The following is a 51,657-nucleotide window of genomic DNA, read 5'->3' on the forward strand; positions in this document are numbered from 1 at the left end:
GGTCAGGGACGCTGTTGACGAAGGGAAGTTCAAGCGGGCCCCGGAAGTCCGCTCCAATTGCGTGCGGGTCTTTTACGAAAAGGGTTACCATGTCGATCTGCCGGTCTACCGGCGGGTCACGACTTCGACGGTCTTTGGAGACGAGTCTCACTACGAGTTGGCCGCCAGCAGCGGGTGGAAGCGGTCCGACGCCCGCGATGTGTCCGACTGGTATGAAGACGAGCGGGCGAGATCTGCCGATGGCGTCCAGCTACGCCGCATTAACCGCGATCTGAAGAAGTACGCACGCAGCCGCTATAGCTGGCGGGGCGGCATACTCAGCGGATTCGGCATCACCGTGCTGACCACCGAGCGCTTTCGCGTCAGCGACCGCGAGGACCGAGCCCTCTACGATACGATGGTGGCGATCCGCGATCGGCTGAACTGGAACCTGCAGGTGGCTCACCCGGTGACGCCGGGCGATTACATCACCAGCGGGACGGACGACGCGAAGGCCCGCTGCTTCCGCGAGAAGCTTACGGAGGCGATCGACACGCTGGCACCGCTCTTCGACGCGGACTGCACGCGCGAGAAGGCGCTCAAAAGCTGGGACAAGGTGTTCGCCACCACCTTCTTTAGCGAGCGGTTGGAAGAGGAGCAACGCGCGTCCGTGGCCGCACCGGCCATCATCGGCTCTGCCGCCTTGTTGAGTGCGACGGCCGCGGCTGCTAGCGCGGTCAGCAGCGCCGGCGGCGGCCGTCATGCATGAAGACTGGCTACCGCTCGGCTGGCGACAGGCGACGCTTCGCCTCGAAGCGACCCTGCGCGAGCGGGCGGGCCAGGCGCCCGAGCGTGTCGACCGTGCGACCGTTGCCGCAGATTATCCCGGACGCGACTGGATCGTCGCCGCGTGGCGCATCAGCGTTGCCTTCTCCGACGGCGTCACCCGGCGGATTGACGTCGTGGCCGGCGCCCAGTTCATGGCGACGCCGGTCAGGACCGCGCTGGTTGATCACCCCGATCCGATGACGTGGCCCCACGTCGAGGGCGACGGCATCCTGTGCCTGTTGCCGAACATGGCGGAGTGGGATCCCGACGATCCTACGGAGGTCGCCATGGACCTCTTGAATCGCTCAGTCCGACTGATCGAGGAGCTGCTGGAGGGCAGCATCATCGAGCACGACTTCCGCGAAGAGTTCGTTACCTATTGGGGCTACAAGGCGCATTCCCGGGGCGAGAACCTGTTCAGCCTGATTACGCCCAGTCCGCCATCGCGAGCCGTGCAGGTCTGGCGCGGGAAAGGCCTTGAAATCGTCGGCGAGGACAAGGACGCGATCGCCGACTGGGTGCGTCGCCGCTTCGGGGACAAGACGCCTGTGAAGACCGAAGCAGCAACCCTCCTATGGCTCGACACGCCGCTGTTGCCCGCCGAATACCCGGAAACTGCGGCCGATCTCTACCGGCTAGCCGAACGGCTGGGGCCGGATGCGAAGTCGGCGTTGGAACAGTCCGCGAGTGGGGAGCCTGACGAGGTGTTGGCGCTGCTCGGCGCAATCGGGCGCGGCGGTGCCGCACTGATCGGCGCGAAAGCACTTAATCCGAAGCGGCGCAAAGCGCGGCCGCGTGCCCCTGACGAGCCGTTGTCCGTTGGTTTCCGGCCTCACCACACTCCGCAGGAGCTCTTTCTCGGACGCTTCTTCGGAGCAGTCCCAGTCGTCAGAACCCTCGTGCAGCGTGCTGACGCCGACTGGGTGCATGGGCGCGGACGGGACTCCCGAACGGGACGGCTGCTCGGCGCGACCGCTGTGGTGGTCGGCTGCGGCTCTGTGGGCGCCCCGGTCGCCTGCGCCTTGGCCCAGGCTGGGGCCGGACGCATTGTGCTGGTCGATCCGGAGGTGCTGAGTTGGGCGAATGTCGGACGCCATCCGCTCGGCGCGGCAGACGTAGGGCGCAACAAGGCCGAAGCCTTGGCCGAGCGGCTGCGGACAGACTATCCGCACCTGACCGTTGAACACCGCGCTTGCGGCCTGCATCACCTGATCTCGCACGAGGCGGAGCTGCTTGCCGTTGCGGATCTGATCATCGCGACGACCGGAAACTGGGTCGCTGAAAGCGCGCTAAACCGCTGGCATGTCCGGCAAGGGCGCGCTCAGCCGATTCTTTACGGTTGGACGGAAGCGCAAGCCTGCGCCGGCCACGCGGTCGCGATCGGTAAAGAAGACGGGTGCCTACAATGCCATATCGGCCGCACCGGCGCGCCGGACCTGACGGTTGTCGAATGGCCCAACGGGGGAGACGTTCACCAGGAGGAGCCGGCCTGCGGCGCGCACTATCAGCCGTATGGGCCGGTGGAGCTGGCCTATGTGACGGCCATGATCGCCGAGGTCGCGCTCGATTGCCTGCTCGGCCCGCCTGATCGTTCCTTCAGTCGTGTGTTCGTCGCAGCGCCGCGCCGCATCTCGACGCTTGGCGGGCGGTTGACAGAGGCGTGGCGCTCGGCCTTCGGCGATGGCGACAGCGGCGTACGGACCGTCGATCGGCCGTGGCTTGCTGTCGGCTGCGCGGCTTGTGGACCAGGATGTCTGGACGAACCCGCCTGACGCCAGCCGGGGGCTAGACCGCAACCTCAGCATGAAGGTGATATGTTAGATATAACGCGCCTATTCGAATGGGGGCCTGCCCGTGGGAGTTGCGCTAGAATCCGTGTTGCCGAACCTCAAAATGGGCCTGGAAAATACCGGGTTCATCTTCGGCGCCGGCACGTCATTTGAGGCGGGATATCCACTCATCAGTGGGTTGACCACAATCGTCGTCGATGGACTGAACACCACCGAGCGGCAGACCCTTGATGATGTCTTGGGGACCGCAGGCAAGCCTTACGACAGCACAAAAGCGTCGCCCAACATGGAAGAGATCGCCGATCTGGTCACAGAGCATTCGATCAATTCGGGAAGCGGATCATCTTCGGCCCTCGTAGCGCGTCTCCGCGCGCTCGTGACCGAGGCAATTCTTGGGGTGACCACCCCCAAGCTAGATAACCACATGCGCTTCCTTAAATTATTGAAACAGCGTGCGTTTGGACGGGCCGCTTGCATCTACATTTTCACCACGAACTACGATGTCCTTTTTGAGCTCGCTGGGGCCGAAGCTGGTGTCGTTGTCGAAACGGGCTTTATAGGGTCCGTCGAACGGTTCTTCGACCATCAACGCTTCTCGTTGGCATGCGGAGCGCTCCAGCCGCAAAGCCGGTTTACTGAACATCCGGTTCTCACGGTGCGCCTCATCAAGCTCCATGGATCAATCTCCTGGATTGCCCGCGACGGCCAGGTATTCGAGCGGCATCCCGGTGCAATCGCCCCATCAGAGAAGCGCGTCATGGTGTTGCCGAGGCGTCGAAAGGTCATCGACACGCTGATGGCGCCCCATGATCAGCTCTTTGGCTTAACCAGCCGGACGATCGGAGCGGATTGCAAGTACTTAGCAACCTGCGGCTTTAGCTTCGGCGACGATCACATCAACCAAGACCTTCTCGCCCCACCGCTGGCGGGTGGGAAAGCACGCGTGTTTGCATTCTGTGCGGAGGAGACCAAGGGCATAGCCACGCTTCGCGGCCTAAAAACCTTCAGTGCCGGTTTCCAAACGGGCGGGATTAAGGAAGGGATTGACCATACGGACGGGACGGACTGCTGGAAATTCAGCCGGTTCGTCGATTTGTTCGAATAAGGGGGCAAAAATGAATTATCGCGTCGGCAAAGTGGTGGCGGTAACAGGCGACGAAATCCTTGTCTCCCTCGTCGAACATGATGGTTTGGAGCCACCCTCGGGTGTGCCAAGCAGTATGACTGTCAACGTGCCCAGTCCTGCTGGACCGGTCCCCCTGCTCATCGGCCAGCCAGGCACATTCGTATTGGTGTCGCTACCCGCCGGATACCTTCTGTGCATGGTGACCGGCATCCAGATGAAAGAGGAGCGGATCGGATCCGCTGAGGTGAAGGCAGCCGCAGAAGAGAGCGTCCTGCTATTGGATCGCGTGACCCGCACTCTATCGACTGTACCGGTCGGCATGCTCACCGCCACCGGTGACTTTGAGCGCGGAACCGATGTTATGCCGACGGTAAACGCGCCGGTCTTTGCGGTTGAGCCGCAAACGATCGACAAAATCTACCAGAGCTATGCGGAAGGAGACTTTTCGCTCGGCAAGCTATCGCTTATTCCCGACCAGCCCGCCAAAATAAATCTCGACGCGTTTCTAACGAGACATGCGGCCATCCTTGGGCAGACGGGCGGCGGCAAGTCTTGGACCGTGGCATCCGTCATCCAGAAGATGTGCGGATTTCCCCAGTCGACAATTGTTCTGTTCGACCTGCATGGAGAATACGGCTCGACGTTCGGCGCCAGCGCCGATGTGATTCCGGCATCCGACCTCGAGCTGCCCTACTGGCTTATGAACTCGGAAGAGCTGCTCGGGCTGATGGTCGATCGCAGCGAATCGGCTGCCCCAAATCAGATAGCTAAGTTCAAAGAGCTGCTGCAGGCGGTGAAGGAATCTGATCCGGAAAATAAAAAGCTGGGAATACCGAAAATCACCATCGATACCCCGGTTCATTTTAACTTTGACCAGCTGATCAATGAATTCCGCAATCTGGATACGGAACGGGTTACTGGATCCTCTGGGAGGGAAGTGAACGGACCGCTATATGGACAATTTACTCGACTGCTTATGAGGATCGATTCTCGGCTGAACGATCGCCGATACGATCTGATATTCAAGCCGAATAAATACGCCACCAGCGCGTCGATGGACGACCTATTCCGTCAACTGCTCGGCGAGAAAGCGGCCGACCGCAAGAAGATCGTCGTAGTCGATTTGAGCATGACGCCCTTCGATGTTCGGTCGTCGGTGATTTCGCTGATCCTTCGGTGTTTGTTCGACTTCGCCTATTGGTACAGACGCGTGAACAAGGAGCGCTATCCGATCGCAGTGTTTGCCGATGAAGCCCACATCTATCTGTCTGATGACGATACGGCTTCGGAGGCAGCCCGGCGCTCGGCAGAACGCATCGCGAAAGAAGGACGCAAATACGGCATAAGCCTGACCGTCATCAGCCAGCGACCGCGCGAACTCTCAAGCACGATCCTGTCGCAATGCGGCAGCTTTCTGTGCCTGCGAATCTCCAATCCCGATGACCAGAGCTACGTCCGCAATCTCCTGCCGGACTCCGTCCGCGGGATCACGGCGATGTTTTCGACACTGCGTCGGGGTGAGGCGATCTTGCTGGGCGATTCGGTGATGATGCCCACTCGCATCAGAATTGATCGTCCCAATCCGCCTCCAGAGAGTGACGACGCGTCGTTCGCCAAAACTTGGGCGAAAACGCCCACACCTCTGGACGTCGCGTCCGTGCTCAAGGCCTGGCGAAATCAGGCGGCGAGCTAGCGCGCTGGTAAGCACTTGAAACAGTGGACGTAGCATCTGTGGCAAACTCCCGAATCCGCTCCTGCTTCATCACCGCGCCGGCCGAGGCAAGGTTGGACGTGCTCACGGATGTGCTCAAACAGCGCAACATTCGCGTCATCGGTCCCAACGCCATCGGAATGGGCGACGACTTGGAAACTGAGATTTCCAAACTTCTGACCAGCGCGGATTTGATTATCGGCGTACTGACGCGGTCGCGGCGCTCGGACTGGACTCTATTCGAGCTTGGCCACGCTTGGGGCCAAGGGAAGCAGATCTTGCTATTTGCTCCTCCAGACAGCGCCTACATTCCATCGACCTTGCGCAGGTTCCTCACCGTTCGGGCTAATCTGTCCAATAGGGAGGCTATCGCCTTCGCCATCGACCAGCTTCTCGCGGCGCCGGAACCCAGATTGTCATTGGTCCGTCAGCCGAAGGAAAAGCCCCCTCTGGGCAGTTCGGCCAACCGCTACCTCGCGGGCAGTCTGCCGATGATCACGTCGGTCAATACGCTTGAACTCGAATCTCTTGTCGCAAGCGCCCTTCGAGAGGCGGGAGTCGAGGTTCTGGCACAGTCGCAAGCGATCGACCGCGGCGCCGACTTAGCGATCTGGTCAGACGAACTGCAGCCCTTCGTCGGCAACCCCTTGCTCGTGGAAATCAAGGCGCGATTGACGTCGTCGAAGGGTGCGGCGGCGACTGCACAGCAGCTTTCGAAGTATGTTGCCGCGGCGGGCGGACTCTGGGGCTTACTCTTATACGGAGAAGGCCCGAAAGACCTGGGTTCATTGCCTCCAAACGTCTTGGCCCTGTCGATCGAAGCGCTGTTTACGCGCCTGCGCGCCGAGTCATTTGACCGGATCGTTCGCGATCTTCGGAACAGGCGTGTTCACGGGATTGGCCTGTAGTGCCGGCAATCGATCAAGCGCGCGTCGATGCCTTCATCGACACCGGGCTCAATGCTGCAACCACGGCAGAGCAAGGACGAGCGCTCGAGGATTTGATTTGCTACGTCTTTGGCCTCGTTCCTGGCATCGCAATCACGCACCGCAACGCGATGAACGCCTTCGACACGGAAGAAATCGATGTCGCCCTTTTCAACGAGGACATCTTATCACTTCCCAACATCATTCTGGTCGAGGCGAAGAACTGGTCGAACCGGGTCGGGAGTGCCGAGGTCGCATGGTTTCTGACTAAGCTCCAAAATCGAGGATTGGATTTCGGAATCCTCGTCACCACGCGGGGGATCACCGGCGACGCCACCGAGCAAAGTCGAGCCCATGCCCAGGTTGCCGCCGCCCTTATTCAGAAGCGCCGTCTCATCGTAATCACGACAGATGAGCTTCGGGGGCTCGCGGATAGCGATGGCTTGGTGAAGCTGATCAAAACCAAACTGTGCGACCTCGCCGTAACCGGAACGATTGCGTGATCGGAGCGCATGCCAGCGTCGGAGCGCTCGGCCGTCCCTCGCGGGGCCAACCATCTTACGGAGATTGATTTGCATGGTACGCATACGATGAAGGCCGCGTGATTGGCGCACGCGCGAGGGCACGGCGGGCTCTATGATGGCGTTACGTGAAGCTCAGGCGGCCTGCTGATCGGCGGGCTTGTCGGCTTGGCGCAGGCGCCTCCATTCCCAGGGCAGCAGTTCGTGCAGACGCGATATGGGAAGATCGGCGATACGGGCGAGGATGTCGGCGAGCCAAGCTTTCGGATCGACGTCGTTGAGGCGACAGGTCGTGATCATCGTCAGCATGACGGCGGCCCGATCGGCGCCGCGCTGGGAACCGGCGAAGGTCCAGTTGCGCCTTCCCAACGCGATGCCTCTCAATGCGCGCTCGGCACAATTGTTGGTCAAGCAGATCCTGCCATCGTCGAGGAAGCGGGCGAAGTCGGTCCAGCGCCTGAGCATGTAGTTGATCGGCTTCAAGACCTCGGCGGAGCGAGAGAGGGTTTCGCGCTCACGCAGCAACCAGGCATGCATATCGTCGAGAAGAGGTTTGCTCTTTTCTTGGCGCACGGCACGCCGCTCGTCGGTGCTGTGGCCGTTGATGTCGCGCTCGATCTCGAACAACGCATCGAGGCGCCTGACCGCCTCCAGCGCGATCGGGGAGACCGGCTTGCCCTTCTTGCCTTCCCGGGCATTTTTCTCGATGTCGGCGAGCTCGAAGAAGCCGCGCCGCGCATGGGCGAAGCAAAACGCCGGCGTGATCGGCAGCGCCTTTGTCTTCGGGTCGAACAACGGCTCGAAGCCATTGTAGCAGTCGGCCTGCAGGATACCGGCGAACCCGGCCAGATGCTTTTGCGGGTGCTCGCCGCGTCGGTCGCCCGAGGCGTAATAGACCGCCGCCGGTGGCGCCGGCCCGGCGAAGGGTCGGTCATCGCGCACATAGGTCCAGATCCGCCCGGTCGTGCACTTGCTCTTGGCCAGGATGCGGATGGTGGTGTCATCGCCGTGAAGGCGCTCGGCCGCGAGCACATGGCGCTCGATCATATGGAAGAGCGGCATGACGGCGAAGGTCCCGTGGCCGACCTGATCGGCCAGCGTCGACAGCGGCAAGTCGATCCCTTCGCACTTGAAGCGCGCACTCTGGCGGTTGAGCGGCGTGTGCATGCCGAACTTATCGAACAAGATCGTCGCCAGCAACTGCGGGCCGATGAAGCCGCGCGGCGTGGCATGGAACGGTGCCGGCGGCTGGGTGATCGTCTCGCAATCGCGGCAGGTGAACTTCTCGCGCACCGTCTCGATGACCTTGAAGCGGCGCGGACTCTCCTCCAGCGTCTTGGTCACATCCTCGCCGATCTTGGCCAGCCGCGACCCGCCGCAGCAGGCGCAGGTCGTCGGCGCCTCGATGACGACGCGCTCGCATTCGATGTCGTCCGGCCAGGGCTTGCGCACCGGTCGCTTGCGCGTGAAGGCGCGCACGGTCTGAGCCTTCGCCGCTGCCGCCTGCGCGGCAAGCTCGTCCTCGCTCGCCGTGGTGACGAGGTCTTCGAGCTCCAATTCCAACTGTTCGATCAGCCGTGCCGTGCGCTCGGAGCGCGGCCCGTACAGTTCGCGTTTGAGCTTCTCGATCCGCAGCTCGAGATGGGCGATCAGCGCCTCGGTGTCCGACAGCTTCGCCCGCGCGTTGGCCGCTTCGGCCTGCCAGTTGGACGCCTGCGCGACGGCCACATCGCGTTCGATCTGCAACGTCTCACGCTCTGCCAGCAGCGCCATGTAGGCGCTCACGAGGTCCGAAGGAAGAGCAACCGGCTTCGGTGTCATGAAGCCATTCAAGCAGATCTGGCTGTAAATTCAATCGTAAAGTGCTATCCGACCCGCGTCGGACGCCAGGTTTCTTGAGGATTCCGCCAGTCTATCCCAGATAAGAGATAGCTCAACTGCGCCGTTGATATCGTAACGCTTCCATCTGCCAGAGATGGCCAGATAAAGCGACCGCGCTCAAGGCGCCTCGTGAACAGGCACGAGCCTTGTCCATCATGCCAAATGACCTTCAGGAGGTCACCATTTTTACCGCGAAAGCAAAAAATATGACCGCTCAGCGGATCCTTCTTCAAGATCTCCTGTACGCGTAAAGCCAGGCTCGCAAAGCCGCAGCGCATGTCGGTGTGTCCCGTTGCCAGCCACACCCGCACTCCCGTCGGTACAGAGATCATCAGCGCCGCCTCGCCATCCCAGTGGCGATTGCCACGATCAGAGTCGCCGAAGATCCCGAAGGAAGCCGAACCGTCACACCGCTGCCGGAGGCGATCTCGATCCGGTCGTTCACGCCGTCCAGCACCGGCGCTGGATGTTCCAGTGGACAATCCAACTCCGGCACTGGTGCTGGAAGTGCCGTCGGGGGATCGGCGACAAACGAAACGGAAACGAAGCCCGCCGGCTCTGCCGGACCGAACAGGCGATCACGCCAGCGATAGATCTGTTGGGCCTGGATCCCGTGGCGCTTGGCCGTGCCGATCACATTGCCGCTCGTCGCGGCTTCTTTGACGATGGCCCGTTTCTCATCACGGCTCCACCGCCGGCGCCGGACGTACTCTTCATCCTGATCCACCAACCAGCCCCCAGCACTGCTGCCGGCATCAGTGCCGGATCAGCCTGCGGCGAAACTGGCCGGGACGACCGCATCAGACAAGGCGGCCGGCGCCGGAGGGATACTTTGCATGCGCTCTGACGGTAGTTTTTCCAACGCGGAGCTTTGGGCGGCGATGGAAATGGGGCGACACTTTTTTGCCCGCCGTACCGATAGCCCCTGAAACCTCGAAAATTTTTTTCGCTTGAATCCCCGTGCTAAATCAACACGGTAGGTTTTTGACGGGCTGCGTGTCGGTAGTTCGAGATTTAGAGAGAGGGTTTTCCAACGAAATCAAATGGTTATATACGTAGAAAATAATCGAGTGGGAGTGAGGGAGGCGACGCCATTTGGCGCCGATTACCTTTATGAATGAGGAATTGCGGCAGATTCCGCAGCGAATTTTTAAGCTGGCAATCGCGTCTTTGACGCAAGCAAATACCCATGCGGTTTATGTAGATCCTCGCAATGACCATTGGGATGTATTGTCTATATTAAATTCAGCACACGCAGGGGAGCTTTTCTTAAAAACAATAATAGCGCTTGAACACCCTCTTCTGATATTTAGAGAAATATTTAGTATTGACGATGGTTCTTCGCCGGATATTGATCTTTCTAGCCTTTTGCAGAAAGGCAGGACGCATGATTTTGAGAGACTTCCTCAGGCCCTTTGGGTTTCGACTGGAATTCGATTGCCAAATCCCTCTTGTTACGAAAGATTAAGGCGCGCTCGCAACTCTATCCAGCACTTCTGCGCTCCGAAAGATGTGGAGCTTGGAAGACTCTCCCTGGAGTTTATATATACAATCATAGATCCTTTAATATATCAACAATTAGGTATCTGTGCGATAAATTTTCACGAAAACCCGAGCGTTGGTTATGATTACATTGCGCAAAGACTCATAAGAGAATCTTTTAAATTTTCGATGCCAGATGATTTTGGTATCACAGAGTTTGATTTGGCAGATGAGTTAAAATCTGTGGAGCAAGCTTATAGGTGTTGGTTCGCTGGCGAACTCGAACGTATCGGAAAGACAAACCTGCTCAAATTCTAGCGCGCACCCCCCACTCACCCCACCTTCCTCGTCGGCACGCCCAGGACCGGCCCGGCTTGGGCGAGGCGCTGGTCGAGCGTCACCACCGTCGCGCCGTGGCTTGATGCAGTAGCGAGGTGCAGCGCGTCGCCGGCCCGTAAGCCCAGCGCGTGCTGGTCGACGAACTTCGCCGCCATCCTGAAATGCCCGCCGGTCACCGGCAGCACGGTGAAGCTGTCGGCGGCCAGCCGGTTGAACATCGCCAGCGCCGCCGCCCGCTGATCGAGATCGATCTGTCCGGTCCTGAGCTTGATCGCCAAGGCGGAGGACATCTCGGTGATGGTCCAGTCGCTGATGACAAGCTGCGCCGGGTCCTGCTCTGCCAGCCAGCGCTGAACCCGCGCGGTCGCCGCTTCGTTGGACAGCGCCGCGACGATCAGCGAGGTGTCGAGATAGAGCATCAATAGCGCTCGCCATCCCGCATCATTCGCACCAGTTCGGCAGCGCTCTCGGCGGCCGGCGGCATGGTTGCGGTGAGCGCCTGGAGTGCCGCGAGATCGACCGGTTGGCGCGGCTTGGCCGCAGCCGTGAGCCGGGCCACCGGCTTGCCGCGCCTTGTGATGTCGATGGATTCGCCGGCCTCGACCCGGTCGACAAGCTCGCTCAGGTGCGCCTTGGCATCCGCCAGACTGATCGCGTCCATCCCCGCTCTCCTGACCATGTAGATAGTCATATAGCGCACCCCATGCCATGATTCCAGGGGATGACGCCTGGTGCGACACCACCGGCCGGATTTTGTATTAGGTTTCGCTGCCGCACCCGCTCCGATCCGGAAACGGGATCCGGACCACAATGTCATAGCCCCGCATGCCGGCCTCCTCGTTCCAGTTCCTCCACGCCGCCGATCTGCATCTCGACAGCCCGCTGCGCGGCTTGGCGCGGCGCGGCGAGGCGGCGGGCGCGTTCGTCGAGGCCACGCGGCGGGCGCTGGAGAACCTGGTGGATGCGGCGATCGCCGAGCGTGTCGCCTTCGTCATCATCGCCGGCGATCTCTATGACGGCGACTGGCGCGACTATGCCACCGGCCAGGTGTTCGCGCGGCAGATGGGCCGGTTGGCGCAGGCGGCCATCCGGGTGTTCCTGGTGCGCGGCAATCATGACGCTGAGTCGGTCATCACCCGCCAGCTGCCGCTGCCCGATGCCGTCCACAGCTTCTCGGTGCGCGCGGTCGAGAGCGTCGCGATCGAGAACCTGGGCGTGGTGCTGCACGGGCGCGGCTTCGCCGGCCGCCATGTCGCCGAGAACGTGGCGCGGAGCTATCCGCCGGCCGTGCCCGGCCGCCTCAATATCGGCGTGCTGCACACCTCGCTGACCGGGCGCGACGGCCACGACGTCTATGCCCCCTGCTCGATCGAAGACCTCAAGCAGACCGGCTACGACTACTGGGCGCTCGGCCATGTGCACCAGCGCGAGGTGGTGGCGGCGGATCCGTACATCGTCTTCCCCGGCAATCTGCAGGGCCGCCACGCCCGCGAGACCGGGCCGAAAGGGGCGACGCTGGTGCGCGTCGAGGGCGGGCGCATCCGCGCGGTCGAGGCGCGCACGCTGGATGCGGCGCGCTTCGACCATGCCACGCTCGACCTTGCCGACATCGAGGCGCCGGCCGACCTCGCCCGCGCGGCGCGCAGGGCGATCGCCGCCGCCCGCGAGGCCGCGGACGGACGGCCGCTGGCGCTGCGGCTGACGCTCGCCGGCGAGACGGCGCTGCACGACCATCTCCACGCCCACACCGAGCAGGTGGGCGAGGAGATGCAGGCGCTCGCCTGGGATGCCGGCAGCGACGTGCTGATCGAGAAGGTCTGCCTCGCCACCCGGCCCAGGCGCCGCGGACTGTCGCTGTCGGCGATCGCCGGCTTCGACGAGATCGTCGCCGAGGTCGCCGCCGACCCGGCGTTCCGCGCCGACATTCAGCGCACGCTGGCCGACCTGCGCAGCAAGGCGCCGGCCGAGGCGCTCGACCTTATCGGGCTGGGCGGCGCCGATGGCGAGGCGCTGGCCGAGGCGGCGATCGCGGCCGCCAGGGACGCGGCGATGACGGCGATCGCCGTCGCCGCAGCCGCGCCGGAGCGCGAGGCATGAGGTTCAGCGCGCTGGGGCTCGACCGCTATGGCTGCTTCACCGGGCGGCGGCTCGACTTCGATCCGCGTGCCCGGCTCACCGTCATTGTCGGCGCCAACGAGGCCGGCAAGAGCACGGCGCTGGCCGCGGTGGCCGACGCGCTGTTCGGCATCGAGGAGCGTTCGCGCTTCAGCTTCCTGCACGACTACAAGAGCATGCGGCTGTCGGCGGAGGTGGCCGGCGGCGACGGGCGGACATTGGCGTTCGCACGGCTCAAGCGGCGGGCGGCGACGCTGGTCGATCCGGCGAGCGATGCGCCGCTCGCGGACGACTGCCTCGCCCCCTTCCTCGGCGCGCACGACCGGCGGGCCTTCCTCGAAATCTACGGGCTCGACCAGGCCCGGCTGCGCGAGGGCGGGCGCAAGCTGCTGGCCGGCGGCGGCGACCTCGCCGACACGCTGCTCGCCGCGGCGCCCGGCCTCGGCCGCATCGCCGCGCTGCGCGACCGCCTGCGCGACGGTGCCGCCCAGATCTTCAATCCCGAGCGTCGCAACGCCAACGCCGCGTTCTATCGCGCGCTCGACCGGCGCACCAAGGCACAGCGGCTGATCCGCGATACCGAGCTGCGGGTCGAGGATGCCCGCGCGCTGCGCGAGGGCGCGGACGCTGCAGCCAACGCGCGCGCCGGGGCGGTGGCGGCGGAGATCGAGGCGGCGCTCGCGCTGTCGCGGGCGCAGACGCTGGTCCTCGCGGCGCGGGAGCTGCGCACCATCGATGGCGAGCTTGCCGCCCGCGCCGCGCTCGGGCCGCTGCCGCAGGTGCCCGGCGGGTTCGTGGTGCGGGCCCGCAAGGCCCTCGCGGATCTCGCTTTGGCGCGGGACGCCGAGGCGCGGGCCGGCACTGAGGCGGTGGCGGCGCAGGAAACGCTGGCGGCGATCGCCGTCGACGGCGCCATTCTCGCGCTGGCCGAGCCGGTCGAGGCGCTGGAGGACGAGCGGGCGGCGGTGGAGAAGGAGCTGAAGAGCCTGCCCAACCGCCGCACCGAGGCGACCGAGGCGCGCGCCAAGCTCGAACGCATCGCCAAGGGCCTCGACCTGCCGGACGTCGACGCCTTGCGGGCGCGGATGCCCGGCCCGCCGCTGTTCGCCCGCGCCGAACGGCTGGCCGGCCGCCTTGCCGCCGCCGCGGCGCGCGCCGAGACGCTGGAGAGCGAGCGGGCGAAGCTCGCCCAGCAGCGCCGCAAGGCGGAGGAGGCACGCGCCGGCCTCGGCCATGTCGCCGACCCGACCCCGGTGCGCCGCCGTCTCGACGCGCTGGACGGTGCGGAGGAGCGCGAGCGGGCCCTGCTCACGCTCGACCGCAAGCTCGCCGCCGGCCGGACGGCGCTGGCCGAGCGGACCGTCCGGCTCGGCCTTGCCATTGCCGGGCCCGACGCGCTCGCCACGCTGGCGCTGCCGGCCGCCGCCGCGGCCGAGGCGGCGCTGCGCTGCGTGCGCACGGCGGGCGATACCGTGAGTCGGCAAAATGAAGTCGTTAGCCAACTGTCGGAACAGTTCGCGCTGGCCGAGACCCGGCTCGCGGCGCTGACCGCCGGCCGGCCGGCGCCGACCGACAGCGTGATCGCCGCCGCCCGCCAGGCCCGCAACGACCTGTGGGCGGCGCTGCGGCCGGTGGCGATGGGCGAACGGGCGGCGTCCGAGGCCGATCGCGCCGCCGCGCTGCGGCTGGAGCCGGCGATCGCCGCCGCCGACCGGCTGGCCGACGAGCGCCAGACCGAGACGCAGCGGCTGGCGGAGCTGGCGCAGATCGAGCTGAAGATCGCCGAGATCAAGGCGCAGCTTGCGGCGGCGCGCCTGCGCGCGGCCGAGGCTGCGGCGCAGGCCGAGGCGTCCGCTAAAGCGTGGCAGGCGCTGTGGGCGGCGAGCGGCCTCAATCTGCCGGCGGACGAGACGGCACTCGCCGTGCTGCGCGAGGCCGGTGCCATCCTGGCGGCGCGCGAGGCGCTGGGCCAGGACGCGGCGGCGGGCGAGGCGCAGCGCGAGGCGGTGCGGTTCGAGCGCGCCGAGATCGACCGGCTGCGGCTCGACCTCGGCCTGCCGGCGCTTGGCGCCGCGCCCGCGCGCATGGCCGATCTGCGCGAGGCGGTGGCCGACCTCGAACGCCGTTTCGGGCAGGCGCGCACGCACGAGCGCGAGTTTGCGCTGCTCGACCGGCAGGCGGCGGACATCGGCGAGCGAACCGATGCGCTCGCGGCCGAGATCGCGGCGCTGTCGGCGGAGGCCGCCGAGCTGTTCCCGCACCTGGCGATCCGTCCCGGCGCATCGCACGAGGAAGCACGCGCGGCACTCGATCTGTGGCGCGAGGCGCCGGCCCTCGACGAGGCGCTCCGCACCGCCGAGCACCGGATCGCCGGCATCGAGCGCGACGAGGCCGCCTTCATCGCCCGTCTCGACGAGCTGCGCCGCACGATCGGCGCCGGCGTGCCGGATGGCGATGCCTTCGCCACGGCCCGGCATCTGCGCCACCGCCTCGATCAGGCGCGGCAGGCGCGCTCCAAGGCCGACGCCGCCACCGACATGCTGGCGAAGCGCCAGGAGGCGCTGGCGGCGGCGAGAGCCGGCCTCGCGCGGGCGGACGCCGCACTGGCGGCACTTCTCGCCGCGGCCAAAATCGAGGACGCCGAGGCGCTGGCGCCGCTGCTCGACCGGCTGGATCAGGCCACAGCCATCGACGGGCGGCTTGCCGAGGCACGCGCCCGGCTTGCCGGCCAATGCGAGGGCCGCAGCGAGGACGACGTCCGCGCGGCAATCGCCGGCCAGGATGCCGAGACGCTGGCGCGCGCCGTCGCCGAGGCCAAGGCGGCGCACGATCTGGCCCGCGCCGCGCGCGACCGGGCGATCGAGGCCGACACCGAGGCGCGCACGGCGAAGGAGGCGATGGAGCAGCGCGAGGGTGCCGCCGCGGCCGCCCAGGAGGCGCAGGACGCGGTGGCCGAGATCGCCCAGGCGGTGGAGCGCTTCACCCGTGATCATGTCGCGGCGCGGCTGCTGTCGGCGGCGATGGACCGCTACCGCGCGAAGCATCAGAGCCCGATCGTCGAGCGGGCCTCGCGCCTGTTCGCGACGCTGACCTGCGGCCGCTGGAGCGGCATCGGCATCGACTACGACCAGGATCCGCCCCACCTCGCGACGCTGCGCGACGGCCAGTTGCACAGTGTCGATGCGCTGTCGGAAGGCACGGCCGACCAGCTGTTCCTGGCGCTGCGCATCGCCGCGATCGAGGAGCACGCGCGCCGCGCCGCGCCGCTGCCGTTCATCGCCGACGACATCCTCGTCAGCTTCGACGAGGCGCGCACCGCGAGCGGCCTCAAGGCGCTGGCCGAGCTTGGCGCGCTGACGCAGGTGATCGTCTTCACCCACCACGAGCACGTCGCCACGAGCGCCGAGCGGGTGCTGGCGGACGCGGCGTCGATCATCCGGCTCTGAGCGACAGCCGGGGCTCCGGACCGGCAACCTGGATTCCATCGCTGGCAAGTCGATTTGCAGTCGTGGTCACGCCGTACCGGCGGCCGAAATCCGGGCGCGTCGCACACCCCTTTGTTTCCAAATGCAAACCTGCTATTTGATGCAGCCGCAACCAGTCTGGCCCGGTTCTTGCGGTCGGACTGGTGAGCGCGGCGCAACAAGCCAAAACGGCAGGCACGCTCGTCTAGGGGGGAAACGGCCAATGCGCGCTCACACCGAGACGTTCTATGAGGTTATCCGCCGCCAGGGGATTTCACGACGCTCCTTCGTGAAATTCTGCAGCCTGACGGCGGCCAGCCTCGGGCTGGGCTCGACCGGCGCCGCCAATCTGGCGCAGGCGCTGGAGACCAAGCCGCGCATCCCGGTGATCTGGATGCATGGGCTGGAATGCACCTGCTGCACGGAGAGCTTCATCCGCTCGGCACATCCGCTGGCCAAGGACGTCATCCTGTCGATGATCTCGCTCGACTATGACGACACCATCATGGCCGCCGCCGGCCACCAGGCCGAGGCGATCCTTCAGGAGACCCGGCAGAAGCACAAGGGCGGCTACATCCTCGCCGTCGAGGGCAATCCGCCGCTCAACGAGGACGGCATGTTCTGCATCGACGGCGGCCGGCCGTTCGTCGAGCGCCTCAAGGAGATGGCGTCCGACTCGCTGGCGGTGGTCGCCTGGGGCTCGTGCGCCTCGTGGGGCTGCGTGCAGGCCGCCAAGCCCAACCCGACGCAGGCGGTGCCGATCGACAAGGTGATCCGCGACAAGCCGATCATCAAGGTGCCCGGCTGCCCGCCGATCGCCGAGGTGATGACCGGCGTCATCTCCTATGTGCTGATGTTCGGCACCCTGCCCGAGCTCGACCGCCAGGGGCGGCCGAAGATGTTCTATTCGCAGCGCATCCACGACAAATGCTACCGCCGGCCGCATTTCGACGCCGGCCAGTTCGTCGAGGCGTGGGACGACGAGGGCGCCCGCAAGGGCTATTGCCTCTACAAGATGGGCTGCAAGGGACCGACCACCTACAACGCCTGCTCGACCACGCGGTGGAACGGCGGCGTGTCGTTCCCGATCCAGTCGGGCCACGGCTGCATCGGCTGCTCGGAGGACGGGTTCTGGGACCAGGGCTCGTTCTATGACCGGCTGACCACCATCAACGCCTTCGGCGTCGAGGCCAATGCCGATCAGGTGGGCCTCGCCGCGGCGGGCGTGGTCGGCGCCGGCATCGCCATCCACGCCGGCGTCACCGCCGTGCGTCGCCTGACGTCGAAAGCGGGCCCGGAGAAGCCTCCCGGCAATGGCAATGGCGCGACGGGCGCCTCCAATTCGACCGCCGGCTGACAACAGGGGGCATCGCCATGGGCATCCAGACTCCGAACGGCTTCACGCTCGACAACTCCGGCAAGCGCGTCGTCGTCGATCCGGTCACCCGCATCGAGGGCCATCTGCGCGTCGAGGTGAACGTCGACGACCAGAACGTCATCCGCAACGCGGTCTCCACCGGCACGATGTGGCGCGGCATCGAGGTGATCCTCAAGGGCCGCGACCCGCGCGACGCCTGGGCCTTCACCCAGCGCATCTGCGGCGTGTGCACCGGCACCCACGCGCTGACCTCGGTGCGCGCGGTCGAGAACGCGCTCGGCATCGCGATCCCGGAGAACGCCAACACCATCCGCAACATCATGCAGCTGGCCCTGTATGTGCAGGACCATCTGGTGCACTTCTATCACCTGCACGCGCTCGACTGGGTGGACGTGGTGTCGGCGCTGAAGGCCGATCCCAAGGCGACGTCCGAGCTGGCGCAGTCGATCTCGCCCTGGCCGATGTCCTCGCCCGGCTACTTCAAGGATCTGCAGCTCCGGCTCGCCAAGTTCGTCGAGTCCGGCCAGCTCGGGCCGTTCAAGAACGGCTATTGGGGCCACCCCGCCTACAAGCTGCCGCCGGAAGCGAACCTGATGGCGGTGGCGCACTATCTGGAGGCGCTCGACTTCCAGAAGGAGATCGTCAAGATCCACACCGTCTTCGGCGGCAAGAACCCGCATCCGAACTGGCTGGTCGGCGGCATGCCGTGCTCGATCAATGTCGACGGCGACGGCGCGGTCGGCGCGATCAATATCGAGCGGCTCAATCTCGTCTCGTCGATCATCGACCGTGCGATCGCCTTCATCGACCAGGTCTATCTTCCCGACCTTGCGGCGATCGCCAGCTTCTACAAGGACTGGCTCCACGGTGGCGGGCTGTCGTCGAAGGCGGTGATGTCGTACGGCGACATCCCGGAATACGCCAACGACTATTCCGACAAGAGCCTGCTGCTGCCGCGCGGCGTCATCATCGACGGCAATCTGAAGGAGATCCACCCGGTCGATCTCCACGCGCCCGACCAGATCCAGGAATACGTCGTCCACTCCTGGTACAAGTACCCCGACGAAGCCAAGGGCCTGCATCCCTATGACGGCGTGACCGAGCCGAACTTCGTGCTCGGGCCGAACACCCAGGGCACCCGCACCAACATCGAGGCGATCGACGAGGCGGCGAAATATTCCTGGCTCAAGGCGCCGCGCTGGAAGGGCCACGCCGTCGAGGTCGGGCCGCTCGCCCGCTACATCATCGGCTATGCGCAGGGCAAGCCCGAGTTCAAGGAGCCGGCCGAGAAGCTGCTCACCGATCTCGGCCTGCCGGTCACCGCGCTGTTCTCGACGCTCGGGCGCACCGCGGCGCGCGGCCTGGAGTGCCAGTGGGCGGCGCACAAGCTGCGCCATTTCCAGGACAAGCTGGTCGCCTCGATCAAGGCCGGGCAGCTCGACACCGCCAATGTCCAGAACTGGGATCCGGCAACCTGGCCGAAGGCGGCCAAGGGTGCGGGCTTCACCGAGGCGCCGCGCGGCGCGCTGGCGCACTGGATCCGGATCAAGGACACCAAGATCGACAATTACCAGTGCGTGGTGCCGACCACCTGGAACGGCAGCCCGCGTGATGCGAACGGCAATATCGGCGCCTTCGAGGCGGCGTTGCTCGGCACGCCGATGGCCGATCCCAACCAGCCGCTCGAAATCATCCGCACGCTGCATTCGTTCGATCCCTGCCTCGCCTGTTCCACCCACGTGATGAGCGAGGACGGGCAGGAGATGGCGACGGTCACCGTTCGCTGACGCGCGTCCGACGCGTCGTTGGGAACATGGTCATTGGTGTCGAGGGGAAAACCCATGACGCAAGTCAGCGAGCTTGAGGGTCTTACCGGCAAGGGCGGGCGCGGCAGTGCCACGGTGGCGCGCGTCGGCGCGCTGCAGGGCGCGATCGACAGCCATGGCGAGCGCGCCGCCCGCCGCCAGACGGTCTATGTGTATCAGGCGCCGGTGCGGCTGTGGCACTGGGTGACGGCGCTCTGCATCGTCGTGCTGTGCGTGACCGGCTATCTGATCGGCGCGCCGCTGCCGACGCTGTCCGGCGAGGCGAGCAACCACTATCTGATGGGCTATATCCGCTTCGCCCATTTCGCCGCCGGCTACGTGCTCGCCGTCGGCTTCGTGTTCCGGCTCTACTGGGCCTTCGTCGGCAACCGCTATTCCCGCCAGATCTGGATGATCCCGGTGTGGCGGCGGCTGTGGTGGTGGGGCCTGTTCTACGAGCTGAAGTGGTATCTCTTCCTCGTCCGCGATCCGAAGAAATACATCGGCCACAATCCGCTCGGCCACGCGGCGATGTTCACCTACATGCTCGTGCTGGCCTTCATGATCTGCACCGGCTTCGCGCTCTATTCGCAGGGCGCGGGCGCCGGCAGCTGGCAGGCGGCGATGTTCGGATGGGTGTTCGACATCTGGCCGAACTCGCAGGAGGTCCACACCTGGCACCGCCTCGGCATGTGGTCGATCGTCATCTTCTTCATCGTCCACGTCTACGCCGCGGTGCGCGAGGACATCCTGTCGCGCCAGAGCATGATCTCGTCGATCGTGTCGGGCGAGCGCGTGTTCCGCGACGATTTCCGGGATTGAGCCGTGAGCGAGGCTTCCGCCGTCAAGACACTGGTTCTCGGCATCGGCAACATCCTGTGGGGCGACGAGGCGTTCGGCGTGCGGGCGGTGGAGGCCTTCCACCGCCGCTATGCGGTGGGCGGCGACGTCACGGTGCTCGACGGCGGCACGCAGGGGCTCTACCTCGTCGATGTCGTGCAGGAGGCAGAGCAGCTTCTGGTGTTCGACGCCATCGACTATGGGCTCAAGCCCGGCACGCTGAAGATCGTGCGCGACGGCGACGTGCCGAAATTCACCGGCGCCAAGAAGATGAGCCTGCACCAGACCGGCTTCCAGGAGGTGCTGAGCGCGGTCGACCTGCTCGGCCGCTATCCGCGGCGCCTCGCGCTGGTCGGCTGCCAGCCGCTCGACCTGGAGAACTGGGGCGGGCCGCTCACCGACCCGGTGCGCGAGGCCATCGGCCCGGCGCTGGAGGCCGCGCGCGACATTCTCCTCGGCTGGGGGGTGCCGGTGCGGGCGCGCGAGGAGGGAGCCGCCGTCGACGGCCTCCTCGCCCACGACATCGACATCGCCGCCTTCGAACGCCGCACGGCATGGTGAGAGCAGATGTGTATCGGACTTCCCATGCGGATCGTGCTGGGCGGCGAATTCACCGCCGCCTGCGAACGGCGCGGCGAGACGCAGGCGGTGTCGCTGGCGCTGGTCGGCCCGCAGCAGGTCGGCACCCACGTGCTGGTGCATCTCGGCGCGGCGGTGCGGGTGCTCGGCGCCGAGGAGGCGCAGCGCATCGACGACGCGCTGGATGGCGTTGCGGCAGCGCTGCAGGGGCGCGCCTTCGACCATCTGTTCGCCGACCTGATCGACCGCGAGCCGCAACTGCCAGACTTCCTTGCCGCAGGACGCGGTGGACATTCATCCGGCAAGTGATCATCCTGGGGTGGAAGAGCACTTTCTACCGCGCGATGTTTTTCGCCGACCCTGAACGGGCGCACCAAGACGCCCGCAAAGCGACTCTTCGGGAGGACTGCGATGACGTCCACGCCCCTCGCGGCGTTGGCGACCCGCCATGGGCTGGCGGAGGTCGACAGCCGCAACATTGACGCGTTCCTGGCCGCCGAAGGCGAGCCGCCGCACGCCTTGCTGTTCTTCACCGGCGACCCTTTGGTGCGTCCCGAGGCGGCCGACGTGGCGGTGGCGTTGCCCGAGCTGCTGGCCGTCTTTCGCGGCCGGCTGCGCGCGGCGGTGATCGCGCGCGGCAGCGAAGATGCGCTCAAGGTGCGCTTCCATGTCGCGATGCTGCCGAGCCTCGTGCTGGTGCGCGGCACCGAGACGCTCGGCGTGCTGGCCCGCATCCGCACCTGGCCCGATTATGTCGCGCGCATCTCCGCCTGGCTCGACCCGGCGACGCCGGCAATGGCACGGGCGGCGGGCCCGCGCGTCGCCTTCACCTTTTCCGGGCAGGGGAGCCAGACATGAAGGCCGCGTCGCTTGCCGACCTCGCCGCTCCCAACGGCACCGCGTCCCCGCTCGCCAATGGCGGCAAATTCACGCCGCTGCTGACGGCTGCGAACGGCGAGGGCTTGGCCATGCGATCGCCGCGCATCGCGGCGCTGCTGCCGCTGATGATCGAGGCGCTGGCGACGCAGGATGCGGACCGGCCGGGCCACCTGTTCGATCTCGACGGGCTCGACGCGGCCGAGCTTGAGCTGATCGCAGGGGTGATCGGTGCGGGCGAGGTCTCGGCCACCGTCGCGCTGCCCGATGGCGTCGTCGCCCAGATTCACGAGTCGGTGATGGCCGGCCTGTGGCGGGTGCGCTTCACCGGCGCCGACGGCCGGCTGGTGGCCGACTATCTGGAGGTGGGGGCGATCCCCGAGGCGGTGCGCCGTGCTGCGGCCATGACGCGGCGCGCGTTCAAGATCGGCACCACGCCGGCGGCCTCCCCCACCGCCCTGTCGCTGCTGTCCGAGATCGCCCAGCGCGCGGCGCAGCACGCGGCAAGCCAGAGCATGGCGCAGCGCCCGGGCCTGCCCGGCCACACCATCACCTTGTCGCTGCTGCCGGTCTCGGACGCCGACATGGCCTTCCTGCACCAGACGCTCGGCGACGGGCCGGTGCAGATCGTCTCGCGCGGCCACGGCAGTTGCCGGGTTCTCGCCACCGCCACCCGCCACGTGTGGTCGGTGCAGTATTTCAACGCCTCCGGCGACCTCGTGCTCGATTCGCTGGAGATCGGCGACGTGCCGCCGGCCGCCTGCGCCGCCACCGAGGATTTCCGCGATTCGGCCGAGCGGCTGCGGCAGATCGAACAGGCCTATTTCACATGAGCGCCGCGGCCATCGGCGAACGGCTTGCTTCGATCTATCGCGCCATCGCCGAAGGCGCGATGCGCGGCATGCCGATCTGCAATCGCGATCTCGAGGTGCAGGCGGTGGGATTTCGCGACCATGCCGGCCACGCGATCGGCGTCGTCGTCACGCCCTGGTTCATGAATATCGTGCTGGCCGAGGTCGAAGGCGGACCGGCGCTGCCGCCGGCCCGCTTCGGCGACAGCCGCGCGGTCTCGCTTCCGGCCGGACGCATCGAGGTCACCGTCGGCGAGCTGGACGGCATCGGCCGGCTCGATGCCGCCTCGCTGTTCTCGCCGATGTTCGGCTTCGCCGATCCTGCGGCGACGCACCAGACCGCGACGGCTGCCATGGCGGCGCTGTTCAAGCCGGACGGATACGATGTGCCGCCGCCGGCGCGCGACCGCCGCGCGCTGCTGTTCGGCCGCGGGAGCAGCGCGCCATGACCCCGCTGCTCGACGGACATGTGCGGATCGCGGCGATTATCGCCGATGGCGCCGTCCTCGATGCCACGGTCGCCTGCCACCGGCCGCGCGGCGTCGGCGCGGCGCTGACCCCCCCGCCGGCCGCCGAGATCCCGGCCATCGCCGGGCGGCTGTTCGCGCTGTGCAGCGTCTCGCAATCGGCCGCGGCGCGCGCAGCCTTGGCGGCGGCGGGCGCGGCGGTGGAAACCGGTGATCCGGCCGAGACCCATGCCGCGCTGGCGGCCGAGCGCCTTGCCGAGCATCTGCGCGCCACCGTGCTGGGTCTCGGCGGCGCGGTGCCGCCGACGCGGGAGGAGGCCGCGGCCGTGCGCACGGTGCTGGCCCGCCCCGAACAGCCGGCGCGCGAGGCGCTCGAACGTCTCGGCCTCGGGCCGGACGCGCCACCGTTTGGACCGCAGGCCGGTGCTCCCGCCCAAAGCTGGGCCGCTCGCCTGATGGCGTTTGCCGCCGCCCTCGATGCCGGGCCGCTCGATGCGAGTCCTGGTGTCGTCGATGCGCTGACGGCCGCCGACGACGCGGCGGTGGCTGCCGCTCTGCTGGAGGCGGGCGACGCCTTCGCGGGCGAGCCGCATCTGCCGGGCCGGCGGCCGGAAGCCGGCCCGCTGGCACGCGCCGCCTGCCACCGGGACGCGACAGGCGGCGCGGCCCGCCTCGCCGCGCGATTTGCCGAGATCGCCGAGGTGGCGCGTGGCGGCACCGTCGCCGCCGGCCGATCCTGGATTCGCGCCGAGCAGCTTGCGCCCGGACTCGGTTTTGCGGCCGTCGAGAGCCCGCGCGGCCGGCTCCACCATGTGGCCGAGCTCGACCGGCAGGGGCGCGTCAAGCGCTATCTCATCCTCGCGCCGACCGAATGGAACTTCGCGCCGGAGGGCCCGTTCGCCCAGGCGCTGCGGCGGCTGCGCACGCCTGAGGATGCGGCGGCTGCCCGCGCCATCGAGGCGCTCGCCGCGCTGTTCGATCCGTGCGTCGCCTGCCGGGTTTCGGTCTCTCCCGCGCCGCCCGCCGAGATGGCCCAGGAGCTCATCCATGCATGAGATGGCCCTCACCGAGAGCGTGGTCGCGCTGGTGGAGGAGGCCGCCCGCAGCGAGGGCTTCTCGCGCACCAAGGCGATCGTGCTGGAGATCGGCCTGCTCGGCCATGTCGAGCCCGAGGCGATGCAGTTCTGCTTCGAGGCGGTCAGCCGCGGCACCATCGCCGAAGGGGCGCGGCTCGACATCATCCGCGTGGCCGGACAGGGCTGGTGCCTCGACTGCGGCAAGAGCGTGCCGCTCGCCGAGCGGTTCGGCGCCTGCCCCGAATGCGGGCGGCATCATGTGCAGATGACGGCGGGCGACGAGCTGCGCGTCAAGGAGCTGGAGGTCGAGTGATGTGCAAGGTCTGCGGCTGCGGCACGGCATCCATCGAAGGCAAGGAACCGGCGGCGCACGCTCCCAGCCAAGCGCATGCGCACACCCACGCGGACGGCACCCGCCACAGCCATGCGCACAGCCACAGCCATTCGCACGATCACGCGCACGATCATGAGCATGATCACGACCATCTGCATGATCACGACCACGTGCATCATCACGATCATGCGGAGGGCACGCACGACTACGGCGCCGGCCTTGCCGGCGTGCACGTGCCGGGGATGAGCCAGGAGCGCATCGTCCGCATCGAGCGCGACATCCTGGCCAAGAACAACGCCTATGCGCGCGCCAACCGGGCGCGGCTCGCCGCCCGCGGCGTCTTCGCGCTCAATCTCGTCTCGAGCCCCGGCTCCGGCAAGACGACGCTGCTGGAGCGCATCATCGCCGAGCTGTCGGGCCGGGTTCCGGTTGCCGTCATCGAGGGCGACCAGCAGACCGCCAATGACGCCCAGCGCATCCGCGCCACCGGTGCCCCCGCCATCCAGATCAACACCGGCAAGGGCTGCCACCTCGACGCCCACATGGTCGGGCATGCACTTGACGACTTGGCGCTGGACGATCTGGCGCTGGACGATCTGGCGCTCGACGGCCCGCCGCTCCGGGCCGGCGGCGTGCTGTTCATCGAGAATGTCGGCAATCTGGTATGCCCGGCGGCGTTCGATCTCGGCGAGGCGCACAAGGTGGTGGTGCTGTCGGTGACCGAAGGCGAGGACAAGCCGCTCAAATATCCCGACATGTTCGCGGCCGCCGACGTGATGCTGCTCAACAAGTCGGACCTGCTGCCCCATGTCGAGTTCGACGTCGCGGCCTGCATCGCCAATGCGCTCCGGGTCAATCCGCGCCTGAAGACGCTGGTGGTCTCGGCCCGCACCGGCGAGGGGCTGGCGGCGTTCATTGCCTTCATCGAGGCCGGCGTCGCCATGGCGCGGGCCGGCGCCAACGCAGCGGCAGGATGACCATGCTGAGCTCGCCGCACACTCCCAGGGAGCCGGTGTCGCGTGAGGCGATCCGCCTGCGCGGCATCGTGCAGGGCGTCGGCATGCGGCCGTTCGTGTTCGCACTGGCCGAGCGCTTCAAGCTCGCCGGCTTCGTGCGCAACGACGCGAGCGGCGTGTCGATCGAGGTCGAGGGCAATGCGCTCGACGCCTTCGCCGCGGCGCTCCGGGCGGAGGCGCCGCCGCTTGCGCGCATCGACGCGCTGGAGCGCACGCCCATCCCGCCGCGCGGCGCGCAGGGCTTCGGCATCGCCCGCAGCGGCGAGGGCCTGGCCGCCACCGGCATTCCGGCGGATGCGGCCGTCTGCGACGCCTGCCTCGACGAGCTGTTCGATCCGAACAGCCGCTTCCATCTCCACCCGTTCGTGACCTGCACCCAGTGCGGTCCGCGCTACACCATCACCCGCCACGTGCCGTATGACCGCGCCAACACCTCGATGGCCGGCTTCGCGATGTGCCCGGCGTGCGCGCACGCCTATCGCGATCCGCGCGACCGGCGCTTCCACGCCGAGACCATCGCCTGCCCGGATTGCGGCCCCAGCCTCAGCCACGCCATCCCCGACATCGCCGCGGCGCTCAGGGCCGGGCGCATCGTCGCGCTGAAGGGCATCGGCGGCTTTCACCTGATGTGCGACGCGACGAACGAAGGAGCGGTCTCCGAGCTTCGCCGCCGCAAGGCGCGCGACGCCAAGCCGTTCGCGGTGATGGTGGCGAACGTGCCCTCGCTCGATCTGTTCGCGCAGGTCGATGCACCCCACCGCGCCCTCATCGCCACGCCGGCGCGACCGATCGTGCTGATGGCCAGTCGCCCGGGCACGCTCGCGCCCTCGGTGGCGCCGCGCCTGTCGCAGGTCGGCCTCGTTTTGCCCTATGCGCCGGTGCATCACCTGCTGTTCCATGCGCTGGCCGGCCTGCCGGCGGACAGCGCGTGGCGCGAGGCGCCGCAGCCCTTCGCGCTGGTCGCCACCAGCGCCAATCCCGGCGACGAGCCGCTGGTGGTCGATGACGAGGACGCGCAGCGGCGGCTTGCCGCCATCGCCGACCTGATCGTCACCCACGACCGGCCGATCCTGGTGCGCGCCGACGATTCGGTGATGTCGATCATCGACGGCGCCCCGGCCTTTCTGCGCCGGGCGCGCGGCTTCGTGCCCGAGCCGATCGATCTCGGGACGGACGGGCCCTGCGTGCTCGGCGTCGGCTGTCACCTCAAGGCGACGGTGACGCTGACGCGCGGGCGCGAGGCATTCGTCTCCCAGCATGTCGGCGACCTCGACACCGCCGAGACGCTGCGCTTCCACCGCGAGACCATCGCCCATCTCATGGCGGTGCTCGACGTCCGGCCGGACCTCGTCGGCTGCGATCTTCACCCCGACTGCGCCTCGACGCGCTTTGCCGAGACGCTGGGGCGGCCCTTGGCGCGGGTGCAGCACCACGCCGCCCATATCGCGGCGATCGGCGCCGAGCACGGCCGGCGCGGGCCGCTGCTCGGGGCGGCGCTCGACGGCTACGGCTTCGGCGACGACGGCGGCAATTGGGGCGGCGAGCTGATGGTGGTCGAAGGCCCGTCGTGGCGGCGCCTCGGCCATCTGGCACCGCTGGCGCTGCCCGGCGGCGACCGCGCCGCGCGCGAGCCCTGGCGCATGGCGGTGGCGGCCCTCCACGCCACCGGCCGGCTCGACGAGGCGGTGTCGCGGTTTTCGCATATTCCGCTGGCGGCGGCGCTCGCCACCCGCGTCGCGGAGGCACCGACCACCACCAGCCTGGGGCGGCTGTTCGATGCGGCCGCCGGCCTGCTCGGCCTGCGCACCCACCAGGAGCACGAGGGACAGGCGGCGATGGAGCTGGAGGCGCTGGTCCAAACACCCCACGCCCTCGACGGCGGATTCACGCTCGCGGACGGCATCGTGGGTTTCCGGCCGCTGCTCGCCGTGCTGGCCGCGAACAGCGACGATTCCCGCACCGGCGCCGAGCTGTTCCACGGCACGCTGGTCGCCGGGCTCGCGGCCTGGATCGCTGCTGCGGCGGCGCGCCACGGCCACACCGAGATTGCGCTCGGCGGCGGCTGCCTCGTCAACCGCGTGCTGGCGGACGGGCTGGCCGGCGCGCTGCGCGCGCGCGGGCTCAAGCCGCTGCTGGCGCGCACGGTGCCCTGCAATGACGGCGGCCTGTCGCTCGGCCAGGCGGCGGTGGCGCGCGCGGTCGTGGCGCCGGTTTAGAGCGTGATCCGATCTGACTGCATCAGATCGGACGCTCTAAGTTTCTGGTTTGTCGCATTTTCTTTCGCACAACCGGTATCCACTTGTGCGGAAAATGCTCTAGGAGATCAGCCATGTGCCTTGCCGTTCCCGCCGAGGTGACCGAGCTCTTGGCCGACGGCATGGCCAAGGTGAGCCTCGACGGCGTGACCAAGACGATCTCGGTGGCGCTGCTCGACGAGGTCGCGGTCGGCGACTTCGTCATCCTGCATGTCGGCCACGCGCTGGCGCGGATCGATGCGGCCGAGGCTCGCCGCACGCTGGCGCTGCTCGCGGAGATCGGCCCATGAAATATGTCGACGAGTACCGCGACGGCGCGCTGGCCCGGACGGTCGCCGCGGCCATCCGCGCCGAGGCCGATGGGGCGCGGAGCTATCGCTTCATGGAGTTCTGCGGCGGCCACACCCACGCCATTGCCCGCTACGGGCTGGAGGACCTGCTGCCGGCGAATGTGCGGATGATCCACGGCCCCGGCTGCCCGGTGTGCGTGCTGCCCATCGGCCGCGTCGATGCCGCCGTCCGTCTCGCGTCGCAGCCGGGCGTCACGCTCGCCACCTATGGCGACCTGATGCGGGTGCCGGGCTCGAAGGGCGTGAGCCTGCAGAAGGCCAAGGCGGCGGGCGCCGACATCCGCATGGTCTATTCGACGCTCGACGCGCTGCGGATCGCCGAGGCGGAGCCCGGCCGCGAGGTGGTGTTCTTCGCCATCGGCTTCGAGACCACCACGCCGCCGACCGCGGTGGCGCTGCGGATGGCCGAGGCGCGAGGGCTCGCCAACTTCTCTGTCTTCTGCAACCACGTGGTGACGCCGGCGGCGATGCGGGCGATCCTGACCGCCAGCGGCGGCGTGCCGCTCGACGGCTTCGTCGGGCCGGCGCACGTCTCCACCGTCATCGGCACCGCACCCTATGCCTTCTGCGCAACCGAGTTCGCCAAGCCGGTGGTGATCGCCGGCTTCGAGCCGCTCGACGTGATGCAGTCGGTGCTGATGCTGGTGCGGCAGGTGAATGCGGGCCGCTGCGCGGTCGAGAACCAGTACGTCCGCGCCGTCACGCCCGCGGGCAACCGCAAGGCCCAGGACCTGGTCGCCGAGCTGTTCGAATTGCGCGAGGCGTTCGAGTGGCGCGGGCTCGGCCTGCTGCCCAATAGCGCGCTGAAGCTGCGCCCGGCCTTTGCGCGCTTCGATGCCGAGGCGCGCTTCGCGGTCGAGACCGTTGCCGCCGCCGACAACCCAGCCTGCGACTGCGGCGCCATCCTGCGCGGCATGAAGCGGCCGCCCGACTGCCGCCTGTTCGGACGCGCCTGCACGCCGGAGAATCCGATCGGTGCCTGCATGGTGTCGTCGGAGGGCGCCTGCGCCGCGCACTGGACCTATGGCCGCTTCCGCGAGCCGGTGCGCGCGGTGCCAATCGAGAGAGTGCTGCCATGACCTTCGCCGCACGCATGCTGACCCCGCGCTACGGCCGGCTCGACCTCAAGGCCGGCCGCGTCGAGATGACCCATGGTGCCGGCGGGCGGGCGATGGCCCAGCTCATCGGCGAGATCTTCCGGCCGGCGCTGGCCAACGAGTTCCTGTCCCAGGGCAACGACCAGGCGATCGTGCCGCTGCCGGCCGGCGGGCGGCTGGCGATGACCACGGACGGCTACGTCGTCTCGCCGCTGTTCTTTCCCGGTGGCGACATCGGCTCGCTCGCCATCCACGGCACCGTCAACGACCTCGCCATGGCCGGCGCGGTGCCGCTCTATCTCACGGCCAATTTCGTGATCGAGGAGGGCTTTGCGCTGGCCGACCTCAACCGCATCGCCACCAGCATGGGGGCTGCCGCCCGCGATGCCGGCGTGCCGGTGGTGGCCGGCGACACCAAGGTGGTCGAGCGCGGCAAGGCCGACGGGCTCTACATCTCGACCGCCGGCGTCGGCGTGGTGCCGGCGGGCCTCGATCTCTCCGGCGACCGCGCCCGGCCGGGCGACGCGGTGATCCTGTCCGGCACGATCGGCGACCATGGCGTCGCCATCATGTCGAGCCGCGAGAACCTGACGTTCGAGACCGCGGTGCTGTCGGATTCCGCCGCACTCCATGGCCTCGTCGCCGGCATGGTGGCGGCGGCCGGCCCCGCCCTCAAGCTGATGCGCGACCCCACCCGCGGCGGCCTTGCGGCGACGCTGAACGAGGTCGCCCGGCAATCCAGCGTCGGCGTGCTGATCGAGGAGGCGGCGATCCCGGTCCGGCCGCAGGTGGCGGCGGCCTGCGAGCTCCTGGGGCTCGATCCGCTCAATGTCGCCAATGAGGGCAAGCTCGTCGCCGTGGTCGAGGCGCGCATGGCCGACGCGCTGATCGAGGTCATGCGCGCCCATCAGCTCGGCCGCGACGCGGTGCGGATCGGCACGGTGACGCGGGACGACCAGCACTTCGTGCAGATGACCACCGCCTTCGGCGGCAAGCGCATCGTCGACTGGCTGGCCGGCGAGCAGCTTCCGCGGATCTGCTGAGCGAGGCGCCGGCTTGATCGGCCAAAATCGGTATGGGAGGGTTTCCGGATGATCCGCGCGTCTCTCTTCTTCCCTCTCCCCTTGCGGGAGAGGGTGGCGAGGGCGAGCACCGCGAGGCCGAGCCGGGTGAGGGGTATGTACAGGGCATGCTGGAAAATTCACCCCTCACCCGCCTCGCGATCTAGAGATCGCTCGGCACCCTCTCCCGCAAGGGGAGAGGGGAAGGAAGCGGCTCTCGACCGGCAAACGTTCCCAGCCGCTCAAGCCAAAACCCGTATGACAGGCTGAGTGACAGCGTGCCCGAGACCGCCCGGATGTTCCGCCAGAACAAATCCGCCGATGCCGCCCCCGAAGCCAGGACGGCGGGCGGGCGCGGGCGCAGCGTGGCGGAGGCGAAGCGCAGCAGCACGCCGCCCCGCCTCGGCTTCGAGGCCATCGTGCACGCGCCGACGAGCCCGATCACCGGCGCCATCGGCCTCGCCCGCCGCGCCACCGAATACGACATCTCGGTGCTGATCACCGGTGCCTCGGGCACCGGCAAGGAGCTGCTGGCGCGGGCGATCCACCACGGCTCCAGCCGGGCCGACCGGCCGTTCGTGGTCGAGAATTGCGGCGCGCTGCCCGACCAGCTTCTGGAAAGCGAGCTGTTCGGCTGCAAGAAGGGCGCCTTCACCGGCGCCTACCAGGACCGCATCGGGCTGTTCGAGGTGGCCGACGGCGGCACCATCTTCCTCGACGAGATCGGCGAGACGTCGCCGTCGTTCCAGGTGAAGCTGCTGCGCGTGCTGCAGGAGGGCGAGATCCGGCCGCTCGGCGCCCAGCGCACCCGCAAGGTGAATGTGCGGGTGGTGTCGGCGACCAATCGCGACCTGGAGACCGAGGTCGCCGCCGGGCGGTTCCGCCGCGACCTCTATTACCGGCTGGCGGCGTTCCCGATCCACATCCCGCCGCTGGCCGACCGCGCCATGGACATCCCGCCGATCGCCGAGCGGATCCTGAAGGACGTCAATCAGGCGTTCCGCCGCGCGGTGCCGGGGTTCCTGCCGCAGACGCTGGATCTGATGATGGCCTATGACTGGCCGGGCAATGTGCGCGAACTGCACAACGAGATCCAGCGCATGGTGGCGCTCTCGGACTCCGACCAGCCGCTGGGACCGACCCTGCTGTCGGCGCGCATCGCCTCTCCCCGCGTCCAGCAGCCGGCCGCGCCCGGCGCGATGCTGAAGGACCGCGTCGAGGCGCTGGAGAAGGCGGAGATCGCCCAGGCGCTGGCGCGCTGCAGCTTCAACATCAGCCATGCCGCCGACCTGCTCGGCCTGTCGCGGGTCGGCCTGCGCGCCAAGATGCAGCGCTACCAGCTCCGCCGCGGCGAGGGCGACGACGAGGATTGAAACGGCTTCCGGCTGATCAAGTCGGAACAGCCGCTGGCCGGGCCTCCTTCTTCCCTCTCCCCTTGCGGGAGAGGGTGCCGAGCGATCGAAGATCGCGAGGCGGGTGAGGGGTGAATCTTCAAGCGCGCGTCCGCACTTATACCAACGGCCCCAAACGCTGACGCGTGGGGCCGTCGACTCTCGCGGATTTTCTTTTCGGAAATCAAAGATTTCACGAAAATCCGCGACCGGAACCAACGGCCCGCGTTCGCGGCCGTTGGTATTACCCCTCACCCGGCGCGACCTCGCTTCGCTCGGTCTCGCCACCCTCTCCCGCAAGGGGAGAGGGAAGAAGAGGCCGCGCCAAACATTCGGAAGCCGCCTGCGAGACGCCGGATTTCCGAGCGCCAGTCATTCCACGCCTACTCGCCGATCTCGTGGATGTGGACATGGTCGTGGGCGTGCACGTGGCGGTGGAGGCTCGCCGGCACCAGCCGGCCGTTCTTCATCAGCACGGCGCGGTCGGCCAGCCGTTCCAGCAGCGCATAATCGTGCGAGACCACCACCATCGCCACGTCGAGCGTGCAGAGGATGTCGGTCAGCCGCGCAAGGTGTGCACCGTCGAGCGCATTGGTCGGCTCGTCGAGCAGCAGCGCCTCGGGCTCCATCGCCAGCACCGCGGCGAGGCTCGCGAGCCGCTTCTCGCCGCCCGACAGATGATGGGTGATGCGGTGGGCGAGATGGATGAGCCCGAGGCGGTCCAGCGTCGCCTCGGCGCGGGCGACCGCCGCGGCCGGCGGCAGGCCGAGATTGAGCGGGCCGAACGCCACGTCCTCGATCACCGTTGGCGCGAACAGCTGGTCGTCCGGATCCTGGAACAGCAGGCCGGCGCGGGCGCGCACCTCGCGAAAGTCCCGCTCGGCGCGGCGCTCGGCGCCGAAGGCGACGAGCCGGCCGGACTTCGGCCGCTCAAGCCCGACCAGGGTGCGCAGCAAGGTGGTCTTGCCGGCGCCGTTGGCGCCAGCCAGCGCCACGCGCTCGCCGGGCTGAAGCGTCAGCGACACGCGGTCGAGCACGACGCGGCCGGCGCGCTCCACGGTGACGGCATCGAGCTCGAACAGCGGCGTCATGCCAGGCGGTCCAGCAGCAGAAGACCAGCGAGGCCGATCGCCAGCCCGCCGGCAAACAGCGCATCGAGCCGCGTCAGGCGCGCATCGGCGATCAGCGCGAAGCGGCCGGCGAAGGCGCGGCAGCGCATCGCCTCGTCGACGCGCTCGGCGCGCTCGAACGCCCGCACCAGAAGCTGGCCGACGAAATAGGCCAGCGTGCGCAGCGTGTGCAGGGAGGTGCGCGGCCGGAAGGCGCGAACCCGCAGCGCCTCGTGGAGCCGGCCGGCCTCCTCGCCGATGACGGCGACGTAGCGGGCGGAGAACAGGAAGAGGTGCACGAGCTTGGCGGGTACCTTGAGACGCGCCAGCGCGTGGCCGAGATGCACCGGCTCAAGCCCGGCGAGCAGCGTGAGGATCGCCAGCGCGCACAGATTCACACGCAACAGCACGAGGATCGCATGATCCAGGCCCGGCTGCGACAGCGCCACCGGGCCGAGCGCGATCGTCGGCCCCGGCGCGGTCAGCGGCAGCACGACCAGCAGGACGAGAAGGAAGCCCTCCATGTGGACGAGCCGGGCCGCGACATCGCGCCCCGACAGGCCGGACAGCAGCGCGAGACCGAGACCCAAAACCAGCGCCAGCGTCAGCACCACCGGCGAGCCGAGCGCCAGGATCGTGGCCACGGCGGCAGCCGCCGCCAGCACGCGCACGCGGCCGTCCAGCCGGTCGAGCCCGGCGCGCGACGGCGGCGCGAGGCTGCAGGCGAGCCCCTCGCTCACGGCGGCGTCCCGGTGTCGGTCCTGCGGCGGCGCGCGGCCGCCCACATGCCGGCGCCGGCAAGGCCGACGATCATGCCGATGCCGCCCATGATGTCGTTGAAGCGCAGGCGCCCCTCGGCCTGGGCCTGGGCCTCGATCAGCGGCCGCAGCTGGCGGGCGAGCGCGCGATCGACCGCGGTCTCGACCTCGCGGTGGAGCGCGGCCGGATCGGGCGGTGCGCAGACCACGGCCGGCGCGGGGTCAGCCGCCTTTTCCGCAGCCGCCTTTTGCGGCAGCGGCTGTTCCGGAGCGGCCTCGGCGGGCGCTGCCGCGGGCGACGGGGCGGCGGGCCCCGCGAACCGATCGGCGGAGATCTTCTCGCTCACCGCATGGCCGTCGCCGGTATCGACGCTCACCGTGTAGGCGCCGGGCGGGGCCGCGCTCCAGGCGAAGCCGCCGGCATCGTCGGTCGTGCCGCGATGGACGACGGCGTTCGCGGCGTCGCGGATGGTGACGGCAACGCCCTGCGGACGGCCGCCGCCGATGAAGAACGCATAGCCCGAGACCGTATTACCTTCGACCGTGACGAACAGCTTCAGCCGGTGCGCCGCGGCCGGACCGGTCATTGCGAGGTTCAAAAGCATGGCGAGGAGCACAATGGAACGCGCGGTCATGGGCGGATCTCGGGCGGCTGCAGAACCGGCAGGATTTCGGGCTTCACGCGGGCGAGGAAGCTGACAACGAAGCCGGTGATGACGGCCTCCACCGCCGCCAGCGGCAGATAGGTGAGCAGGATGATCTTCAGCGCCGGCACATAGTCCGACGACGACAGCGCCAGCGCCGCCGACACGCCGGCGGCGGTGCCGAACACCGCCAGCGCGGCGACAACGGCCGCCACCACGCCGGCCCGCGCCGGCGAGGCACCGAGAAGCAGCGGGCGCGCCAGAGAGGCCAGCACCACGCCGGGCAGCGCCATGTTCAGCGTGTCGACGCCGAGCGTCGACAGGCCGCCGAAGCCGAACAGCACCGCCTGCAGCACGAGCCCGATGAAGACGGCGGCAAAGGCGCGCACGCCCAGCACCAGCCCCATCAGCCCGCCGAGCAGGACGTGCACGCTGGAGGGGCCCACCGGCACGGCAACCAGCGAGGCGACGAAGAACACCGCCGCCAGGATCGCCGTCTTGGGGATCTCGCGCTCGTCGAGCGCGCGCAGGCCGAGCGCGAGGCCGATGGCGGCACCCGCGCCGCCGGCTGCGATCACCGGCAGCGAGAGCACGCCGTCAGGTATGTGGGCCATGCCGGGTCTCGCTCAGGGGGCTTGCGGTCACTCGGCCGGCTTGGCCGGCGCCGAAGCGGCGGGCGCGGGTGCTGCGGCAGCGGGTGCCGTGGCCGGCGCGCCGCCCATGTCGGTGGCCTTGACCCAGATCAGCCCGCCCAGCTCGGTCTTGGCCGGCTTGCCGTCCGGCGCCTTGGCGGCGGGGCCGTCGACCAGCGCGGCAAAGCCCCACCAGCCGGCGCGCGGCATGGCATAGGCGAACACGCCGTTCTGATCGGCGCGGATCACCTGGGTGACGAAGGCGTCGTTGGGCGCTGTGACCGAGCCGTCATTGACCCACTCGACCTCGATCTCGGCGAACGGCACCGGCTTGCCCTTGGCGCGGACGAGGCCGCGGAACAGATTGCCGGTCCACAGCCCGGTCGGCCGCGACAGGGCCTCGATCTCCACCGGCAGGCCGACCTGCGCCGTCCAGCCCTCGCCCGAGGCGAAGCCGTCGACGATCACCTTGGCGTAGTGGGTGATCCACTTCTTCTCGGCCGGCTCCCAATAGGGCTGCGGCTCGACGAAGAAGGTCACGGCGCCCGGCGCCTTCAGGTCGTGGTCGAGCGTCCAGGCGGTCTTGCCGTCGATCTTGGTCGCACGCAGCGCCGCCAGCAGATCGACCGTCTTGCCCTCCGCCGCCACGCCGACGCGCTTCGGCTTGGCCATCTCCATGACCGGGCCGCGCTCCATCGGATGGGTGAAGACGAGATCGACCGTCACCTTGCCGCCATCGGGCAGCACGTCGGCGGACGGCAGGATTTCCTGGAAGTGGGCGAACGCCGGCGCCGCGGCGCCGGCAGCAAGAAGGGCGGCGCACATCGCGCCCGCACGAAACAGCATGACATATCCCCCCGCCCGACCGCGGACATCGCGAAATCCGTCCCGCAGCCGGTATGATCAAATCACAAACTCATCTTACCCAAATTCGACATCGAGTCGACAGGGGGGATTGGTGATACGATTGCCGGCTACTCAAGCCGGCAATCGTATTCCGATCGCCGAAAGCCCCATTCCTGAACAAAAGGGCTTTCGGCGAGCCCGTTTCCGGTATCCCGAAGGGATCAACCGGAAACCGTATGACTCTGCGACATGACGCAACGGCGCATGATCCGAGCGCCCGGCATGGCGCGCTTGACATCGCAAAACCGGCTCCCCCTGCTGCGCAAACCGGCTTATATGCGAACGGGCCAGGGCCGGCGGCGACAGATCACATCATGCAGCGCATCACCATCACCATCGACGACGATCTGCTGGAGACCATCGACGCGCTCGCCGCCCGCAAGGGCTATGCGACGCGGTCGGAAGCCATGCGCGACCTGATCCGCAGTGCCGCCGCCACCGAGACCGCGGCGCAGGGCGATGCGCCGTGCATCGGCGTGCTCGACTATGTCTACGATCACGAGACGCGCACGCTGGCCCAGCGCCTGGCCGAGACGTTCCACGCCCATCACGATTTGTCGGTCTCCAGCATGCACCTGCATCTCGATCGCGGCCGCTGCCTGGAGATCGCCGTGCTGGCCGGGCCGGTCTCGGAGATCCGGGCGCTGGCCGATGCCGTCACCGCGCAGCGCGGGGTGCGCCACGGCCATCTGCATGTGGTTCCGGAGGCAACGATCTCGCGCCACCACCATCACAAGCCGCACGAGCACGATTGACGCCGTTTCCGGAAGAGCCCTGCGGGCTCGCGGAAACGACCGTCACAGCCCGCGAGCGATGACGATGCGCTGCACATCGGATGTGCCCTCATAGATCTGGCACACCCGCACGTCGCGATAGATGCGCTCGACCGGGAAGTCCTTGAGATAGCCGTAGCCGCCGAGCGTCTGGATCGCCGCCGAGCACACCGCTTCCGCCGTTTCCGATGCGAACAGTTTCGCCATCGACGCCTCGGTGAGGCAGGGCAGGCCGGCCTCGCGCAAGGATGCGGCATGCAGCACCATCTCGCGGGCGGCGGCGATGCGGGTCGCCATGTCGGCGAGGCGGAAGGCCACCGCCTGGTGCTCGATGATCGGCTTGCCGAAGGTGACGCGCTCCTTCGCATAGTCGCGCGCGGCCTCGAACGCGGCGCGCGCCATGCCCACCGCCTGCGACGCGATGCCGATGCGCCCGCCCTCCAAATTGGCCAGCGCGATCTTCAGCCCCTCGCCCTCGGCGCCGAGCCGCAGATCGGCTGGGATCCGCATGTCGTTGAAGGCGAGCTGGCAGGTGTCCGACGCGTGCTGGCCGAGCTTTTCCTCCACCCGCACCACCTCGTAGCCCGGCGTGTCGGTCGGCACGATGAAGGCGGTGATGCCCTTCTTGCCGGCCGTGGGATCGGTGACGGCGAAGGCGATGATGAGCTGGCCGTTCTTGCCCGACGTGATGAACTGCTTGGAGCCCGACAGCACATAGTGGTCGCCGTCGCGCCGCGCCTTGCAGCGCAGCGCCGAGGCGTCGGAGCCGGCCTGCGGCTCGGTCAGCGCGAAGCCGCCGATCCATTCGCCGCTGGCGAGCCTGGGCAGGAAGCGCTCTTTCTGCGCCTCGGTGCCGAACTTGAGGATCGGCATGCAGGCGACCGACGAATGCACGCTGACAATGGTCGAGCAGGCGCCGTCGCCGGCGGCGATCTCCTCCAGCGCCAGCGTATAGGCCACCATGCCGGTGTCGGACCCGCCATAGGCTTCCGGCACCAGCATGCCGAGAAAGCCGAGCTCGCCCATCTCCTTGAGTTCCGCCCTGGGGAAGGCGTGCGCGGCGTCGCGCGCCGCGGCGGTGGGAGCCAGCCGCTCGCGGGCGAAATCGCGGGCGGTGTCGCGGATCTGGGTCTGGATGTCGGTGAGGATCATCGTAATCGATTCCGGCCCAACGGCGCGGCTCCCGTTTTCCCTCTCCCACCCGGGCCGCGCTTGCGCGCGCCCGGGCGCAGGCTCTTGCGGGAGAGGGTGCCGAGTGATCGAAGATCACGAGGCGGGTGAGGGGTGAAATCGAGCCGGCTTGAAGTTACCCCTCACCCGGCTCGACCTCGCTATCAGCTCGGTCTCGCCACCCTCTCCCGCAAGGGGAGAGGGGAAGAACGCTGCTCCCGATCGGCCGTGTTTCGAGCCGATCAAACGGCCCAACAAGGTTGCAGGTTCAATTCAGCCGCTCGATGGCGACCGCGGTGGCCTCGCCGCCGCCGATGCAGATCGCGGCGACGCCGCGCTTGGCATCGTATTTCTCGAGCGCCGCGAGCAGCGTGACCAGGATGCGCGCGCCCGACGCGCCGATGGGGTGGCCGAGCGCGCAGGCGCCGCCATGGACATTGACCTTGTCGTGCGGCAGGCCGAGATCGTGCATCGCGGCCAGCACCACCACCGCGAACGCCTCGTTGATTTCGAACAGATCGACCTCATTGAGGTCCCAGCCGGTGCGTTCACTGAGCCTCCGCATGGCGCCGACTGGCGCGGTCGGAAACAGGTTCGGCGCGTGGGCAAAGGTGGCGTGGCCGACAATGATGGCGCGTGGCGTCAGGCCGCGCTTCTCGGCTTCCGAGCGGCGCATCAGCACCAGCGCGGCGGCGCCGTCCGAGATCGAGGAGGAGTTCGCCGCCGTCACCGTGCCGCCGTCGCGGAAGGCGGGCTTCAGCGTCGGAATCTTGTCGAGCCTCGCCTTCAGCGGCTGCTCGTCGGTGGCGATGGTGGCTTCCGCCTTGCCGGCCTTCACCGTCACCGGCACCACCTCGCGGGCGAAGGTGCCGTCGGTGATCGCGGTCTGGGCGCGGGTGAGCGAGGCGATGGCGAAGTTGTCCTGCACCGCGCGGGTGAACTGGTAGGTCTGGGCGCAGTCCTCGGCGAACGTGCCCATCAGCCGGCCCTTGTCGTAGGCGTCCTCCAGGCCGTCGAGGAACATGTGGTCGAGCACCCGGCCGTGGCCCATGCGATAGCCTGAGCGGGCGCGGTCGAGCAGGTAGGGCGCATTCGTCATGCTCTCCATGCCGCCGGCCACCGCCACCGACGCGTTGCCGGCGAGGAGAAGATCGTTGGCGAGCATGGCCGCCTTCATGCCCGAGCCGCACATCTTGTTGAGGGTGGTGCAGCCGGTTGCGAGCGGCAGGCCGGCGCCGAGCGCCGCCTGCCGCGCCGGTGCCTGACCCTGGCCGGCCGGCAGCACGCAGCCGAACAGCACCTCCTCGATGGCGTCGGGCGTGAGCCCCGCGCGCGCCACCGCCGCCTTGATGGCGGCGGCGCCGAGCTGGGACGCGGAGGCGTCCTTCAGCTCGCCCTGGAAGCCGCCCATCGGCGTGCGCGCGGAACCGACGATGACGACGGGGTCGACAACGGGGGTGTGGCTCATGGCAGTCCTCCCGAGACTTGGCTTATTATCGATTCACACAGTTTCGGATGATCCGCTCGGCCTTCTTCTTCCCTCTCCCCTTGTGGGAGAGGGTGGCGAGGATGAGCGAAGCGAATTCCGAGCCGGGTGAGGGGTGATTCACCCTGCGCCGAGACGTCACCCCTCACCCGCCTCGCGATCTTATCGATCGCTCGGCACCCTCTCCCACAAGGGGAGAGGGAAAAAGGCGCGTCTCGCGATCAACGTCCGTTCCAAGCCGATCATCCGGAAACCGTGTCATTCAAAATGTCAGCGCGCGGCCATGCGCAGCGCGCCGTCGATGCGGATCACCTCGCCGTTCAGCATGGTGTTCTCACAGATGTGGCACACCAAAGCGGCGAACTCGGCCGGGCGGCCCATGCGCGGCGGGAACGGTACGCTTTTCCCCAGCGCATCCTGCACCTCCTGCGGCATGCCGGCGATCATCGGGGTCTCGAAGATGCCCGGCGCGATCGTCACCACGCGGATGCCATGGCGGGCAAGCTCGCGCGCCACCGGCAGCGTGAGGCCGGCGACGCCGGCCTTGGAGGCGGCGTAGGCGGCCTGGCCGATCTGGCCCTCATAGGCCGCGATCGACGCGGTGCTGATGATGATGCCGCGCTCGCCCTCGGCGTCGGGCGCCTCCTTGATGATCGCCTCGGCGGCAAGCCGGATCATGTTGAAGGTGCCGATCAGATTGATGGCGATGGTGCGGGCGAAGCTCTCCAGCTTGTGGGGTCCCTCGCGGCCCACCACCTTCTCGCTGGGGGCCACGCCGGCGCAGCTCACGAGGCCGTGGAGGTGCCCGAAGGCGTCCTGTGCCAGCTTCACCGCCGCCTCGCCGTCCTCAGGCTTGGTCACGTCGGCGACGAGAAAGCGGAAGGGCGCCCCCAGCTCGGCGGCCAGCGCCGCGCCGGCCGCCTGATTGAGGTCGAGCCCCACCACCTTGGCGCCTGCGGCAACCAGCGCGCGGGCGGTGGCCGCACCGAGCCCGGAGCCGGCGCCGGTGACGAGAAAGACGCGATCCCTGATATCCATGATTCCGAGTTCGATTCCGATTTCGGTTTGACGTTGCTTCGTCCGGGTCCGATGGGTCCGCTGACGCCCGGTCAGGCGGCCGCGTCCTTGTCGGGCGAGGTTTCGCGCTTGCGCAGCACGAAGCGCTGCAGCTTGCCGCTCGGCGTCTTGGGCAACTGCTCCAGGAACTCGATCTCGCGCGGATAGGCGTGGGCCGAGAGGCGCTTCTTGACGTACTGGCGCAGGTCCTCGGCAAGCTGCTCGTTGCCCTGGACGTCCTTGGCCAGCACCACATAGGCCTTGACGATCTCGGTGCGCTCGGGATCGGGCTTGCCGATCACCGCCGCCTCGATCACCGCCGGATGCTCGATCAGCGCGCTCTCGACGTCGAACGGACCGATGCGGTAGCCCGACGAGGTGATGACGTCGTCGGCGCGGCCGACGAAGCTGATCGAGCCGTCGGGCTCCAGCTCCACCGTGTCGCCGGTGCGATAGTAGCCGCCGGCGATCGCCGGGGTCTCCTGCTGCCAGTAGCCGGAGAACCACATCAGGGGCGAGTTGTTCAGATCGACCGCGAGGACGCCCGGCACGTTCGGCCCAAGCTCGCGGCTTTCGTCGTCCAGCACCGCGACGCGGAAGCCGGGCATCGGCATGCCGGCCGAGCCGGGATGGACCACGTGGCGCAGGCGGTGGTGGTTGTTGACCACCATGCCAAGCTCGGTCTGGCCGTAATGATCAAAGATCGGCGCCGCCAGATGCTCGGCGAACCAGCGGATCACCTCGGGGTTCAGCGGCTCGCCGGCGCTGGAGACGGCGCGAAGCTGGCCCTTGACGCCGGCGGCGGCCTCCGGCCCCGCGGCGATCAGCAGCCGGTAGGCGGTCGGCGCGCCGGCGAGGTTGGTGATGCCGTGGCGCTTGATGATCGAATAGGTGCTCTCCGCCGTGAACGGCCCCTCATAGAAGGTGGTGGCGTGGCCGAGCAGCAGCGGGCCGGTGACGGCGTAATAGAGGCCATAGGCCCAGCCGGGATCGGCGATGTTCCAGAACTTGTCCTCGGGCCGCAGGCCCACCGCGTCGCGCAGGTAGGAATAGAACGCCGGCAGGGCCTTCAGCGGCACCGGCACGCCCTTGGGCAGGCCGGTGGTGCCCGAGGTCGACATCATCAGGAAGAGGTCGTCGGCCTTGCGCAGCACCGGCGCGAAGGTCGCGGACGCCGCCGCGGTCTCGGCGCGGACGTCGAGGTCGCCGGGGCGCACGCTCTCGCCGGGGCGGGTGACCACCGCCACCGCCGGGCAGCCGGCGACATCGTCGAGCTTGGCGCGGTTGGCGTTGTCGGTGACGACGAGCTTCGCCGCGCTCATCTTCAGCCGGTGCTCGATCGCCTTGGGGCCGAAGGCGGTGAACAGCGGCTGGTAGACGGCGCCGGCCCGCCAGGTGCCGAGGATGGTGGCGAGCAGCTCGGGCGTCCGTGGCAGCATGCCGGCCACCACGTCGCCGGGCCTGACGCCCTGGGCCGCGAGCAGGTTGGCGACGCGCGCCGACTGGTCCTTCATCTCGGCGAAGGTGAAGGTGGCTCTGCGGCCGTCCTGGCCTTCCCATTCCAGCGCGATGCCGCCACCCGCGACGTGGCGGTCGCAGCACGCGACGCAGACATTGAGGCCGGTCTCGAGGCTGCCCGCGAACAGGCGGTCGAAATCCGCCAGCCGGAACCGGGCGACGGCATCGGCATAGTCGGCCACCCCGGTGGCCGCACGATCAGTGGCGTTGCTCATGGTGCTTCCCTCCTCGCCCTTCTTGGTTGGTGTTCGGCGGGCGTCGGATCTCGGTTCGACGGTTTCGTCTGGCCCGATTAGGCCGCAAAGCCGTGTGGCAAACCAGGACCAAATCGTCTTAAGTTCGTGATCGGTTTTGCCATGTCGCCGGGAGGGGCCGAACCGTGGAGCCGCGGACGATCTCACCTCTGTTCGTGGACGAGGCGGTGGACTGCCTGCGCCGGGCGGGCATCGCGCCGGGGCCGGTGCTGGCCGCGGCCGGCCTGCCCGAGGCGGTGCGCGAGCCGCTGTCGGCCGAGCGGTACGGCGCGCTGTGGCTGGCGGTGTCGGCGGCGATGGACGACGAGTTCTTCGGCCTCGGCGGGCGGCCGATGCGGCCGGGCTCGTTCACCCTGCTCTGCCACGCGGTGCTGCACGCCGGCACGCTGGAGCAGGCGCTGAACCGTGCGTTGCGCTTCCTCCGGGTGACGCTGGAGGATCCGTGCGGGGCGCTGACGGTCGACGGCAGCCTCGCCCGGATCGTGCTGACCGACAGGGGGGCGCCGCGCTCGGCCTTCGCCTACCGCACCTTCTGGATCGTCCTGCACGGCGTCGCCTGCTGGCTGGTGGGCCGGCGCATCCCGCTGCGCAGCGTCGATTTCGTCTGCGGCCCGCCGCTCTATGCCGCCGACTACCGGCTGTTCTTCGGCGCGCCGGTGCGCTTCGGCCAGCCGCAAAGCGCGCTGACGTTCGATGCCGCCTACCTGAAGCTGCCCACCATGCGCACCGAGCGGTCGCTCAAGGAGTTCCTGCGCCGGGCGCCGGCCAACATCCTGGTGCGCTACCGCCACGATGCCGGCCTGGTCGCCACCATCCGCGCCCGGCTGCGCGCGCTGCCGCCGACCGCGTGGCCGGACTTCGAGACGCTGGCGAGAGAGATGAAGATGCCGGCCTCGACGCTGCGCCGGCAGTTGCGCGCCGAGGGTCAGACCTACCGCACCATCAAGGACGAGATCCGCCGGGCGCTCGCCATCCGCTGGCTGGCGGCCAACGACAAGCCGGTGGGCGACATCGCCGCCGAACTGGGCTTCACCGAACCCAGCGCCTTTCACCGCGCCTTCCGCAAATGGATGGCCAAGAGTCCCGGCGCCTTCCGCCGCGAAGCGCTGGAAATCTGAAGTCCTCTCCGAAAGCGTGGAGGCCGCGTCTGCGAATGCCGCTGTCGTGCCCTAGACTCTGGTGTGAGGGCGAATCGTCCGTCGTCCGATCCGCGTCCATCCGGCCGGCTCATGCCCGAACTCGGAGACCGTCATGATGCATCTGCGCCGATCGACCCGCTGGCCAGGCCCGGTGCGCGGCGTGCTGGCATATAGCCTCGTGCTGGCCGCCACCCTGCTGGCGGCGATCCCATTCGGCCATGCCCAGCGCGCGCCGGCGGTTGCGATCACCAATGTGTCGTACGATCCGACGCGCGAGCTCTACAAGGCGATCAACGAGGCGTTTGCCAAGGAGTGGCTGGCGCGGACCGGCCAGACGGTGACCATCCGCACCTCGCACGGCGGCTCGGGGCGGCAGGCGCGCACGGTGATCGACGGGCTGCAGGCGGACGTGGTGACGCTGGCGCTGGCCGCCGACATCGACGCGATCGCGCAGCGGGCGAAACTGCTGCCGGCCGACTGGCAGGCGCGGCTGCCCAACAATTCCTCGCCCTACACCTCGACCATCGTGTTCCTGGTGCGCAAGGGCAACCCCAAGGGCATCCGGGACTGGGACGACCTTGCGCGGCCCGGCGTCGCGGTGATCACCCCCAACCCCAAGACCTCGGGCGGGGCGCGCTGGAACTACCTCGCCGCCTGGGCGTTCGAACTCGACCGCACCAAGGATCCCGCCAAGGCGAAGGCGTTCGTCGAGGCGATCTATCGCAACGTCCCGGTGCTCGACACCGGCGCGCGCGGCTCGACCACCACGTTTGTGCAGCGCGGGATCGGCGACGTGTTCATCTCCTGGGAGAACGAAGCCCATCTCGCGCTCGCCGAATTCGGCGCCGACAGGATCGACATCGTCTATCCGTCGCTGTCGATCCTGGCCGAGCCGCCGGTGGCGCTGGTCGACGCGGTGGTCGACCGGCGCGGCACCCGCAAGCTGGCCGAGGCCTATCTCGACTTCCTCTACGCGCCCACAGCCCAGCGCATCGTCGCCGCCAATTTCTACCGGCCCTTCAGGCCGGAGGCGGCCGACCCCGCCGACCTCGCCCGCTTCCCGCGCCTCAAGCTGGTGACGATCGACGCGGTGTTCGGCGGCTGGGCCAAGGCGCAAGGAGAGCATTTCGCCGAGGGCGGCGTGTTCGACCGGATCTACCGGCCCGGAGGCTCGTTCGCGCGATGAGCCTTGCCACCCACGCCACGACGTTCCGCTTCCGCCAGCCCAGCGCGTTGCCGGGATTCGGCCTGACCTTCGGCTTCGCCGTCACCTACCTGTCGCTGATCGTGCTGATCCCGCTCGGCGTTCTCGTGGCGCGCGCAAGCGGGCTCGGCCTCGAGGGCCTGTGGCAGACCGCGACCTCGCCGCGCGTGCTGGCGGCGCTCAAGCTGTCGTTCGGCGTGTCGTTCGCGGCCGCCGCGGTCAATGCGGTGGCGGGCCTCGTCGTCGCCTGGGTGCTGACGCGCTATGCGTTTCCCGGCCGGCGGCTGCTCGACGCCATCGTCGACCTGCCGTTCGCGCTGCCGACCGCGGTCGCCGGCATCGCGCTGACGGCGATCTATGCCCCCAATGGCTGGATCGGCGGCCTGCTCGCTCCGCTCGGCGTCAAGGTGGCCTACACGCCGCTCGGCATCTTCGTGGCGCTGGTGTTCATCAGCCTGCCGTTCGTGGTGCGCACGGTGCAGCCGGTGCTGGCCGATCTCGACCGCGAGATCGAGGAAGCCTCCGCCACGCTCGGCGCCTCGCGGGCGCAGACCGTGCTGCGGGTGATCCTGCCCAGCCTGTTGCCGGCGGTGCTGACCGGCTTCGCCCTGGCCTTCGGCCGTGCGGTCGGCGAATACGGCTCGGTGATCTTCATCGCCGGCAACATGCCGTTCGTATCGGAGATCGCGCCGCTCCTCATCGTCATCCAGCTTGAGGAGTTCAATTATGCCGGGGCGACGGCGATCGCCACCATCATGCTGGCGATCGCCTTCGTCTCGCTCCTGGCGATCAACCTGATCCAGGCGTGGAGCCGGCGGAGGTTCGGTCATGTCTAGGACCATGATGCCTGAGACCTCGACGCGCGGCGTTCCGGCGCCCCCGGCGCCGTCAGCCGCGGTGACCGACGAGGCGCCCCTCACCCGCTGGGTGCTGATCGGCGCGGCGGTGGCGTTCCTGCTGCTGTTCCTGGTGCTGCCGCTGATCGCCATCTTCGCCGAGGCGCTGCGCCGCGGCATCGCGGCCTATTTCGCCAGCTTCGCCGATCCCGACACCCAGGACGCGATCCGCCTGACGCTGCTGGTGGCTGCGATCGCCGTGCCGCTGAACGTGGTGTTCGGCATCGCCGCCGCCTGGGCGGTGGCCAAGTTCGACTTCGCCGGCAAGAGCCTCTTCGTCACCTTCATCGACCTGCCGTTCTCGGTGTCGCCGGTGGTCTCGGGCCTCGTCTTCGTGCTGCTGTTCGGCGCGCACGGGGTGTTCGGCGGCTTCCTCCAGGCGCACGACATCCGCATCATCTTCGCCGTGCCCGGCATCGTGCTGGCGACGATCTTCGTGACCTTCCCGTTCGTGGCGCGCGAGCTGATCCCGCTGATGCAGGAGCAGGGCACGGCCGAGGAGGAGGCGGCGCTGACGCTCGGCGCCTCGGGCTTTCGCATGTTTCTCACCGTCACGCTGCCGAACGTGAAATGGGCGCTGCTCTATGGCGTGCTGCTCGCCAATGCGCGCGCCATGGGCGAGTTCGGCGCGGTGTCGGTGGTGTCGGGCCACATCCGCGGCCTCACCAACACCATGCCGCTGCAGGTGGAGATCCTCTACAATGAGTATGCTTTCGTCGGCGCCTTTGCCGTCGCCTCGCTTCTGGCCGGGCTCGCCCTCGTCACCCTCGTCGCCAAGGCCCTGCTCGAATGGCGTTACGGCGACGCTCTCGCACGAACGCACCGGCACGGGTAGACTCGCCACCGTGGAGATCAGGGCCGAGGCAATCACCAAGCGGTTCGGCGAGGCGACCGTGCTGGCGGACGTCGACGTGCACGTGCACGCCGGCGAGCTGGTGGCGCTGCTCGGCCCGTCCGGCTCCGGCAAGACGACGCTGTTGCGCATCTTCGCCGGGCTGGAGCAGCCCAGCGCCGGGCGCATCCTGCTCGGCGGCGAGGACGCGACGCAGGTGCCGGTGCAGGCGCGCGGCGTCGGCTTCATGTTCCAGCATTACGCGCTGTTCCGCCATCTCACCGTGGCCGAGAACATCGCCTATGGCCTCAAGGTGCGCCCGCGCGCATCGCGCCCGTCGAACGCGGCGATCCGGGCGCGGGTGACGGAGCTTCTCGACCTCGTGCAGCTTCCCGGCCTGGAGCGGCGCTATCCCGCCCAGCTCTCGGGCGGCCAGCGCCAGCGCGTGGCGCTGGCCCGCGCGCTCGCGGTCGACCCCAAGGTGCTGCTGCTGGATGAGCCGTTCGGCGCGCTCGACGCCCAGGTGCGGCGCGACCTGCGGCGCTGGCTGCGCGACATCCACGAGCGGACCGGCCACACCACGCTGTTCGTCACCCACGACCAGGACGAGGCGCTGGAGATCGCCGACCGCGTCGCCATCCTCGACCAGGGCCGGCTGGAGCAGATCGGCACGCCGGACGAGATCTACGAGCATCCGGCCACGGCCTTCGTCGCCGGCTTCATCGGCGAGGCGACGCGGCTGCCGGTGGAGGCGCGGGGCGGCGTGGTGCGGCTCGGCCCGCACGCGCTGGCGCTGAACGGCACGCGGCTGGCGGACGGGCCGGCATCGCTGTTCGTGCGGCCGCGCGACTTGGTGCTGGCCGACGATGGCAAAGCGAACGCTTTGCCGGCAAACGTCGTGGCGGTGCGGCGGGCCGGCCCGGCGCGGCGGGCGGAGCTGCACCTCGGCGAGGGCCTGCCGACCGTGGAGATGGAACTGCCAGCCGATGCCGTGATCGGCAAGGGCGACGTCGTCCAGGTCGCGCTCACCCGGCTCAGGGTGTTCGGCGGTTGAACCCGCGCTCAGGCCGCGGTGCGCCTAGAGGCCGCGACGCCGTCCCACCACGCTTCGAGTGCCGCGAGATCCGGCGGCACCCACACCGCAAGCTCGGCCGCGAATGCCTGCCAGACGTCGGCGGCCTTCGGCGACACCACGCAGGCGATCGGCAGGCCCGCCGCCGCCGCGGCGTGGAAGGCCGACATCATGCCGCGCCGCGCCACCTCCTGGCCGCCGAACTTGTTCAGCACCACGAGATCGACACCGCCGGCGATCGCCCGTTCCACCGCCGCGCAGGCGCGCGCCAGGGCGGCGGTGTCGAGGTTGCACGCTTGCGAGCCCGGACCGAGCTCCTGGCGAATGGAGATCACCTCGCCGGTTGAAACGTCGAGCAGGATGCCCTTGCTGGTGCTGCCCGCACGCGATGCCGGCGGCAGATCGCCAGCCGCAGCGACCACGATGCCGCCAACCCGCACGCCGTCCGCCTTGCGGGCGAGCGCGAAGGCGCGGAGCGCGTCCGCCGCCATACGATCCTCGCCGCGCACCGCGGCGATGGGGGCAGGGAGCGACCTGTCGCTGGGCATGTCGCGCATCTTCCGTTCTGCTCCCGGATGATTTTTTCCGCCGGAAACAGTGTCGTCAGAATTCTCCGCTCGGGAAGAGGGAACGCAAATTGCCAAGCGAATTTCCAGCCTTCCAGGCCGGAAGCCGCGTCATTCCGTTTTCGGTTGATCCCTTCAGGATACCGAAAACGGTCTCGCCGAAAAATCTTGACCCGATGAGGATTTTTCGGCGCCGGGCGTTGAAGCCCCCCACCCCCGACCCCTCCCCACCGCTCGCGGAGCTCGCGGGGGGAGGGGAGAAGAGGCGCCGTTTTCTCCCCTCCCCCCATGAACGCAGTGAATGGCGGGGAGGGGTCGGGGGTGGGGGGCAGCGAGGCTGGAAACAGGAAATTGGCCGGAAGCGATCTCGGTTTTCCGCCGGAAACCCAGCATGCCGGCAATGAAAGCGCCTCGCCGCCGGGAGCGGTTGGGGCGGGGTTGGCCCGGACCCTTCCGTTCAGAGCGTGATCCGATCTGACTGCATCAGATCGGACGCTCTAAGTTTCTGGTTTGTCGCATTTTCTTTCGCACAACCGGTATCCACTTGTGCGGAAAATGCTTTAGTGCATCAGCACGGGCTCGGGCTGGGCCGCGGGATCGGCCGGCTTTGCCGCCTTGGCGGGCTTGGAGGAGCATGCGCCTGCGGTGGCGACAGCCCGCGTCAGATAGCGCTCGCACTGCTGCTCGCGGTCATAGCCCAGCAGGATGCCGAGCATGAAATCATGCTCCGCCGACAGGTGGCACAGCGGCCCCACCATGAAGCGCTGCACCGCATTCACCGCCGCCGGCCGGCCGAACACCACATTGATCCGCTCGTGGCAGGCCTCGTGGACGTGATGGGCGACGCCCGAGGCGGTGAGCCGCGCGATGATCGTCGCCGCGGCGTCCGCGGTCAGCGACATCATCGCCAGCGGCCGCAGGCCCTTCGACAGCTCATAGAGGTGATGTTGGAAGACCTGCAAGGTGGCGCAGGTCAGGCCAGCCGGCTGATCCATTCGGTGATCCTCTTTTCGGTCTTGGAAGACTGGCCATCCTGGTCGAGCGCGAGGCCGACGAACCTGCCGTCGCGCTCGGCCTTGGACGCAGTGTAGTCGTAGCCCGTGGTGTCGGTGAAGCCGACCACGGTCGCGCCCTGCTCGACCACCTGATCGTAGAGAATGCCCATGGCATCGACGAAGCTGTCGGGATAGCCGGCCTGATCGCCGGTGCCGAACAGCGCCACCTTCTTGCCGGCGAGCTTGGCATTGGTGAGCTTGTCGAAATTGGCCTCCCAGTCGGCCTGCAGGTCGCCGGCGCCATAGGTCGGCGCGCCGAGAATGAGCAGGCTGCAGTTCTCGAAATCGGCGACGCTCGCCGCCTTGATGTCGATCGCCCGCCCCTGGGTGTGCTTGGCGATGCGGGCGGCGACGGCCTTGGTGGCTCCGCCGTCGGAGCCGAAAATGACGTTCACGCTCATGTCGGATGTCTTCAACCGGATTTCGGGACCAAAGGGCGGGCGGGCGACGCGCGTGCCGCCGCGCCCGGGAGCAGTCGCAGGCAGGTGCGACGGTAGCGTTGCTGCGATTGAGTGGCAATTTCAAAAACGCGGCGATCCGCAAAATTTTTCGGCACTTCTATCTTTCAAGATAATAATTCTAAAGTACCGCACGCGCCCCTGCCGACCCCGGCCGCCGCCTGGACTGGTTTTCCAGGGCCGCCGGGCTCCTGAACACGCCAGTTGCCTCCGCTCTCTTTTCTGCCCGGGCGATCGGCGGGCGCCGGATGCAAGCCGACCCCCGGCCGCACCGCGCCAGCACTTGGCTTTGCTGGACGCGGGCGCGCGCTCGACATCGTGCGCACATCGCGCGAGCATTCTGCGCAAAAATGGATGCCGGCTTTGCGAAGAAGACTGCGGCACCTCAAGAACCTAGAGACCGCTTGGTTCGATCAGATCGGCGGACCCCTCGCGCGCTTCGGCGCGGCGCTACCACCGGTGGCCGAGATCTGGTAGGAGGGGCGCGGTTTCAGAGATCCGGGGGTTGCGCGGGAGCCGGCATCTCAAGCTGGCCCCAGCCTCGTCAACACAAGTCACGGGACTCCACATGTCGCAGAAGGCTGCATTCGTGTTCATGGCGGCAGTTGCCGCCGGCGTGCTTGTTCTGTCGTCCAACCGCCAGCCGGACCAGCCGCGGCCCGACCTTGCGCGGCCCGACCTTGCGCGGCCCGACCTTGCGCGGCCCGACCTGGCGCGCGAGGCGGCCGGGCTGACCAAGGCCTATGGCGCAGGGCTGCTCGGCGCGCTGAAGGGCGCGATGGAGGGAATCGGGCCGGTCGGCGCCGTGGGGTTCTGCCACGACGAGGCGCCGGGGATCGCCACCGACCTGTCGCAGCGGAGCGGCTGGACGGTCCGGCGCACCAGCCTCAAGCCGCGCAACCCGGCGGCCGCGCCCGACGACTATGAGCGCAAGGTGATGGAGGCGTTCAACGCCAAGATCGCGGCTGGCGCGAAAGCGGCTTCGCTCAAGCAGGCCGAGATCGTCGAGCAGGACGGCAAGCGCGTGTTCCGATTCATCCAGGCGATCCCCACCGCCGAGCTCTGCCTCGCCTGCCACGGCAGCGAGCTCAAGCCCGAGGTCGCAGCCAAGATCAAGGACCTCTACCCCGCCGATCAGGCGACCGGCTTCAAGGCCGGCGACATGCGCGGCGTCTTCACGCTCAGCAAGACGCTCTGATCCGCCAACCGGCGCTGCGGGCCGGCGCCTGGCCGCCGGCGCGCCGAGCCGCCCTTTCCATTCGGCGTCCGGACGATGCGAAAATCACGACAGGATCGCCTGGAAATCGTATGATGCGACGCCCGGCCGCCGCGGCCGGGCGTCGTGTTGCGTTGACGCTGCGTGTTGCGTTGGAGTTTCGTGTTGCGTTGACGCAGAGCCGCCGTGCGGCCGCCTCGGCAGTGTGACTTCATCACAGACCGCGGTACCGTGCGGCGTTAGGGTCACAACATCTTCCACGATGTCAGCGAGGATCCAATGACGGCGAACGTCGGAACTATCGATCGCGTGCTGCGGGCTCTGGTCGGAATCGGCCTCATCTATTTTGCGGTCACCACCGGCACGATCTGGGCGTGGATCGGCGTGGTGCCGCTCCTGACCGCCCTCGTCGGCATTTGCCCGGCCTATTCGATGCTCGGCATCAAGACCTGCCCGACGCCGCGGACCTGATCGGGAGGGGCCCGCGCGATCCTATGGCGTGCGCGGACCCGTCACGGACAGCACGTCCTTCACCAGCGACAGGACTTCGGCCACACGGCCGGAGGCGATAGCGTCTATCGCGTTCCGCAGGCCGGGCGGCGTTCCCCGCTCGCCCCCCGGCCATCCAAGCTTCCATGGGCCGAGGGTTCCTCGGCCCATGGAAGACCTTTTGATTGGCTGTGATCATGCATAAGAACTGGACGGCGATGACGGGCGAGTTGTCGGTCGCACTCAAGGAAGTGCGGGGCGGCGCGCCGGATGTGATGAAGGGCTTCTCGGCCATCGCGCAGGCCGCGCTCAAGGCGAACGCCCTCGACACCAAGACCAAGGAACTCATCGCGCTCGCCATCGCCGTGGCAACCCGCTGCGAAGGCTGCATCGCCTTTCATGCCGAAAGCGCCGTCAAGCTCGGCGCATCGCGCGACGAGGTGATGGAGACCATGGGCATGGCCATCTATATGGGCGCAGGCCCCAGCGTGATGTACGCGGCCCAGGCGGTGGAAGCCTTCGACCAGTTCTCGAAGAAGAGCGCCGACACGCCCTGAGCCTTTTCGGCGCGGCCGAAGTCCGGCCTCGCACACACCGCACCGCGCGCGACCCGCACGAGCGGGCGCGGATCGAACGAACCCGAAGCGAAAACAACCAGAAACGTGCTCGATTGAGCCTCAACCTCAAGGGCCGGATCCGCGGATCCGGCCCTTTTCCTATGGTTTCCTGAATTTTGAAGGGATCGACCGGAAACCGCACCCGAACCTGTGGACCCAAACCCGTGCACCAGGCGCGATGGCCGGAGCAGCCCCACGGCTGTCCGGCACGGATTGTGCTTATGCGGCGGGCCTCGGTTGGTGGCGCGCGCGGCGGCGGGCGTGGGCCG

The 51,657-nt window shown here is 68.2% G+C and carries 49 protein-coding genes and 2 pseudogenes (1 of these 51 only partly in view); 34 read left to right on the forward strand and 17 right to left on the reverse strand.

Translation table 11 applies throughout. From position 1 onward, the window contains the following. The 6 genes from F1193_RS08740 to F1193_RS08765 all read left to right on the forward strand — a co-directional run. Window positions 1–748, forward strand: the 3' portion of a protein-coding gene (locus F1193_RS08740) for a cyclic GMP-AMP synthase DncV-like nucleotidyltransferase (RefSeq protein ID WP_150097293.1). It extends 299 nt beyond the left edge of the window; the window shows 748 of its 1,047 coding nt (coding positions 300–1,047); its start codon lies beyond the left edge, outside the window; its stop codon occupies window positions 746–748. Next, the gene (locus F1193_RS08745) at window positions 741–2,579 is read left to right on the forward strand and encodes a ThiF family adenylyltransferase (RefSeq protein WP_150097294.1); all 1,839 of its coding nucleotides are present in this window, start codon (window positions 741–743) and stop codon (window positions 2,577–2,579) included. Before F1193_RS08740 ends, F1193_RS08745 begins: the two co-directional genes overlap by 8 nt. Window positions 2,580–2,682: 103 nt before the next feature. Continuing rightward, entirely contained in the window at window positions 2,683–3,702 is a 1,020-nt protein-coding gene (locus F1193_RS08750; protein ID WP_150097295.1) for an SIR2 family protein, read from the forward strand. Between the two features lie 10 nt (window positions 3,703–3,712). Further along, window positions 3,713–5,416, forward strand: coding sequence for an ATP-binding protein (locus tag F1193_RS08755; RefSeq protein WP_150097296.1), 1,704 nt, complete (start codon window positions 3,713–3,715; stop codon window positions 5,414–5,416). Window positions 5,417–5,508: 92 nt separating this feature from the next. Next, window positions 5,509–6,342: a TIR domain-containing protein gene (locus tag F1193_RS08760; protein WP_170263468.1), complete on the forward strand. Its 834-nt coding sequence runs from the start codon at window positions 5,509–5,511 to the stop codon at window positions 6,340–6,342. After that, complete coding sequence (locus F1193_RS08765; RefSeq protein ID WP_150097298.1) at window positions 6,342–6,863, forward strand: restriction endonuclease; 522 nt, start codon at window positions 6,342–6,344, stop codon at window positions 6,861–6,863. Before F1193_RS08760 ends, F1193_RS08765 begins: the two co-directional genes overlap by 1 nt. A 153-nt stretch (window positions 6,864–7,016) precedes the next feature. Here the strand turns inward: F1193_RS08765 and tnpC are convergent, their stop codons facing one another. The 3 genes from tnpC to F1193_RS08780 are packed head-to-tail and all read right to left on the reverse strand — an operon-like array spanning window position 7,017 to window position 9,489. Then, window positions 7,017–8,702 carry an IS66 family transposase gene (gene tnpC, locus F1193_RS08770; protein WP_150097299.1) on the reverse strand — a complete coding sequence of 562 codons (1,686 nt, stop codon included), beginning with the start codon at window positions 8,700–8,702 and terminating at the stop codon, window positions 7,017–7,019. A gap of 44 nt (window positions 8,703–8,746) precedes the next feature. Then, window positions 8,747–9,094 (reverse strand): IS66 family insertion sequence element accessory protein TnpB, encoded by a 348-nt coding sequence (gene tnpB / locus F1193_RS08775; protein ID WP_150097300.1) that lies wholly within the window; start codon window positions 9,092–9,094, stop codon window positions 8,747–8,749. Then, window positions 9,094–9,489, reverse strand: a complete 396-nt coding sequence (locus F1193_RS08780) for a transposase (RefSeq protein WP_170263471.1) — start codon at window positions 9,487–9,489, stop codon at window positions 9,094–9,096. The genes tnpB and F1193_RS08780 overlap by 1 nt, the downstream gene beginning before the upstream one ends. Before the next feature lie 368 nt (window positions 9,490–9,857). Between F1193_RS08780 and F1193_RS08785 the strand changes: the two genes are divergently transcribed. After that, window positions 9,858–10,562 carry a hypothetical protein gene (locus F1193_RS08785; protein WP_246164231.1) on the forward strand — a complete coding sequence of 235 codons (705 nt, stop codon included), beginning with the start codon at window positions 9,858–9,860 and terminating at the stop codon, window positions 10,560–10,562. Between the two features lie 14 nt (window positions 10,563–10,576). Here F1193_RS08785 and F1193_RS08790 read toward each other — a convergent pair whose 3' ends face one another. Both F1193_RS08790 and F1193_RS08795 read right to left on the reverse strand, forming a co-directional pair. After that, window positions 10,577–11,002 (reverse strand): type II toxin-antitoxin system VapC family toxin, encoded by a 426-nt coding sequence (locus F1193_RS08790; RefSeq protein ID WP_150097302.1) that lies wholly within the window; start codon window positions 11,000–11,002, stop codon window positions 10,577–10,579. Beyond that, complete coding sequence (locus tag F1193_RS08795) at window positions 11,002–11,244, reverse strand: type II toxin-antitoxin system Phd/YefM family antitoxin (protein ID WP_150097303.1); 243 nt, start codon at window positions 11,242–11,244, stop codon at window positions 11,002–11,004. Before F1193_RS08795 ends, F1193_RS08790 begins: the two co-directional genes overlap by 1 nt. Window positions 11,245–11,408: 164 nt before the next feature. Between F1193_RS08795 and F1193_RS08800 the strand changes: the two genes are divergently transcribed. The 18 genes and pseudogenes from F1193_RS08800 to F1193_RS08885 all read left to right on the forward strand — a co-directional run. Then, entirely contained in the window at window positions 11,409–12,680 is a 1,272-nt protein-coding gene (locus F1193_RS08800; RefSeq protein WP_150097304.1) for a metallophosphoesterase family protein, read from the forward strand. Beyond that, the gene (locus F1193_RS08805; RefSeq protein WP_150097305.1) at window positions 12,677–16,144 is read left to right on the forward strand and encodes an ATP-binding protein; all 3,468 of its coding nucleotides are present in this window, start codon (window positions 12,677–12,679) and stop codon (window positions 16,142–16,144) included. Before F1193_RS08800 ends, F1193_RS08805 begins: the two co-directional genes overlap by 4 nt. A gap of 241 nt (window positions 16,145–16,385) precedes the next feature. After that, window positions 16,386–17,519, forward strand: coding sequence for a hydrogenase small subunit (locus tag F1193_RS08810; protein ID WP_150097306.1), 1,134 nt, complete (start codon window positions 16,386–16,388; stop codon window positions 17,517–17,519). 17 nt (window positions 17,520–17,536) lie between these two features. Further along, window positions 17,537–19,327 carry a nickel-dependent hydrogenase large subunit gene (locus F1193_RS08815; RefSeq protein WP_150097307.1) on the forward strand — a complete coding sequence of 597 codons (1,791 nt, stop codon included), beginning with the start codon at window positions 17,537–17,539 and terminating at the stop codon, window positions 19,325–19,327. A 54-nt stretch (window positions 19,328–19,381) separates the two neighbouring features. After that, a complete protein-coding gene (gene cybH, locus F1193_RS08820) occupies window positions 19,382–20,167 on the forward strand; it encodes a Ni/Fe-hydrogenase, b-type cytochrome subunit (protein ID WP_150097308.1) in 786 nt (261 codons plus the stop codon). Window positions 20,168–20,170: 3 nt separating this feature from the next. Continuing rightward, entirely contained in the window at window positions 20,171–20,746 is a 576-nt protein-coding gene (locus tag F1193_RS08825; RefSeq protein WP_150097309.1) for a HyaD/HybD family hydrogenase maturation endopeptidase, read from the forward strand. 6 nt (window positions 20,747–20,752) lie between these two features. Further along, window positions 20,753–21,073, forward strand: coding sequence for a HypC/HybG/HupF family hydrogenase formation chaperone (gene hypC / locus F1193_RS08830; RefSeq protein ID WP_150097310.1), 321 nt, complete (start codon window positions 20,753–20,755; stop codon window positions 21,071–21,073). 102 nt (window positions 21,074–21,175) lie between these two features. Further along, window positions 21,176–21,622, forward strand: coding sequence for a thioredoxin domain-containing protein (locus tag F1193_RS08835; RefSeq protein WP_150097311.1), 447 nt, complete (start codon window positions 21,176–21,178; stop codon window positions 21,620–21,622). After that, complete coding sequence (locus F1193_RS08840; RefSeq protein WP_150097312.1) at window positions 21,619–22,473, forward strand: hydrogenase expression/formation protein; 855 nt, start codon at window positions 21,619–21,621, stop codon at window positions 22,471–22,473. Before F1193_RS08835 ends, F1193_RS08840 begins: the two co-directional genes overlap by 4 nt. Then, window positions 22,470–22,940: a [NiFe]-hydrogenase assembly chaperone HybE gene (hybE, locus tag F1193_RS08845; protein ID WP_150097313.1), complete on the forward strand. Its 471-nt coding sequence runs from the start codon at window positions 22,470–22,472 to the stop codon at window positions 22,938–22,940. The genes F1193_RS08840 and hybE overlap by 4 nt, the downstream gene beginning before the upstream one ends. Continuing rightward, a complete protein-coding gene (locus F1193_RS08850; RefSeq protein WP_150097314.1) occupies window positions 22,937–24,013 on the forward strand; it encodes a nickel-dependent hydrogenase large subunit in 1,077 nt (358 codons plus the stop codon). The genes hybE and F1193_RS08850 overlap by 4 nt, the downstream gene beginning before the upstream one ends. Then, a complete protein-coding gene (hypA, locus tag F1193_RS08855) occupies window positions 24,006–24,347 on the forward strand; it encodes a hydrogenase maturation nickel metallochaperone HypA (RefSeq protein ID WP_150097315.1) in 342 nt (113 codons plus the stop codon). Before F1193_RS08850 ends, hypA begins: the two co-directional genes overlap by 8 nt. Further along, window positions 24,347–25,345 carry a hydrogenase nickel incorporation protein HypB gene (hypB, locus tag F1193_RS08860; protein WP_150097316.1) on the forward strand — a complete coding sequence of 333 codons (999 nt, stop codon included), beginning with the start codon at window positions 24,347–24,349 and terminating at the stop codon, window positions 25,343–25,345. Before hypA ends, hypB begins: the two co-directional genes overlap by 1 nt. A 2-nt stretch (window positions 25,346–25,347) precedes the next feature. Further along, complete coding sequence (gene hypF / locus F1193_RS08865) at window positions 25,348–27,600, forward strand: carbamoyltransferase HypF (RefSeq protein ID WP_150097342.1); 2,253 nt, start codon at window positions 25,348–25,350, stop codon at window positions 27,598–27,600. A gap of 113 nt (window positions 27,601–27,713) precedes the next feature. Beyond that, entirely contained in the window at window positions 27,714–27,929 is a 216-nt protein-coding gene (locus tag F1193_RS08870) for a HypC/HybG/HupF family hydrogenase formation chaperone (RefSeq protein ID WP_150097317.1), read from the forward strand. Then, complete coding sequence (hypD, locus tag F1193_RS08875; protein WP_150097318.1) at window positions 27,926–29,068, forward strand: hydrogenase formation protein HypD; 1,143 nt, start codon at window positions 27,926–27,928, stop codon at window positions 29,066–29,068. Before F1193_RS08870 ends, hypD begins: the two co-directional genes overlap by 4 nt. Window positions 29,069–29,082: 14 nt before the next feature. Then, the gene (gene hypE / locus F1193_RS08880) at window positions 29,083–30,129 is read left to right on the forward strand and encodes a hydrogenase expression/formation protein HypE (RefSeq protein ID WP_150097343.1); all 1,047 of its coding nucleotides are present in this window, start codon (window positions 29,083–29,085) and stop codon (window positions 30,127–30,129) included. Window positions 30,130–30,407: 278 nt separating this feature from the next. Continuing rightward, window positions 30,408–31,520: pseudogene (locus F1193_RS08885) on the forward strand (sigma-54 interaction domain-containing protein); the annotation flags it as partial. A gap of 401 nt (window positions 31,521–31,921) precedes the next feature. Here the strand turns inward: F1193_RS08885 and F1193_RS08890 are convergent. From F1193_RS08890 to F1193_RS08905, 5 genes and pseudogenes are all read right to left on the reverse strand, one after another. Next, window positions 31,922–32,629 (reverse strand): energy-coupling factor ABC transporter ATP-binding protein, encoded by a 708-nt coding sequence (locus F1193_RS08890; RefSeq protein WP_150097319.1) that lies wholly within the window; start codon window positions 32,627–32,629, stop codon window positions 31,922–31,924. Next, window positions 32,626–33,387, reverse strand: a complete 762-nt coding sequence (cbiQ, locus tag F1193_RS08895) for a cobalt ECF transporter T component CbiQ (RefSeq protein ID WP_170263473.1) — start codon at window positions 33,385–33,387, stop codon at window positions 32,626–32,628. Before cbiQ ends, F1193_RS08890 begins: the two co-directional genes overlap by 4 nt. Beyond that, window positions 33,384–34,040, reverse strand: coding sequence for a carboxypeptidase-like regulatory domain-containing protein (locus F1193_RS17060; protein WP_170263475.1), 657 nt, complete (start codon window positions 34,038–34,040; stop codon window positions 33,384–33,386). Before F1193_RS17060 ends, cbiQ begins: the two co-directional genes overlap by 4 nt. Beyond that, complete coding sequence (gene cbiM / locus F1193_RS08900) at window positions 34,037–34,663, reverse strand: cobalt transporter CbiM (RefSeq protein WP_150097321.1); 627 nt, start codon at window positions 34,661–34,663, stop codon at window positions 34,037–34,039. The genes F1193_RS17060 and cbiM overlap by 4 nt, the downstream gene beginning before the upstream one ends. A gap of 105 nt (window positions 34,664–34,768) precedes the next feature. Continuing rightward, window positions 34,769–35,506 (reverse strand): annotated as a pseudogene (locus F1193_RS08905) (DUF4198 domain-containing protein); the annotation flags it as partial. A gap of 395 nt (window positions 35,507–35,901) precedes the next feature. Here F1193_RS08905 and nikR point away from each other — a divergent pair. After that, the gene (nikR, locus tag F1193_RS08910) at window positions 35,902–36,342 is read left to right on the forward strand and encodes a nickel-responsive transcriptional regulator NikR (RefSeq protein WP_150097323.1); all 441 of its coding nucleotides are present in this window, start codon (window positions 35,902–35,904) and stop codon (window positions 36,340–36,342) included. Between the two features lie 42 nt (window positions 36,343–36,384). On the opposite strand, the gene F1193_RS08915 is transcribed toward nikR, so the two are convergent. The 4 genes from F1193_RS08915 to F1193_RS08930 all read right to left on the reverse strand — a co-directional run bounded on the left by F1193_RS08915 (window position 36,385) and on the right by F1193_RS08930 (window position 41,805). Further along, window positions 36,385–37,512: an acyl-CoA dehydrogenase family protein gene (locus tag F1193_RS08915; protein WP_150097324.1), complete on the reverse strand. Its 1,128-nt coding sequence runs from the start codon at window positions 37,510–37,512 to the stop codon at window positions 36,385–36,387. Window positions 37,513–37,798: 286 nt separating this feature from the next. Continuing rightward, window positions 37,799–38,998: an acetyl-CoA C-acyltransferase gene (locus F1193_RS08920; RefSeq protein ID WP_150097325.1), complete on the reverse strand. Its 1,200-nt coding sequence runs from the start codon at window positions 38,996–38,998 to the stop codon at window positions 37,799–37,801. Window positions 38,999–39,286: 288 nt separating this feature from the next. Continuing rightward, window positions 39,287–40,054 (reverse strand): SDR family NAD(P)-dependent oxidoreductase, encoded by a 768-nt coding sequence (locus tag F1193_RS08925; RefSeq protein WP_150097326.1) that lies wholly within the window; start codon window positions 40,052–40,054, stop codon window positions 39,287–39,289. 71 nt (window positions 40,055–40,125) lie between these two features. After that, the gene (locus tag F1193_RS08930) at window positions 40,126–41,805 is read right to left on the reverse strand and encodes an acyl-CoA synthetase (protein WP_150097327.1); all 1,680 of its coding nucleotides are present in this window, start codon (window positions 41,803–41,805) and stop codon (window positions 40,126–40,128) included. A 164-nt stretch (window positions 41,806–41,969) separates the two neighbouring features. Here F1193_RS08930 and F1193_RS08935 point away from each other — a divergent pair, with 164 nt between their 5' ends. The 5 genes from F1193_RS08935 to F1193_RS08955 all read left to right on the forward strand — a co-directional run bounded on the left by F1193_RS08935 (window position 41,970) and on the right by F1193_RS08955 (window position 46,969). Continuing rightward, on the forward strand, window positions 41,970–42,962 hold the full coding sequence (locus tag F1193_RS08935) for an AraC family transcriptional regulator (RefSeq protein ID WP_150097328.1): 993 nt from the start codon (window positions 41,970–41,972) through the stop codon (window positions 42,960–42,962). Window positions 42,963–43,098: 136 nt separating this feature from the next. Continuing rightward, window positions 43,099–44,169, forward strand: coding sequence for a sulfate ABC transporter substrate-binding protein (locus tag F1193_RS08940; protein ID WP_150097345.1), 1,071 nt, complete (start codon window positions 43,099–43,101; stop codon window positions 44,167–44,169). Beyond that, window positions 44,166–45,023 (forward strand): sulfate ABC transporter permease subunit CysT, encoded by an 858-nt coding sequence (gene cysT, locus F1193_RS08945; protein ID WP_150097329.1) that lies wholly within the window; start codon window positions 44,166–44,168, stop codon window positions 45,021–45,023. Before F1193_RS08940 ends, cysT begins: the two co-directional genes overlap by 4 nt. A 7-nt stretch (window positions 45,024–45,030) precedes the next feature. Further along, window positions 45,031–45,918, forward strand: a complete 888-nt coding sequence (gene cysW / locus F1193_RS08950; protein ID WP_150097346.1) for a sulfate ABC transporter permease subunit CysW — start codon at window positions 45,031–45,033, stop codon at window positions 45,916–45,918. A 10-nt stretch (window positions 45,919–45,928) separates the two neighbouring features. Beyond that, the gene (locus tag F1193_RS08955; RefSeq protein WP_150097330.1) at window positions 45,929–46,969 is read left to right on the forward strand and encodes a sulfate/molybdate ABC transporter ATP-binding protein; all 1,041 of its coding nucleotides are present in this window, start codon (window positions 45,929–45,931) and stop codon (window positions 46,967–46,969) included. Window positions 46,970–46,977: 8 nt separating this feature from the next. On the opposite strand, the gene F1193_RS08960 is transcribed toward F1193_RS08955, so the two are convergent. From F1193_RS08960 to fldA, 3 genes are all read right to left on the reverse strand, one after another. Further along, on the reverse strand, window positions 46,978–47,535 hold the full coding sequence (locus F1193_RS08960) for a DUF2478 domain-containing protein (RefSeq protein ID WP_150097331.1): 558 nt from the start codon (window positions 47,533–47,535) through the stop codon (window positions 46,978–46,980). Between the two features lie 578 nt (window positions 47,536–48,113). Further along, window positions 48,114–48,548: a DUF2023 family protein gene (locus F1193_RS08965; RefSeq protein WP_150097332.1), complete on the reverse strand. Its 435-nt coding sequence runs from the start codon at window positions 48,546–48,548 to the stop codon at window positions 48,114–48,116. Further along, the gene (gene fldA, locus F1193_RS08970) at window positions 48,527–49,009 is read right to left on the reverse strand and encodes a flavodoxin FldA (RefSeq protein ID WP_150097333.1); all 483 of its coding nucleotides are present in this window, start codon (window positions 49,007–49,009) and stop codon (window positions 48,527–48,529) included. The genes F1193_RS08965 and fldA overlap by 22 nt, the downstream gene beginning before the upstream one ends. 625 nt (window positions 49,010–49,634) lie before the next feature. Between fldA and F1193_RS08975 the strand changes: the two genes are divergently transcribed. The 3 genes from F1193_RS08975 (at window position 49,635) to F1193_RS08985 (ending at window position 51,328) form a co-directional block, all read left to right on the forward strand. Beyond that, window positions 49,635–50,264, forward strand: coding sequence for a Tll0287-like domain-containing protein (locus F1193_RS08975; protein WP_246164235.1), 630 nt, complete (start codon window positions 49,635–49,637; stop codon window positions 50,262–50,264). A 297-nt stretch (window positions 50,265–50,561) separates the two neighbouring features. Next, window positions 50,562–50,753, forward strand: coding sequence for a YgaP family membrane protein (locus F1193_RS08980; protein WP_150097334.1), 192 nt, complete (start codon window positions 50,562–50,564; stop codon window positions 50,751–50,753). A gap of 215 nt (window positions 50,754–50,968) precedes the next feature. Then, complete coding sequence (locus F1193_RS08985; RefSeq protein ID WP_150097348.1) at window positions 50,969–51,328, forward strand: carboxymuconolactone decarboxylase family protein; 360 nt, start codon at window positions 50,969–50,971, stop codon at window positions 51,326–51,328. Window positions 51,329–51,657: the final 329 nt, after the last annotated feature.

This window comes from Blastochloris sulfoviridis, from assembly GCF_008630065.1.
GTDB classification, from domain to species: Bacteria; Pseudomonadota; Alphaproteobacteria; order Rhizobiales; family Xanthobacteraceae; genus Blastochloris; species Blastochloris sulfoviridis.

Coding starts and splice junctions, on each gene's coding strand:
- F1193_RS08960 (WP_150097331.1), bottom strand. CDS start 47,535: ATGCCCAGCGACAGGTCGCTCCCTGCCCCCATCGCCGCGGTGCGCGGC.
- F1193_RS08795 (WP_150097303.1), bottom strand. CDS start 11,244: ATGGACGCGATCAGTCTGGCGGATGCCAAGGCGCACCTGAGCGAGCTT.
- F1193_RS17060 (WP_170263475.1), bottom strand. CDS start 34,040: ATGACCGCGCGTTCCATTGTGCTCCTCGCCATGCTTTTGAACCTCGCA.
- F1193_RS08915 (WP_150097324.1), bottom strand. CDS start 37,512: ATGATCCTCACCGACATCCAGACCCAGATCCGCGACACCGCCCGCGAT.
- F1193_RS08815 (WP_150097307.1), top strand. CDS start 17,537: ATGGGCATCCAGACTCCGAACGGCTTCACGCTCGACAACTCCGGCAAG.
- cybH (WP_150097308.1), top strand. CDS start 19,382: ATGACGCAAGTCAGCGAGCTTGAGGGTCTTACCGGCAAGGGCGGGCGC.
- F1193_RS08980 (WP_150097334.1), top strand. CDS start 50,562: ATGACGGCGAACGTCGGAACTATCGATCGCGTGCTGCGGGCTCTGGTC.
- F1193_RS08800 (WP_150097304.1), top strand. CDS start 11,409: ATGCCGGCCTCCTCGTTCCAGTTCCTCCACGCCGCCGATCTGCATCTC.
- F1193_RS08975 (WP_246164235.1), top strand. CDS start 49,635: ATGTCGCAGAAGGCTGCATTCGTGTTCATGGCGGCAGTTGCCGCCGGC.
- F1193_RS08940 (WP_150097345.1), top strand. CDS start 43,099: ATGCATCTGCGCCGATCGACCCGCTGGCCAGGCCCGGTGCGCGGCGTG.
- F1193_RS08890 (WP_150097319.1), bottom strand. CDS start 32,629: ATGACGCCGCTGTTCGAGCTCGATGCCGTCACCGTGGAGCGCGCCGGC.
- F1193_RS08810 (WP_150097306.1), top strand. CDS start 16,386: ATGCGCGCTCACACCGAGACGTTCTATGAGGTTATCCGCCGCCAGGGG.
- F1193_RS08930 (WP_150097327.1), bottom strand. CDS start 41,805: ATGAGCAACGCCACTGATCGTGCGGCCACCGGGGTGGCCGACTATGCC.
- tnpB (WP_150097300.1), bottom strand. CDS start 9,094: ATGATCTCTGTACCGACGGGAGTGCGGGTGTGGCTGGCAACGGGACAC.
- cbiM (WP_150097321.1), bottom strand. CDS start 34,663: ATGGCCCACATACCTGACGGCGTGCTCTCGCTGCCGGTGATCGCAGCC.
- hypE (WP_150097343.1), top strand. CDS start 29,083: ATGCTGACCCCGCGCTACGGCCGGCTCGACCTCAAGGCCGGCCGCGTC.
- F1193_RS08870 (WP_150097317.1), top strand. CDS start 27,714: ATGTGCCTTGCCGTTCCCGCCGAGGTGACCGAGCTCTTGGCCGACGGC.
- F1193_RS08985 (WP_150097348.1), top strand. CDS start 50,969: ATGCATAAGAACTGGACGGCGATGACGGGCGAGTTGTCGGTCGCACTC.
- fldA (WP_150097333.1), bottom strand. CDS start 49,009: ATGAGCGTGAACGTCATTTTCGGCTCCGACGGCGGAGCCACCAAGGCC.
- F1193_RS08920 (WP_150097325.1), bottom strand. CDS start 38,998: ATGAGCCACACCCCCGTTGTCGACCCCGTCGTCATCGTCGGTTCCGCG.
- cysW (WP_150097346.1), top strand. CDS start 45,031: ATGCCTGAGACCTCGACGCGCGGCGTTCCGGCGCCCCCGGCGCCGTCA.
- F1193_RS08755 (WP_150097296.1), top strand. CDS start 3,713: ATGAATTATCGCGTCGGCAAAGTGGTGGCGGTAACAGGCGACGAAATC.
- F1193_RS08745 (WP_150097294.1), top strand. CDS start 741: ATGCATGAAGACTGGCTACCGCTCGGCTGGCGACAGGCGACGCTTCGC.
- F1193_RS08805 (WP_150097305.1), top strand. CDS start 12,677: ATGAGGTTCAGCGCGCTGGGGCTCGACCGCTATGGCTGCTTCACCGGG.
- hypC (WP_150097310.1), top strand. CDS start 20,753: ATGTGTATCGGACTTCCCATGCGGATCGTGCTGGGCGGCGAATTCACC.
- hypA (WP_150097315.1), top strand. CDS start 24,006: ATGCATGAGATGGCCCTCACCGAGAGCGTGGTCGCGCTGGTGGAGGAG.
- F1193_RS08840 (WP_150097312.1), top strand. CDS start 21,619: ATGAAGGCCGCGTCGCTTGCCGACCTCGCCGCTCCCAACGGCACCGCG.
- cysT (WP_150097329.1), top strand. CDS start 44,166: ATGAGCCTTGCCACCCACGCCACGACGTTCCGCTTCCGCCAGCCCAGC.
- hypD (WP_150097318.1), top strand. CDS start 27,926: ATGAAATATGTCGACGAGTACCGCGACGGCGCGCTGGCCCGGACGGTC.
- F1193_RS08850 (WP_150097314.1), top strand. CDS start 22,937: ATGACCCCGCTGCTCGACGGACATGTGCGGATCGCGGCGATTATCGCC.
- hybE (WP_150097313.1), top strand. CDS start 22,470: ATGAGCGCCGCGGCCATCGGCGAACGGCTTGCTTCGATCTATCGCGCC.
- tnpC (WP_150097299.1), bottom strand. CDS start 8,702: ATGACACCGAAGCCGGTTGCTCTTCCTTCGGACCTCGTGAGCGCCTAC.
- nikR (WP_150097323.1), top strand. CDS start 35,902: ATGCAGCGCATCACCATCACCATCGACGACGATCTGCTGGAGACCATC.
- F1193_RS08790 (WP_150097302.1), bottom strand. CDS start 11,002: ATGCTCTATCTCGACACCTCGCTGATCGTCGCGGCGCTGTCCAACGAA.
- hypF (WP_150097342.1), top strand. CDS start 25,348: ATGCTGAGCTCGCCGCACACTCCCAGGGAGCCGGTGTCGCGTGAGGCG.
- F1193_RS08965 (WP_150097332.1), bottom strand. CDS start 48,548: ATGGATCAGCCGGCTGGCCTGACCTGCGCCACCTTGCAGGTCTTCCAA.
- F1193_RS08925 (WP_150097326.1), bottom strand. CDS start 40,054: ATGGATATCAGGGATCGCGTCTTTCTCGTCACCGGCGCCGGCTCCGGG.
- F1193_RS08835 (WP_150097311.1), top strand. CDS start 21,176: ATGACGTCCACGCCCCTCGCGGCGTTGGCGACCCGCCATGGGCTGGCG.
- hypB (WP_150097316.1), top strand. CDS start 24,347: ATGTGCAAGGTCTGCGGCTGCGGCACGGCATCCATCGAAGGCAAGGAA.